General features: G+C 42.3%; 44 protein-coding genes (1 of these 44 running past the window's edge). 17 read left to right on the top strand and 27 right to left on the bottom strand.

Annotation, left to right across the window (positions count from 1 at the left end; translation table 11 throughout):
• Nucleotides 1-48 carry the 3' end of a type II secretion system minor pseudopilin GspJ gene (gene gspJ, locus ACT3QQ_RS02655; protein WP_444526806.1) on the top strand. The gene continues 795 nt to the left of window position 1, outside the view, so only the last 48 of its 843 coding nucleotides appear in the window; the start codon falls outside the window, past its left edge; its stop codon occupies nt 46-48.
• A 48-nt stretch (nt 49-96) separates the two neighbouring features.
• Nucleotides 97-1146, top strand: a complete 1050-nt coding sequence (gspK, locus tag ACT3QQ_RS02650) for a type II secretion system minor pseudopilin GspK (RefSeq protein WP_444526805.1) — start codon at nt 97-99, stop codon at nt 1144-1146.
• A 21-nt stretch (nt 1147-1167) separates the two neighbouring features.
• Here gspK and ACT3QQ_RS02645 read toward each other — a convergent pair whose 3' ends face one another.
• The 4 genes from ACT3QQ_RS02645 to ychF all read right to left on the bottom strand — a co-directional run bounded on the left by ACT3QQ_RS02645 (nt 1168) and on the right by ychF (nt 5356).
• Entirely contained in the window at nt 1168-1848 is a 681-nt protein-coding gene (locus tag ACT3QQ_RS02645) for a TetR family transcriptional regulator (protein ID WP_057759356.1), read from the bottom strand.
• A 104-nt stretch (nt 1849-1952) separates the two neighbouring features.
• Nucleotides 1953-3368 (bottom strand): deoxyguanosinetriphosphate triphosphohydrolase, encoded by a 1416-nt coding sequence (locus tag ACT3QQ_RS02640; RefSeq protein ID WP_444526804.1) that lies wholly within the window; start codon nt 3366-3368, stop codon nt 1953-1955.
• 168 nt (nt 3369-3536) lie between these two features.
• Nucleotides 3537-4118 (bottom strand): hypothetical protein, encoded by a 582-nt coding sequence (locus tag ACT3QQ_RS02635; RefSeq protein WP_444526803.1) that lies wholly within the window; start codon nt 4116-4118, stop codon nt 3537-3539.
• Nucleotides 4119-4264: 146 nt separating this feature from the next.
• Complete coding sequence (gene ychF / locus ACT3QQ_RS02630; protein ID WP_444526802.1) at nt 4265-5356, bottom strand: redox-regulated ATPase YchF; 1092 nt, start codon at nt 5354-5356, stop codon at nt 4265-4267.
• Nucleotides 5357-5625: 269 nt separating this feature from the next.
• On the opposite strand from ychF, the gene ACT3QQ_RS02625 reads away from it, so the two are divergent.
• From ACT3QQ_RS02625 to ACT3QQ_RS02615, 3 genes are all read left to right on the top strand, one after another.
• Nucleotides 5626-7806, top strand: a complete 2181-nt coding sequence (locus tag ACT3QQ_RS02625; protein WP_444526801.1) for an ATP-dependent helicase — start codon at nt 5626-5628, stop codon at nt 7804-7806.
• 343 nt (nt 7807-8149) lie between these two features.
• Nucleotides 8150-9397, top strand: a complete 1248-nt coding sequence (locus ACT3QQ_RS02620; protein WP_444526800.1) for an NAD(P)/FAD-dependent oxidoreductase — start codon at nt 8150-8152, stop codon at nt 9395-9397.
• A gap of 59 nt (nt 9398-9456) precedes the next feature.
• On the top strand, nt 9457-9795 hold the full coding sequence (locus tag ACT3QQ_RS02615) for a RidA family protein (protein WP_444519841.1): 339 nt from the start codon (nt 9457-9459) through the stop codon (nt 9793-9795).
• Between the two features lie 128 nt (nt 9796-9923).
• Here the strand turns inward: ACT3QQ_RS02615 and ACT3QQ_RS02610 are convergent, their stop codons facing one another.
• Both ACT3QQ_RS02610 and ACT3QQ_RS02605 read right to left on the bottom strand, forming a co-directional pair.
• Complete coding sequence (locus tag ACT3QQ_RS02610) at nt 9924-10736, bottom strand: enoyl-CoA hydratase (protein WP_444526799.1); 813 nt, start codon at nt 10734-10736, stop codon at nt 9924-9926.
• 201 nt (nt 10737-10937) lie between these two features.
• A complete protein-coding gene (locus ACT3QQ_RS02605; protein ID WP_443532645.1) occupies nt 10938-11438 on the bottom strand; it encodes a lactoylglutathione lyase family protein in 501 nt (166 codons plus the stop codon).
• Nucleotides 11439-11546: 108 nt separating this feature from the next.
• Between ACT3QQ_RS02605 and ACT3QQ_RS02600 the strand changes: the two genes are divergently transcribed.
• Complete coding sequence (locus ACT3QQ_RS02600) at nt 11547-12416, top strand: LysR family transcriptional regulator (protein ID WP_444526798.1); 870 nt, start codon at nt 11547-11549, stop codon at nt 12414-12416.
• Between the two features lie 111 nt (nt 12417-12527).
• On the opposite strand, the gene ACT3QQ_RS02595 is transcribed toward ACT3QQ_RS02600, so the two are convergent.
• The 8 genes from ACT3QQ_RS02595 to ppsA all read right to left on the bottom strand — a co-directional run bounded on the left by ACT3QQ_RS02595 (nt 12528) and on the right by ppsA (nt 21084).
• The gene (locus tag ACT3QQ_RS02595) at nt 12528-13664 is read right to left on the bottom strand and encodes a glycerate kinase (protein ID WP_444526797.1); all 1137 of its coding nucleotides are present in this window, start codon (nt 13662-13664) and stop codon (nt 12528-12530) included.
• A 111-nt stretch (nt 13665-13775) separates the two neighbouring features.
• Nucleotides 13776-15131, bottom strand: coding sequence for a GntP family permease (locus ACT3QQ_RS02590; protein WP_444526796.1), 1356 nt, complete (start codon nt 15129-15131; stop codon nt 13776-13778).
• Between the two features lie 423 nt (nt 15132-15554).
• Complete coding sequence (locus ACT3QQ_RS02585) at nt 15555-15794, bottom strand: hypothetical protein (RefSeq protein ID WP_444526795.1); 240 nt, start codon at nt 15792-15794, stop codon at nt 15555-15557.
• A 355-nt stretch (nt 15795-16149) separates the two neighbouring features.
• Complete coding sequence (rplI, locus tag ACT3QQ_RS02580) at nt 16150-16656, bottom strand: 50S ribosomal protein L9 (RefSeq protein WP_444526794.1); 507 nt, start codon at nt 16654-16656, stop codon at nt 16150-16152.
• Nucleotides 16657-16681: 25 nt separating this feature from the next.
• On the bottom strand, nt 16682-16909 hold the full coding sequence (rpsR, locus tag ACT3QQ_RS02575) for a 30S ribosomal protein S18 (RefSeq protein WP_058368567.1): 228 nt from the start codon (nt 16907-16909) through the stop codon (nt 16682-16684).
• 16 nt (nt 16910-16925) lie between these two features.
• Nucleotides 16926-17330 carry a 30S ribosomal protein S6 gene (rpsF, locus tag ACT3QQ_RS02570; protein WP_444519582.1) on the bottom strand — a complete coding sequence of 135 codons (405 nt, stop codon included), beginning with the start codon at nt 17328-17330 and terminating at the stop codon, nt 16926-16928.
• Between the two features lie 284 nt (nt 17331-17614).
• Nucleotides 17615-18586, bottom strand: a complete 972-nt coding sequence (locus tag ACT3QQ_RS02565) for an RDD family protein (protein ID WP_444526793.1) — start codon at nt 18584-18586, stop codon at nt 17615-17617.
• Between the two features lie 113 nt (nt 18587-18699).
• Entirely contained in the window at nt 18700-21084 is a 2385-nt protein-coding gene (ppsA, locus tag ACT3QQ_RS02560) for a phosphoenolpyruvate synthase (protein ID WP_444519584.1), read from the bottom strand.
• A 716-nt stretch (nt 21085-21800) separates the two neighbouring features.
• Here ppsA and ppsR point away from each other — a divergent pair.
• The 3 genes from ppsR to sthA all read left to right on the top strand — a co-directional run bounded on the left by ppsR (nt 21801) and on the right by sthA (nt 24995).
• On the top strand, nt 21801-22697 hold the full coding sequence (gene ppsR, locus ACT3QQ_RS02555) for a posphoenolpyruvate synthetase regulatory kinase/phosphorylase PpsR (protein ID WP_444521934.1): 897 nt from the start codon (nt 21801-21803) through the stop codon (nt 22695-22697).
• Nucleotides 22698-22843: 146 nt separating this feature from the next.
• The gene (locus ACT3QQ_RS02550) at nt 22844-23245 is read left to right on the top strand and encodes a DUF4377 domain-containing protein (RefSeq protein WP_444526792.1); all 402 of its coding nucleotides are present in this window, start codon (nt 22844-22846) and stop codon (nt 23243-23245) included.
• A 100-nt stretch (nt 23246-23345) separates the two neighbouring features.
• On the top strand, nt 23346-24995 hold the full coding sequence (sthA, locus tag ACT3QQ_RS02545; RefSeq protein WP_444526791.1) for a Si-specific NAD(P)(+) transhydrogenase: 1650 nt from the start codon (nt 23346-23348) through the stop codon (nt 24993-24995).
• 92 nt (nt 24996-25087) lie between these two features.
• On the opposite strand, the gene ACT3QQ_RS02540 is transcribed toward sthA, so the two are convergent.
• From ACT3QQ_RS02540 to ACT3QQ_RS02520, 5 genes are all read right to left on the bottom strand, one after another.
• Nucleotides 25088-26278 (bottom strand): ABC transporter permease, encoded by a 1191-nt coding sequence (locus tag ACT3QQ_RS02540; protein ID WP_444526790.1) that lies wholly within the window; start codon nt 26276-26278, stop codon nt 25088-25090.
• Complete coding sequence (locus tag ACT3QQ_RS02535) at nt 26278-27588, bottom strand: ABC transporter permease (RefSeq protein ID WP_444526789.1); 1311 nt, start codon at nt 27586-27588, stop codon at nt 26278-26280. The genes ACT3QQ_RS02540 and ACT3QQ_RS02535 overlap by 1 nt, the downstream gene beginning before the upstream one ends.
• A 3-nt stretch (nt 27589-27591) precedes the next feature.
• Nucleotides 27592-28791 (bottom strand): HlyD family secretion protein, encoded by a 1200-nt coding sequence (locus ACT3QQ_RS02530; RefSeq protein ID WP_444526788.1) that lies wholly within the window; start codon nt 28789-28791, stop codon nt 27592-27594.
• 48 nt (nt 28792-28839) lie between these two features.
• Entirely contained in the window at nt 28840-29706 is an 867-nt protein-coding gene (locus ACT3QQ_RS02525; protein ID WP_444526787.1) for a YihY/virulence factor BrkB family protein, read from the bottom strand.
• A 102-nt stretch (nt 29707-29808) separates the two neighbouring features.
• Entirely contained in the window at nt 29809-31467 is a 1659-nt protein-coding gene (locus ACT3QQ_RS02520) for a TolC family protein (RefSeq protein ID WP_444526786.1), read from the bottom strand.
• 541 nt (nt 31468-32008) lie between these two features.
• Between ACT3QQ_RS02520 and glpK the strand changes: the two genes are divergently transcribed.
• From glpK to ACT3QQ_RS02500, 4 genes are all read left to right on the top strand, one after another.
• Nucleotides 32009-33625 carry a glycerol kinase GlpK gene (gene glpK, locus ACT3QQ_RS02515; protein ID WP_444526785.1) on the top strand — a complete coding sequence of 539 codons (1617 nt, stop codon included), beginning with the start codon at nt 32009-32011 and terminating at the stop codon, nt 33623-33625.
• A 262-nt stretch (nt 33626-33887) separates the two neighbouring features.
• The gene (locus tag ACT3QQ_RS02510) at nt 33888-34421 is read left to right on the top strand and encodes a hypothetical protein (protein ID WP_444526840.1); all 534 of its coding nucleotides are present in this window, start codon (nt 33888-33890) and stop codon (nt 34419-34421) included.
• A 260-nt stretch (nt 34422-34681) separates the two neighbouring features.
• Nucleotides 34682-35704, top strand: a complete 1023-nt coding sequence (locus ACT3QQ_RS02505) for an endonuclease/exonuclease/phosphatase family protein (RefSeq protein WP_444526784.1) — start codon at nt 34682-34684, stop codon at nt 35702-35704.
• A 237-nt stretch (nt 35705-35941) separates the two neighbouring features.
• Entirely contained in the window at nt 35942-36634 is a 693-nt protein-coding gene (locus ACT3QQ_RS02500) for a TetR/AcrR family transcriptional regulator (protein WP_444519595.1), read from the top strand.
• A gap of 115 nt (nt 36635-36749) precedes the next feature.
• On the opposite strand, the gene ACT3QQ_RS02495 is transcribed toward ACT3QQ_RS02500, so the two are convergent.
• The 5 genes from ACT3QQ_RS02495 to ACT3QQ_RS02475 all read right to left on the bottom strand — a co-directional run bounded on the left by ACT3QQ_RS02495 (nt 36750) and on the right by ACT3QQ_RS02475 (nt 47896).
• Nucleotides 36750-37526 carry a hypothetical protein gene (locus tag ACT3QQ_RS02495; protein ID WP_444526783.1) on the bottom strand — a complete coding sequence of 259 codons (777 nt, stop codon included), beginning with the start codon at nt 37524-37526 and terminating at the stop codon, nt 36750-36752.
• Between the two features lie 135 nt (nt 37527-37661).
• Nucleotides 37662-42989, bottom strand: a complete 5328-nt coding sequence (locus ACT3QQ_RS02490; protein WP_444526782.1) for a hypothetical protein — start codon at nt 42987-42989, stop codon at nt 37662-37664.
• A gap of 118 nt (nt 42990-43107) precedes the next feature.
• The gene (locus tag ACT3QQ_RS02485) at nt 43108-45153 is read right to left on the bottom strand and encodes a hypothetical protein (RefSeq protein ID WP_444526781.1); all 2046 of its coding nucleotides are present in this window, start codon (nt 45151-45153) and stop codon (nt 43108-43110) included.
• A 73-nt stretch (nt 45154-45226) separates the two neighbouring features.
• The gene (locus tag ACT3QQ_RS02480) at nt 45227-45691 is read right to left on the bottom strand and encodes a hypothetical protein (protein WP_444521946.1); all 465 of its coding nucleotides are present in this window, start codon (nt 45689-45691) and stop codon (nt 45227-45229) included.
• Between the two features lie 249 nt (nt 45692-45940).
• Entirely contained in the window at nt 45941-47896 is a 1956-nt protein-coding gene (locus tag ACT3QQ_RS02475) for a hypothetical protein (RefSeq protein WP_444526780.1), read from the bottom strand.
• 541 nt (nt 47897-48437) lie between these two features.
• Between ACT3QQ_RS02475 and aceE the strand changes: the two genes are divergently transcribed.
• Both aceE and ACT3QQ_RS02465 read left to right on the top strand, forming a co-directional pair.
• Nucleotides 48438-51236, top strand: coding sequence for a pyruvate dehydrogenase (acetyl-transferring), homodimeric type (aceE, locus tag ACT3QQ_RS02470; protein ID WP_444526779.1), 2799 nt, complete (start codon nt 48438-48440; stop codon nt 51234-51236).
• Nucleotides 51237-51264: 28 nt separating this feature from the next.
• On the top strand, nt 51265-52995 hold the full coding sequence (locus ACT3QQ_RS02465; RefSeq protein WP_444526778.1) for a 2-oxo acid dehydrogenase subunit E2: 1731 nt from the start codon (nt 51265-51267) through the stop codon (nt 52993-52995).
• A 191-nt stretch (nt 52996-53186) separates the two neighbouring features.
• Here ACT3QQ_RS02465 and ACT3QQ_RS02460 read toward each other — a convergent pair whose 3' ends face one another.
• The gene (locus ACT3QQ_RS02460; protein WP_444522129.1) at nt 53187-53819 is read right to left on the bottom strand and encodes an OmpW/AlkL family protein; all 633 of its coding nucleotides are present in this window, start codon (nt 53817-53819) and stop codon (nt 53187-53189) included.
• Between the two features lie 359 nt (nt 53820-54178).
• On the opposite strand from ACT3QQ_RS02460, the gene ACT3QQ_RS02455 reads away from it, so the two are divergent.
• A complete protein-coding gene (locus ACT3QQ_RS02455) occupies nt 54179-54355 on the top strand; it encodes a hypothetical protein (protein WP_444521949.1) in 177 nt (58 codons plus the stop codon).
• 177 nt (nt 54356-54532) lie between these two features.
• Nucleotides 54533-55516 carry an ion transporter gene (locus tag ACT3QQ_RS02450; RefSeq protein WP_444519604.1) on the top strand — a complete coding sequence of 328 codons (984 nt, stop codon included), beginning with the start codon at nt 54533-54535 and terminating at the stop codon, nt 55514-55516.
• Between the two features lie 126 nt (nt 55517-55642).
• Here the strand turns inward: ACT3QQ_RS02450 and ACT3QQ_RS02445 are convergent, their stop codons facing one another.
• Together ACT3QQ_RS02445 and ACT3QQ_RS02440 are read right to left on the bottom strand one after the other, a co-directional pair.
• Nucleotides 55643-56290 (bottom strand): TerD family protein, encoded by a 648-nt coding sequence (locus tag ACT3QQ_RS02445; protein WP_444526777.1) that lies wholly within the window; start codon nt 56288-56290, stop codon nt 55643-55645.
• A 96-nt stretch (nt 56291-56386) separates the two neighbouring features.
• Nucleotides 56387-57529, bottom strand: coding sequence for a helix-turn-helix transcriptional regulator (locus ACT3QQ_RS02440; RefSeq protein WP_444526776.1), 1143 nt, complete (start codon nt 57527-57529; stop codon nt 56387-56389).
• Nucleotides 57530-57671: the final 142 nt, after the last annotated feature.

Genomic DNA, 57671 nt, shown 5'->3' with positions numbered 1-57671 from the left:
GATAATAGTAGCGGTGCTGATAATAGCAATGTAGAAACGAATAATTGAGAAGGTAGTCGCCAAAATGTATCAACTGCTCAACAACAAAGGCTGCGTATGTCGATAACTGCGAACTCTCAGCGCGGTGTCGCATTACTGACTATCTTATTATTGGTAGTGAGCATCACGGTGGTTGCAGGGTCGATGCTTGCTAGCCAAAAAATCACGATTAGACGTAGTAGTCTGTTGTTCGATCAAAATCAGTTACTGCAAGATATCGATGCAGGTCAACAGTTGGCAGTAACAATGATTCGTGCTGATAGCAGTCTTAATGATACTGATAGTGCGCAAGATATCTGGGCGCAGCCAATACCACCGTATTCATTGTCCAATCATAGTGTCAGCATCGAGCTACGCGATGAGTCTGGTCGGTTTAATATTAATAACTTGTATCAAGATGGAACGGTCAACACTACTGCTTTAGAAACATTCCAACGACTGCTCACGCAACTAAATCTAGAGCCTGATATTGCTACTGCTATACTTGATTGGCAAGATGCAGACGGGGAGGTATATCAAGATGGCGGTGATGAAAGTGCGGTATATGCGCAGCAGTCAAACGCTATAGACTCAGACGCTCTGCCAAATCAGCCGTTTGTCAGTATCTATCAGCTACAAGAAGTCAAAGGGGTGAGTGCGGAGACATTAGCGGTATTGCGACCTTATCTGACTGCGGTGCCTTATTATGTGCCGATCAATATCAATACTGCCAGTCCTGTATTGTTAGCAGCACTAGTTGATGGCGCCAACAGTCAACAGATGCAAGCACTAGTTGATATGCGCGCGCAGCAGGCGCTGACGTCTATTGATGCAATGTGGCAAGTACCGATATTTAGTAGCCTAAATGAAGAACAACGTAAAGCCTTAACACGACTGCTCGCCGTTGATAGCCAAGCTTTTATGGCGCTTATCACAGCAACTGATAATGCAGCTGTCGGTCAGGCTAGACAGCGTTTTGCCACCGTTCTGATTAGTAAAGCTGTCGTTGATACTAATCAAGCAGTTAGTAGTAATCAAGCGGCAAATGGTGGTGAGGTAGACGGTAAAATGCCCAAAGAAATCAAAGTAGTGACACAGCGACTATGGGCATTTCGTCCGAGTTTTTAGCGGATAGTGTTGGGATCGTATTTAATCTTTAAGGCGCGTTTCTTCGCTAGACTTCCAATTATAAGCCCCGTAAAAAAGCATTTGCGCTTGACGAGTACAGTTATGTAGCATTAGCTGTTTATTCTCTTCGATTTCGTTTAGATCAATCTCATCATCATGATCTTCCGTATAGGTTAGCTCTAACCAATCAATAATCCAAGAGAAGAACATGTTTACGCCAGCCTCAGCTAATAAACGACGGTCGTAAGCATTGATATGAGTAAATGCTGGTTGTAACGCTAAGTCATCTGCCAAACCTTGAGCGTGTATCTTAATCAACTCATTGATGGCTTTTCGCACTGCTTCTGACCCACCATAACGCTCGCTGACCAAGAATTGCCAGTAATAAGGCTGATCGCTGACCATATACAAAAACAGCTGAATACTTTTTGCGATTTGACGATCAAAGCTACGTTTGCGTCCAATTTGCAGACTATCACTTAACGTAGCTAACGTGCCGCCCAATTCCTCAATGACTAAAGCACGTCCAAGTGATTCCATATCATCGAAATGGCGATAAAACGCAGTCGGCACAACGCCAACCTCGCGTGTTACTTGTCTGAGGCTGATAGAGCTAAAAGATTGCCCTGTCATACATAAATCAAGCACAGCATTAAAAAAGGCGTGCCGAGTTTGAAGTTTTTTTTGTTCGCGACTGCTCATAATATTTCAAAATTATCCAATAGAGGTTTATCATACTCATTTCAACGTATAAATACGACTGAAATACGCCATTCGTGTTAATTTACTAAACCTGCACTGGTCTTTTACACCACTGTGCCCCAATGTCCCTGCAATTCTTGCGCCAATCGATAGGCTTCGTGGTCATTCATACCTGTAATAAAATCCAAAATATTTAAGACATTATGATAGGTATCGTCGGACAATATGCGGCGATGCTCGTCAAGATGAGGCTGCAATAATCTTAATAAACGTTGCTGTTCAAAGGACATTGGTGGCTGCATAGTAGCAGGTTGAGACCCTGTCCAAGCGAGTGGCATAAAAGCATTCATCAAACTGTGCAGACATTGATTGGCCATCAGCTCCATCCTTACTTTACTAGGATGATTAAATATTTTTTCGCGTGCTAGCTGCTTAGCTTGATTAATACCACTCTGTACGCTGGTATCACAGTGGGCAAATAGGCTTCCTTGCAGCGTGCCAGCCAGCAATGCATCGCTGTTAGCGACAAAAGCATCGGTGACAGTATTGACCAAACGCATCATAGCTCGTGCCCGAAGAGAAGCGAGACTCTGTCTAACAGACATATGCGCTGGCAAGTTTACGCTACTCGGGCGCTCACCAATTAGCTCATAAAATATCGTGGCTACTTCACTATAGGTTAGCATATTCAGATTGATGCCATCTTCTAAATCGATTAGTGCGTAACAGATATCATCTGCCGCTTCTAGCAAGTAAGCCAATGGATGACGCGCAAAACCATCGTGCTGCTCTGAGCGTGGTAAGTTCAAACAGGCCGCCAATTCTTCTAACTGAGAAGCCTCGCTATAAAAGCAGCCAAATTTCTGCACATTATGATGGTTATCATTGATATCGTTGCTGTGAGTCGCCAACCATGGATATTTCATAAAAGCGCCTAACGTGGCACAAGTGAGCCGCATACCACCCTTGTCAGGATGATGTTCATTACGTGCTAATAAGCGAAATCCTTGAGCATTGCCTTCATATGCCAGTAAGTCCAGTCGCTCGTTGCTGCTTAAGTTTTCTAGAATTGCTTGAGGGTCGGGCTGCCTAAACCAATCACGAATCGCATACTCTCCAGCGTGGCCAAAGGGCGGATTGCCTATATCATGGGCAAGGCATGCTGCTTGTACAATGACACCAACATCTGCTGGTGAGACTCCTACTGGCAAGCCGCTACCTAACGCATCATGAACTTTTTCGGCAGCCATCATTCCAAGTGAGCGTCCAATAGAAGAAACTTCTAGCGAATGAGTCAGGCGCGTATGAATACCGAGCTGATTGGTCAGCGGGTGGACTTGGGTTTTTTGATTGAGCTGCCGAAAAGAGTGAGAAAATACCAGTCTGTCATAGTCTTTATGAAACTGAGAGCGAGTACTGGTATTGGCGTTGAATTTTTTGGTAGCACCAAGACGCTGTGAGTTGAGGAGGTGCGACCATTGTGTGGTAGGAGATGACAAAGAAATTGGTGTACTTAGCATATTGAAACATCCGAAACCAAAGGAGCCTCTAGCATAGCAAATTAGCGCCCTTGGTACAGCTATAGTCAACCATCTATAAAGTGGATACGATGTTATTTTCGCTTAGCCTACTGCTTGTAGTGCTTTTACTTGGTTTGCTTGTATCCGAATCATATTGAATTGACTATATTAAGATTTCTGACAGTTAAATAACACCTCTTCCTCTTCAATCGCTACATCATTGTCTAGTGTTTTATTGCGCAATGTTGCTGTGTCGCCATTTACTTGCCATATGATACCGTGAGTATAATCCAGTCCAATCTCACCTACATATGCTTGTGTATTAGCATCAGTGTTGCTATCTGAGGTAGCGACCAAATCGTAATCTAGACCATCGATGATTAAGTTTGCGGTGTGTGGTGTATCGTCGTTATGGTAAGAAGCACCAATGGTAGCAGTTGGCTCACAAGTATACGGCGTGCCTGCACTGGCATGATTATGTCCCTCATGATCGTGTCCGTCATGCTCGTCATGATCATGTCCTTCATGTTCGTTATGATCGTGTCCGTCATGCTCGTCATGATCATGTCCTTCATGTTCGTTATGATCGTGTCCTTCATGTTCGCTATGATCGTGACCTTCATGCTCGGCCGTTACTTCTTCAGATGCTGCTGTATCTGTACTAGGCTGGCAGCCTAATAATGAGCCTGTCATGATACTTCCGATTAATGCAGCACCTGCAAGTTTAGAGAATGAGAGAGAGTTAGTCATGGTATAAGTTCTCGAATAAGTGAAAATGAAGGTATGTTATAATATAACAATAGATAGGTAAAATAAAGCCGATGCTGGAGAATATCCAACATCGGCTCGTTTTTTATAAATACGCTCTACCGCTTTACCGCTTTACCGCTTAAACATTAAACGTTAAAGCGAAAGTGCATGACGTCGCCATCTTGCACGATATAAGTTTTACCTTCTAGGCGTGATTTGCCAGCGGCGGCTGCGCCTTTTTCACCGTTGTATTCGATAAAGTCATCATAAGCGATGACCTCAGCACGAATGAATCCGCGCTCAAAATCAGTATGAATCACACCAGCAGCTTGCGGGGCTGTAGCGCCAACAGCTACCGTCCATGCACGCACTTCTTTGACACCAGCGGTAAAGTAAGTCTGCATATCAAGCAAATCATAACCACCACGAATGACTTGATCTAGACCTGCTTCGTCCATGTCCATTTCGGCTAAGAAGTCTTTTTTGTCTTCTTCATCAAGCTGAGCGATTTCAGCTTCGATTTGGTTGCATAGTGCGATGACGATAGAGTCTTCACCAGTGGCATAGTCGCGCACTGCATCAAGGTATGGGTTATTTTCAAAGCCATCTTCAGCGACGTTAGCGATATACATGGTTGGCTTTAGGGTAATTAGGCCATAACTTCTGATTAGTTTTTTCTCATCAGCGTCTAGGCCAGCGGCGCGAGCAGCCTTACCTTCTGCTAATAATGGCTCAATTTTTTTGAACACATCTAGCATGGCTGCAGCGTCTTTATCACCGCCTTTGGCTTTTTTGGTCAAGTTAAATACCGCACGTTCTACAGCTTCTAAATCCGCCAATGCCAGTTCGGTATTGATGGTTTCGATGTCATCAATTGGGCTGACGCGTCCATCAACGTGTACCACATTGTCATCATCAAAACAGCGTACGACGTGAGCAATCGCATCAGTCTCACGGATATTGGCTAGGAACTGGTTGCCCATACCTTCGCCTTTTGATGCGCCTGCGACCAAACCTGCGATATCGACAAACTCCATGGTCGTTGGCAGTACACGTTCGGGGATGACGATGTCAGCTAGTTTTTTTAGACGTGGATCTGGTACTGGCACGATACCCGTGTTGGGATCTTTGGTACAAAACGGAAAGTTTTCAGCGGCGATACCCGCTTTGGTCAAGGCGTTAAACAAGGTGGATTTACCCACGTTTGGTAGGCCAACGATGCCGCAATTAAAACCCATAGCATTCTCTCAATATAGTAATAAAATCAGTTGGTATAAAGATTGGTTAAATGATAAATCAAAATTGGGCACATTGTAGCAAATTTACCTGAATAGGGGTGAGGTTGTTGCGTTGTAGACTGATATTTAGCATCTGTTATTGCTAGTAATTTTGCCATTTTATCTATTATGGTAAGCTGTACTATAAAATGAGCAACTGATCTGTGAGCAATGTCAAAGGTTCATCCTTTGTAAAGGCGATTAACATAAACGAAAGGCCACTCCCTATAATGACGACCACAATTTTTAATACACGCCGCTATAGTTATCCGCAGAACTTTCTTGAAATGAAACCTAAGCTGGCTCAGCTTGAGCAGGCAATCAAAAAGCTAGAAGCAAATCTGATTGATACTGCTGAGGCGGCAAATATCAAGTTATTAGGTCAAAGATTGGATGGTGGTGCGGGGTTAAAGGTCGATTATGCCAGTGAGTTAAATCTAGACCAGCTAATGGCTGCAACGACTATCGAAGGCAAGGTATTGGTCATCGCCGGTGCAGGTTCTGGTAAAACCAAAACACTCACTTATCGAACCAGTTATCTGTTAGAGAATGGGGTGTCGCCTAAAGATATCTTGCTACTCACCTTTACCCGAAAAGCCGCCAATGAAATTAAAAGTCGTGCAAAGACGCTATTGACCAGCCGTTTGTCTGATGAGGATTTGGCCAAGGATAAGCTGCCAACTGATAAGTGGCTCAACGACATTGCTAGCGGCACTTTTCATTCATTTTGTAATATGCTGCTGCGCCAGTATTCAGGGCTGCTTGGTATCAATCCTCGATTTACGATTTTAGACACGGGTGATAGTGAAGATGCGATTGATCTAATTCATAAAGAAAAGAAGTATCCCACCCAAACCAAGAACCAAGCGTTTCCTCGTAAAAAGACCTTACAAAACATCTTTTCAACCTCTAGAAATAGACGCATTCATATCCGCGATTTGATAGAAAACAGTTACCCTGATATCGCTGTACATATTCCTATCATTGAGCAGCTGGCGGTTGACTTTCATGAGTATAAGCGGGCCAATCATCTTTATGACTTTGACGATATTATTAGCCAAGTGGTACGTCATTTAAAGACCAATGATAAATTTCGACAACTGCTACAACGTCAGTACCGTTACGTGATGGTCGATGAATATCAAGACACCAATATTCCACAAAAAGAGCTGATAGATTTGATTTGTGAGCCTGAGTCGGTATCGCTCATGGTCGTTGGTGATGACAATCAGAGTATTTATGCCTTTCGCGGTGCCAATTATGAAAACATCTTGTTGTTTGGTGAGAGTTACCCCGATGCCAAGTTGATCAAGCTTGAGCAAAATTATCGTAGTACGCCTGCCGTTTTAGACTATATCAATGCTTTGTCAGCACAAATAACGCTAGGCTATCAAAAACAGCTGTACTCTGACGCATTAGTAACAGGACTCAAGCCGGTATTTAGTCGCCTGCGTGATGAGACCCGTGAGGCCAAATATATTGCTGATAAGATCATCAAGCTAAAATCAGAGTTTGATTATGACGACTTTGCTGTATTGTGCCGAACGTCATTTCAGTCCAATTATGTTCAATTAGAATTTATGGAGCGTCATATTCCATTTATCGTCGTGGGTGGTATCAAGTTTATAGAAAGACGTCATATAAAAGACGTTTTGGCATTCGTAAAGATACTTTATAACCCCAATGACACGATCGCATGGCACCGTATTTTGACCTTGTTTAAGGGAGTAGGGTCAGTCACCGCGACCCGTTTGACCCAAGCAATTAATGCTGACAATAATTCGTTTGAGCCATTAACTACGGCAAAGTTTGCCAAAAAAAGCGAGCAGCTTGAAGCTTTGTATCATACGCTTACGAATGCTACTCAGGCTGAATCCATTGAAAATATCCTTGAGCATATTTTAGCATTTTATATTCCTGTCTTAAAAACGATCGAAGAGAATTGGCGTGAGCGTAGTGAAGACTTTCGTGTACTCAAAAATTTGGCAACACAATACAGTAGTCTTGATGACTTCTTAGAAAATCTTGCGCTCGATCCTCCCAATGATTCGGTGGCGACAACCAGTGAGCCCGAGGCAAACGATACGGACAAAGTCACTATTTCGACCATTCATAGTGCCAAAGGACTAGAGTGGCCAGTGGTGTTTGTGAATGCTTTGGTCGATGGTATGACGCCGCATCATCGTTCGTTGGATGACTTTGAAGAGCTCGAAGAGGAGCGCAAGCTGTTTTATGTCGCCTGTAGTCGTGCTAAGTCTCAGCTGTATCTTACGGCACCTGATTACTTTTCTAGCTATTCAGGTTATTTTGACAAGCCGTCACGGTTTATCGCTGAGCTATCTGCGAATGAGGTGACGGTTGAGACGGTTAAAAGACCTAGTATGGAGAGTGATGATCCAGTGTGGTGGTAGTACTCTATGTTTCGTTAATTGTTTAATTTATTAAACATAAACTAATAAAACTGTTCAGTAATATAGATAAGTTAACTTACCGATAGTTGAGTGTTTTATAACCAAAAGTATTGAATAATTTGACGCTATTTTCATCAAATTCGTTGCTAGGTTATAGCTTAAGGTTGGTATTATTCCTATCGAAAATACTTTATCAAAAACCCCATAACTAAAAGTATGTAACGCAAAAATATTTCTCAGATAAGGGTTTAAAATTTATCCTAATGCGTTACTATTACCACCTAATTCTGTTAGACCCTTATATTTGATACTCTGTATTAACACCCTAAGAAAAGGATAGGTTATGCGCTACGAAGTTATCGTTATCGGTGCAGGTATGGTTGGCACGTCAATCGCGTGGCATCTACAAAAAAATAACTCAAATGTATTATTGTTAGATAAAAAATTGCCAGGGTCAGAGACCTCATATGGTAATGCAGGATTGATTCAGCGCGAAGCCATTCATACACATCCTTTTCCTCGTCAGCTGACTGAGATGATCAGAGTATTGCCGAACCAAGGTACCGATATTCGCTATCGTATCCCGGCAATTTTGCGTTATCACCAAGCACTACTTCAATACTGGAAATACTCTACACCTGCTTCAGTCAATAAGATCGAATCAGAGTGGCAGACGCTGATTGAGCATTGTACCAGTGAACATCAAACGATGATTGAAGCATCTGGTGCTGATGAGTTAATTACTCGCGATGGCTGGTTGCAATTGCATCGCTCTGAAGAGACCTTCAAAGAAGCGCAAGCAGCAGCCATTGATGCACGTAATCAAGGGGTTGAGCATAACGTCCTAAACCTTGAAGAATTAAAAGCAATGGAACCTAGTGCTAATTTTGAAGGTTTCGTTGGTGCAATTCATTGGAAAAATTCTTGGCAAGTATCAAACCCAAGCTCGCTCGTAAAAGCCTATGCGAAAAACTTCCAAGATATGCAGGGTACGATCAAAGAAAGCGATGTAAAAGAAATCGTAAAAGATGGTGAAGGTTGGAAAATTATCACTGATAATGATACTTATTATAGTGATAAATTGGTTATCGCAGCAGGCCCATGGTCAAATGACTTGATCAAGCCACTTGGCTACAACTTGCCATTATTCCCAATGCGTGGTTACCATCAGCATTTCAAAGTGACAGAAAAAAATACCATCAATCACAGTATGTTTGATATGGATAAAGGCTTTGTGATGGGTCCGATGCAGCAGGGTATCCGTATCACGACCGGTGCTGAGATGACCACCATGAATGCGCCAAAGAACTTTGGTCAGTTACAAACCGTATTGAAGCTTGCTCGTAAAATCTTACCATTAGAAGATGCGGTTGAGAGTGAAGCATGGGCAGGATCACGTCCTTGTATGCCTGATATGAAACCAGTTATTGGTCCTGCAGACAAGCATGACCAGTTATGGTTCGCCTTTGGTCATAGTCATCAAGGCTTTACCTTAGGGCCTATGACAGGTCGTTTGGTTGAAGAAATGATTCATGAAAAGCCATTATTGGTAGACCTTGCACCATTTAGTGCTCAGCGTTTTTCGAAATAAGAGCGTGTTTGATAGAGTTATCGCAGATTTAAATCAATAGATTGAAGGTATACAACATGATAAAGAAGCTACACAGCACCCCGCGTATGAGCAGAATCGTCGTTCATAACCAAACCGTATATTTATGCGGTCAGGTAGGTAATGCAGAAGACGATATCAAAGCGCAAACGTTGACTTGCTTAGAAAAAATTCAAACGTTGTTAGAAGAAGTGGGTAGTGACAAATCAAAACTACTATCAGTAACGGTTTGGATCAAAGATATGGCAGACTTTGCTGCTATGAATGAAGTCTATGACAAATGGTTTGAAGGTATTGAGCCACCAGCACGTGCTTGCGGCGAATCAGCGCTAGCACGTCCTGAGTTATTGGTTGAGATGATCGCCATTGCTGCTGAGTAAAGAGCTCGTAGTTGATAATAGCACCAGTAAAAAAAGGCCATGATAGCAATATTATGGCCTTTTTTATGCGTGGCTATAAGCTAGCGTAATTATTCATACAGCTACTGATAAAGTTAATCATATAGCTATTAGCATCCTTTCCATACCGCTTGGCGTTTATCAATAAAAGCATCGATGCCTTCACTCACATCGTCTGCCATCATATTACAGGTCATTACTTTGCTAGCGTAGTCATAAGCGTCTGCGACATTCATACTTAGCTGCTTATAAAACATATCTTTGCCAGTCCTTACCGCTATCGAAGACTTGGCAGTAATCGCCGTTATCAATGACTGCAATGCTTGATCTAATTGCTCTACCGGTGCGACTCGATTGATCAATCCATATTGCAGGGCAGTGTGCGCATCGATAAATTCACCTGTGATGAGCATCTCAAATGCTTGTTTGCGAGGTAGGTTGCGACTGACGGCTACCGCAGGCGTAGAGCAGAAAAGCCCAACGTTTATCCCGGAGGTGGCAAACTTCGCATTATCAGCGGCAACAGCCAAATCACAAGCGGCAACTAGCTGACATCCTGCAGCGGTGGCAATGCCTTGTACTTTTGCAATGACGACTTGAGGCATAGAGTTGATGGTAAGCATCATTTTGCTACATTGCTGGAATAGAGCACGGTGGAATGCCTCATCTGAGCACCCGCGCATCTGCTTTAGATTGTGACCAGCACAGAACGCCTTACCCGTCGCTTGAATCACGACCACTCTGATCTTATCGTCCTGAGCGATTTGGTCCAGCTCCGTCTGTATGGCAGACAGCACTTCAACAGACAGCGTATTAAACTGCTTGGGTTGGTTTAAGGTGAGCGTGACTACGCCGCTCTCTTTATTGTCTTCTCTAATAACGAGAAGGTTGTCTAGGTCTAGGGTAACGTCAGATTGTGTCATTTATCATCCTTGATAATGGTTATTTGGTTTAGCAAATGCTATCTATAGCTATTCAGATAGTAGCATGGCTTATACTCTATACAAAAGCTGACTAATATATAAAGATCAAAAATAAAAATAGCGCACTCAGGTGATGAGTACGCTATTGGTTTTTCAATCAGATATAAGCGGAGTCTATACTAAGTTTACGCTATATCAAACTTAGTACGCGCCTTCGCTATAGATAAGCTCATAGCTATGGCTGTATATCTCGACGATGTTGCCAAATGGATCTTCCATATAAATCATACGGTAAGGTTTCTCGCCAGGGTAGTAGTAGCGTGGTTTTTCCATACGTTTTTTACCACCTGCAGCAACCATACGTTCAGCCAATTCTTCAACATTGGGGTCTTGAACACAGAAATGAAAGATACCTGTTTTCCAGTATTCAAAGTTGTTTTCAGGGTCTTCTTGATTTTTAAATTCAAATATCTCAACACCAATACGGTCACCAGTCGATAGATGAGCGATACGGAAGCTGCCCCAACCAGCACCAAATACTTCAGTACACATCTCACCAATCGGGCTGTCATCTTCGACAATCTCAGTAGGCTCCATGATGGTGTACCAACCCATCACTTCTGTATAAAACTTTACGGCGGCATCTAAGTCAGGGACTGAAAGACCGATGTGCGAAAAGCTTCTTGGATAAACATTATTCATTTGTAATACTCCTGTTTGATATAGGCTTTGTTTAATGTGAAGCCAGTATACAAACAGAGATTAATTACGTAAAATTATCATTTATTATAAAGATAAGTATGAAATGTAATGATGAATATCATATGGCTACGTACCTTCTGCACGCTGGTTGATATCGGACATTTCACACGTACGGCTGAGCGCTTACACATGACACAATCAGGTGTCAGTCAACATATCAGTAAGCTAGAGAACCAATTGGGTGTTGATTTGCTTATTCGAAAAGGTAAGCAGTTTTCATTAACCGATGCAGGTGAGCAGTTGTATAGTGAAGCGGGCGAGATATTACAGCGATTATCAAATCTAGAACAGCGAATCGGTGATGATCCGCCTTACGAAGGGCTGGTACGATTGATGTCACCGGGTAGTGTGGGACTCAAGCTGTATCCGCAGCTTTTGACATTACAGCAGCAGCATCCAAAGCTCGTGATTGATTATCGCTTTGCACCCAATTCTGATATTGAGCGCGCACTGGCAAATCACGAGATTGATATTGGTTTTATGACAGATATCTCAGATGACGAATCGGTTAGCTGCAAGCCTGTGGCACAAGAATCGTTGATGCTAGTAACACCTGCATCTACCGTAGAGCCGAGCTGGGAGCAGCTTATTGAACTTGGGTTTATTGATCATCCAGATGGCGCCCATCATGCAGGCATGTTGCTGACTGCCAATTACGAGCAATTCCAGCATATCAATGATTTTGAGAAAAAAGGCTTTTCTAATCAGATAGGATTAATCTTAGAGCCTGTTAGTAGAGGAATAGGCTTTACTGTTTTGCCAGCACATGCAGTGGCTGCTTATCCGAAGCCTGAGCTTATTAATAGTCATTATCTACCAGTTGCCGTTAACGAGACGCTATATCTGGCGGTCAGACGACAGCAGGCGCTCTCTAATAGAATGCATACGGTCATTGATGAAGTAAAAAGATGGCTATAGATATATTGAGTGTGATAAATGCACAGCTAACAAAAGATTAATAAAAGGTTCAATAGCTATGCATTTAACAGAAGGTACTTATTGATAGATTGCGATTATGGAAGCTTGTGTCTATTTTAAAGTCTGCCCAAGTTTGATACTTGCAGCGATATTAGCAGCAGTCGTTTCAATATTGTTATAAGCAGAGCCTAACACATTATCGATCGTGTCTACTTTTTGGATACTCGGCATAACCACATCGAACTGACTGGTTTGAGCAGGTTTTAGACCATCTACACTGCCGCAGATAGCGATCACAGGGGTACGGCTAGCCTTAGCAATTTGGCTGATGCCACCTGCCACTTTACCCATTGCTGTTTGCGCATCGAGCTTACCTTCGCCAGTGATGACAAGATCAGCTTCTGCGATATGTTGCGACAGGTGAGCCACTTCGGCAACAGTATCAAAGCCTGACTTTAGCTGAGCTTGAAAGAACGTCATCATCGCATAGCCAAGACCGCCAGCTGCGCCAGCGCCTTCAACGTGTTGACAATCCTCGTAGCCATGCTGTCCACAAATGGTAGCGAAGTGACTGAGTGCCTTGTCCAAAGTATTGACTTGCTCTGGACAAGCGCCTTTTTGTGGACCAAACACTGCACTGGCACCTAGTAGACCGCATAATGGATTGGTCACATCACAAGCAACTTCAAATACTGTGTCTGATATCTTTGCGTGAAGGTTTGTATTATCGAGCTTGTGTAGGCTGGCAAGTGCCCCGCCACCATGAGTAAGCAAGCTGTCATTGATATCATGAAATGTTACGCCTAGCGCCATTAGCATACCAAGACCTGCGTCATTGGTCGCGCTACCACCTAGACCAATAACGATACGCTTAGCACCTTCTTCTAATGCATCTTTGATCAGTTCCCCAACCCCATAACTGCTCGCAATCACAGGATTACGCTCATCGGCTGTTAGTAGGTGTAATCCGCAGGCTTGAGCCACTTCGATAACGGCAGTTGCATCGGGCAATAAAAGATACTTTGCCGTAATCGGTCTCATCAATGGGTCCTGTACTCTGACTTCTTTCCATCGCCCGCCCAATACATAAGACAATACTGCTGATGTGCCTTCACCACCATCCGCCATAGGCAACAGCTTATAGTCAGCGTCTGGAAACACTTGGCGAACACCAGACTGAATGGCATGGCACACATCCAAGGCTTCTAAACTTTCTTTAAACGAATCAGGGGCGATCAAAATTTTCATACGGCTCTCTTTGAATATCCAATGACACGATCATTGCGATAGTGTCATGTTTTAAAACGTTTACTTAGTAATAATCAAATAAACGTATGTAGAAACACCTAATTCCACGAACTAGATAAATACTAGTGTTAGCAACCAGATAAATACGATGCTAGTCACACCTTGGATACCAGTGGCCATGGAATGCGCTTTGTAGGCCTGTGCGACGCTCATACGACTAAACTGGCTTACAATCCAAAAGAAGCTGTCATTGGCGTGTGAGATGGTCATAGCGCCCGCACCAATTGCCATCACGCAGAACACGCGTCCAAGTTCGCTGTCCAAACCGATTTGATTTAATAAAGGAGCAACCATAGCAGAGGTAGTAACCAATGCGACGGTGGTTGAGCCTTGTGCGGTTTTTAGCGCAGCAGAGACGATAAATGGCATGAAGATACCTAAACCTAAAGCAGATAGCGTCGAACCTAGATAATCGCCAATCGGTGTAACTTTCAGCATGGCACCAAATGCGCCACCAGCACCAGTGATCAGTAGAATAGGGGCAGCTACTACCAAACCTTGCGAGATGCTGTCGCTGATTTCTTGCGTTTTTTGGCTTGATTTAATTAAGAAGAACGATAAGAACAAACCGATAAGTAATGCAGTCAATGGGTTACCAATGAATATCAGAATTTCCGCTACCATGTTATTGCCAAATGGTGCGCTTGGAAAATTAGCAACCGAGGACAGGCAGATTAATATGATAGGAACGATAATTGGTAAGAACGCCATTGTCGTTGAAGGCAAGTGGCTGTAATCATCACGTGTCTTCATTCCTTCAGGCATTGCTGCTGGAGCGTCTGCCGCATTGATATTTTCAGGAGTAGCGTTAAGAAAGCGATTAGACCACCACCAGCCAGCCAGTACAGCAACGGCAGTTACGACCACACCGACCATGATGACCAAACCTAAGTTTGATTCTAGACCTAAGTTACCGGCCGCCGCGATTGGGCCTGGAGTAGGTGGAACAAAGGTATGAGTAGCATATAGACCAGTAGCCAAGGCAATACTCATCGCTACACTTGATACATGTAGGCGCTCAGCTAAAGACTCTTTTAGAGAGTTTAAGATAATATAACCAGAGTCACAAAACACAGGTATAGAAACAACTGCACCGACGATAGACATGGTCAAAGTAGGAAAACGTGGCCCCAATACTTTGATAACTGACTCTGCCATCACGATAGCAGCTCCAGTTTTTTCGAGGATTAAGCCAATAATGGTACCAAATACAATAACAAGACCGATATAGCCTAAAATACCACCGAACCCATCAGAGATCGTTTTTGCGACAGTGTTAAGTGGTACTTGATAAAATAGTGCGACCAAGAAAGCGGACAAAATCAACACTAGAAAAGGATGCCACTTTAATTTTGCGGTAGCGAAAATAATAAAAAGAATGGTCAGCACAAGCCAAAATACAATCATCACTGTCTCAATATGGTTTATATCTTAATTGATTACCAATGCCAATGTAGTTAGTTGTATCGAGATTAAATATGGTATCTAGCTCGTTAAGTCTACTAATTGTAGTGCTTTTAAGCGCTCTGCCATATCTAAACTCAAACGATATCAAACCAACCGTCTGCATCAGTAACGATATGAAATTTTAAAGGGACATATTCTATAATAAATATATGCTGCTAGGAAATAGATTCGTTAAATAGTTGGTGCTATTGAGAAACATCAAGAACTTTTAATGGTAAGAAGACGTCAAAATGTATGTGGGAATACTTGTATAACTCGCAACTAAGAGTGTACTTAACTAAAAAAACTGGCTATCTATGATAACCAGTTCTTATAAAAGGTAGTGTTTATCTGTTCAAATTGAAGACATGCTATAGCCTACAGCTAGGCAATCTTATCAAAGAAAGCTTTATTATTTGTGGCTGTTGAAGTATCAAAACTGACGTAAATACCTTGCTCATCCGAGGTGGCATACCAATGGTCATCGTTGCCACTAGTCAGTAGCTGAAAGTATTTGTCATTAACTATTCTACCAACTGTATACACCTCACCCTCAGAGTAATATGAATTACCTTGGATACAGATAAGTTTGTCATCGGTGTGGATATTATTATTTTCTTTCATATTCTTGCGCCCAATCATTATATTAGATAGCAGTAGATTACTAATTTCTGCTAATGGTAATAATGATGATTATATAGACAGCATCTTATTGTTAGGTATAGCAATTTTACGGCAGTTGTTTCATTTAGTTACTAAAGTATTGCGTAGCAACATCGCTATTACAGCAACAGGTTTTCTAATAATTCTAAGCTATTTAGTAATATAGAAAACCTTCATTCGAAGAGACAAAACTGTATAAGTTAGCAATATAAATCGTCTAAATATAGAAATCTCAATTTCAAAAATAACGCACATAAAAAAGCCAGCAACCTAAGGTTGCTGGCTTTTTATAGACTGAGTCTAACTATATAAAAGATTACTCTTCAGAATAGTCTTCGTCAGCAGCTTCTTCATCAGTTGAATCTTCGTTGTTACCATCTTCAGAAAGAATAGTAACTAAGATGCTAGCAGTAACGTCATGGTGTAGCTGAATATCAACATTGTATTCGCCAACTTGACGTAGAGTGCCTTCAGGTAGTTTGATTTCAGCACGGTCTACTTCTAGACCTGAGTTAGTCAATGCTTCAGCGATATCGCGAGTACCGATAGAACCGAATAGCTTGCCTTCGTCACCTGATTTAGCACGCATGATAACATTAACGTCAGTTAGTGCATCAGCACGCTCTTGAGCAACAGCGATCTCTTTTGCTTCTTCAGCTTCAAGTTCAGCACGACGTGCTTCGAACTTTTCAATGTTAGCTTTAGTAGCAGGTAGAGCTTTGCCCTGAGGGATAAGAAAGTTACGTCCGTAACCTGGTTTTACATCGACAGTTTCACCGAGTTTACCAAGGTTGACGATACGCTGTAACAAAATAATTTGCATGAGTCATTCCTAGTTAACGGTTAAATTACTGATGGTTGTCAGTATACGGAAGTAGCGATAAATAACGAGCTTGCTTGATAGCAGTAGCTAGTTGACGCTGATATTTAGTAGACGTACCGGTAATGCGGCTTGGTACGATTTTACCATTATCACTGATGTACTGTTTTAGCAATTCAACATCTTTATAATCGATGTGAGTGATGCCTTCAGCAGTGAAACGGCAGAATTTGCGACGGCGATAGAAACGTGCCATGAGTATTCTCCTTTAATTAGTCTTCACTGTTGTCGTTGTCGTCACTACCGTTTTCACGATTGTCTGGACGACGAGTAGTTGCTTTGCGTGCGCGTTTTTCATCGGCATTCTTGGCTAACTGCGACTCTTCAGTGACAGCTTCGTCACGGCGCATAACTAGACTACGAATGATCGCGTCGTTATAGCGGAATAATTCTTCAAGTTCAGCCAAAGTTTCACCGTCAGTTTCAATGTTGAAAAGAACGTAATGAGCTTTGTGAATCTTGTTGATTGGATAAGCCAGTTGACGACGGCCCCAATCTTCTAAACGATGGATAACACCGTTGTTGTCTTGAACTAACTTGATGTAGCGCTCAACCATGCCGACCACTTGGTCGCTTTGGTCTGGGTGTACAAGTAACACCAGTTCGTAATGTCGCATTATGACTCCTTACGGATTAGTAGCTATTAACCCTATGTTAATAGCAAGGAGATTTATAAGGTAAGCTCAATTCCGATTAAATTAATCAGGAATAAGCTTAGTTTATAAAGCGCCGTATTATAACAGTACTCAGCAACTAACACAAAGGTTAATCACTGTGCCGCTGTTAATAAAATATAAAAGAAGGATAAACAGTCTTTAATAAATAAAAAAGCCGCGATAATACGCAGCTTTTTTGAGTATCACCAGCTATGTATGTAGCAAATAACCAAATAAAAATACTATTATTCAGGCTTTGATTTTTTTACTAATTGACCACTGTCTGCTTTGACCACTAAGGTTTTGGCAAGTTTGTCATGCCAACCAATGTTTTCTGGGCTTTTGGACGCCATGTAATAATGAATGGCAATAATCACAAAGCCTAAAAAGCTAGTAAATGAAAACAGTAAGTTATAAATAATAAATAATAGTAGCGTACGTGTACCGATAAGCTTGATAAACGAGGGTAGACGATGTGTGGTTTGATCCACAACACGAATACCAGTGATTAGTTTGCCTAGTGATTGACCGCGCATGGCAATAAATATCAATTGCAAAGCGAATAGACCAAAAACCATCACTTGTGACATCATTAACGTGCTACTAGGAAGGCTTTCCATTAGCGTCATTGAATATTGGTAAGCCGCGTCCATATCTTGGATATTTTGGAACTTGGTATAATCCACATCCATTTTGGTCAATGCCATCACTAACGGTAATATAGCCAATACATAAAGCAAGCCATTGAGTGCAGTCGCCAAGATACGTGACATGATCGGTGCAAGTACCACATCTCCAATGACTGTACCATTGTCTGCCGCAGTCTTTTTAAGAGTAGACTTATTTAGTGAGACATTATGATGCGGTGTGTGATGACGGTTGGTTGTCATATTCGCATCTTTACCAGTGTCTTTAGGACGTTCAGGCTTGCCATATAGTCTATCTAACGATACAGACTTGTGTTCTTCAGTATTAGTATCTTCAGGAAAGACAGTAACGTTATTAATAATAGAGTCATTGACCTGAGGGCTATTAATGCTAGTAGGTCGATAAACCGTTTGGTTGTTGGTGAGAACACCTACGCGCTGCCATTGATCTAAGCCTTCATGCCACATTAAGTCATCCAGCAGTACTTCACCAGAGGCGAGCATGATGTTCAACTGTTCCAAATCGTATGGACCAGCTTGTACGTTATTTCGAGCAAGGAAAATCTGCATAATTGCCTGCATAGTTAGTCATGTCTTAGGACATTATATTAGGGTCTATTTGAAAAAATCAAATAGACCCTAATAGTGTTATCTTTAATGACTGTGTGAATGACCGTAGCGGTTTATTTTGCTTCTTCACCAGCTAAGAAAAACCAAGTATCTAGCACTGAGTCAGGGTTCAATGATACTGAGCTGATACCTTGCTCCATGAGCCAGAATGCTAGATCTGGATGGTCTGATGGACCTTGACCACAGATACCAACATATTTGTTTTGCTTACGGCAAGCTTCAATTGCCATAGTCAACAGCTTCTTAACCGCAGGGTCACGCTCATCAAATAGATGTGAAACGATACCTGAATCACGGTCTAGACCAAGGGTTAGCTGAGTCAAATCGTTAGAACCGATTGAGAAACCATCGAAGTATTCTAGGAACTCATCTGCCAATAGAGCATTGGTTGGTAGCTCACACATCATGATGATACGTAAACCATTCTCACCGCGTTTTAGGCCGTTTTTCTCAAGTAACTCGATTACTTGCGCCGCTTCGTCAGTGGTACGGACAAACGGAATCATAATCTCAACGTTGGTCAGCCCCATCTCATCACGGACACGTTTCAGTGCTTTACACTCAAGTTCAAAACAGTCACGGAAGTTATCAGATACATAACGACTGGCACCACGGAAACCAAGCATTGGGTTCTCTTCTGATGGCTCATATAACTTACCACCAAGCAGGTTAGCGTATTCGTTTGATTTGAAATCTGACATGCGAACGATAACTGGCTGATCCATAAAGGCAACTGCTAGTGTTGAGATACCTTCAACCAATTTATCAACATAGAAGTCGACAGGTGAAGCATAGCCTGCGATACGCTCTTGGATTGCTTGTGAGATTTCACGTGGCAAGCTGTTCATGTTTAGCAAGGCTTTTGGATGCACACCAATCATACGGTTGATGATGAATTCTAGACGCGCAAGACCGATACCTTCGTTTGGCATTTGGGTGAATGAGAATGCGCGATCTGGGTTACCAACGTTCATCATAACTTTGAATGCTAGCTCTGGCATAGATTCAACAGAGTTGGTTTGTACTTCAAAATCAATCTGACTCTCATAAATGAAACCAGTATCACCTTCAGCACAAGAAGCAGTGACATCTTGACCATCAGTCAATAGCTCAGTGGCGTTACCACAACCAACGATGGCGGGCACACCTAGCTCACGCGCGATAATAGCAGCGTGACAGGTACGACCACCACGGTTGGTAATGATAGCAGAAGCGCGCTTCATCACTGGTTCCCAATCCGGATCAGTCATGTCTGATACGAGGATATCGCCTTCTTCTACTTTGTCCATTTCGTTTAGGTTGCTAACGATACGCACTTTACCTGCACCGATACGTTGACCGATTGAGCGACCTTCGCACAATACTTTGGCGCCAGTCGTGTCGATGACATAACGTTCCATGACGTTGCTGTCTTGGCGGCTCTTAACAGTCTCAGGACGCGCTTGAACGATAAAGATTTCACCGCTATCGCCGTCTTTTGCCCATTCGATATCCATCGCGTGGCCATAATGTTGTTCGATCGTTACCGCTTGCTTGGCAAGTGAAGTTAGCTCTTCAGTAGATAAAGAGAACTGCATACGATCTTGTTTTTCAACATCAACGGTTTTAACTGATTTTGCAGTGCTACCTTCATCACCATAAACCATTTTCTTATGCTTGCTACCTAGGTTACGACGGATCACCGACGGCTTACCATTGGCTAGCAATTTCTTAGAGATGTAGAACTCATCTGGGTTAACCGCACCCTGTACAACCATTTCACCTAGGCCGTAGCTTGACGTGATGAATACCACTTGATCAAAACCACTTTCAGTATCTAGCGTGAACATAACACCAGCAGCGCCAGTCTCTGAACGTACCATGCGCTGTACAGCAGCAGACAATGCAACGCCTTCATGCTCAAAACCTTTATGAACACGGTAAGAGATAGCACGGTCATTATATAAAGAGGCAAATACTTCTTTAATAGCAATTAGGACGTTATCGATACCGCGAATGTTCAAGAAGGTTTCTTGTTGACCAGCAAATGAAGCATCTGGCAAATCTTCAGCAGTGGCAGAAGAACGGACAGCAACAGCGATGTCTTCGCCGCCGCTCATGGTTTCAAATGATTGACGTACTTCTTGCTCAAGATCTTTTGGCAGTTCTTGTTCGATAATCCAAGTACGAATCTTTTTACCAGTAGCCGCAAGCTTATTAACATCGTTTACGTCTAGTGTTTTTAGCTCGCTGTTGATTTTTTCAAGCAAGCCCGTTTCAGTTAAAAAACGGTTAAATGCATTTGAAGTGGTGGCAAAGCCGCCCGGAACACTAACGCCTAAATCAGATAAATGGCTGATCATTTCGCCAAGCGAAGCGTTCTTACCACCAACCATTTCGATGTCGTCTTTTCCTAGCTGATCAAGATTGATTACAAGTGCTGTAGATTGCGCTGCCATGATAACTCCAGAAAATAAGGTTATTTAGTAAAGATTATAACGGTGAATTATACCGCCATATTAGGAGAATTTCGAGGGTTTTCACCAAAAAACTTGTTAAAAATATACAAATTGTGGGGTTTGCTACATAAATTATAGCTAGCGCTCTTAATTTTCGTATTTACGTAGATTAAAAATATCAATATTAGGAAGGGTAATACAGGTTAAGAAGAGCCAACTACTACCTGAAATAAGCATATTTAGATAGGTTATGGTTAGAGTATTTCCATAACTTATGTTTCTATTATTCTTATCTCATGTTCTTGTATAGGATATATGATAAAAAATCTCCTCAATAAGAAATGAATTCACTATAGCGATAAGATGAAAAACAATGTTAGTTCTAAGTGTAAGCCTGTAACATTGATTTCTATTAAGAAGCTAATATGCGTATAATGTAGCGCATAGATAGTTGGTGCACACTACATGATAAATGTGCAATATAGGTACTGATAAAAACGCGTTTTAAGAAAGTAACTATAAAAGTTAGTGATAAAAGCAACTATAAAAAGCCAAGTAAAAATCGTGATTTTAATAGCTAAAGCAATGCTACTAATAGTCAATAACTGATAATCGCCTAATAAGTCTGAGTTATTACTAAGATTTATACCAAATAAGAGCTATACCAAAAACTAAATAAAGGTCACTATTGAGTTTTCAACCGAGGTGTCAACGATATGTATTCAAGCAATCCATCTGAACAAGTTAAGTCCACTATCCAAAATCGTGATGCGCTCAACTTAGACAGTTCTCACGCCATTAGAACAGCATTTTTTATCTCAGATGGTACAGCGATTACGGCTGAGACATTGGGGCGTGCGATCTTGAGTCAGTTTGCTTCAGTGCCTTTTGAGACTAGAGTGTTACCTTATGTAGACAGCTTGGAGCGCGCCGAAGATGCGGTTGAACAAATCAACATGGCCTATCAACGAGACGGATCGTTGCCACTAGTGTTTGATACGATCGTCAATCCTGAAATTCGTGAAAGAATCAACTCAGCCCAAAGCTGTAACTTGGACATGTATGAGGGACTAATAGGACGTGTTGCAGAAGAGACTGGTGTGGAGCCAGATGGTCATTCGGGGCATGCACATGACGATGTAGACTCTGAAACCTATAAAGAACGTATTGATGCAGTGCATTTTGCTTTGGACAATGATGATGGCGCGCGTACTCGCCACTACAACGCAGCTGATATTATTTTGGTAGGTGTCTCGCGCTCTGGTAAGACGCCGACTTCACTGTATTTAGCACTACAGTTCGGTATTCGAGCGGCTAACTATCCTTTGACCGAAGACGATTTATACGACAATCAGTTACCGAAAGCGTTACGTGAGCACAAAGACAAGTTATTTGGTTTGCTTATTGATACTGATCGCTTGGTAAAAATTCGTCAAGAGCGCCGTGCAGGCAGTCGTTATTCTAGCTATCAGCAATGTCAGCAAGAGCAGCGTGCGATTCAAGGTATTTATATCACGCATGGTATTCCAAGCTTGGATGTGTCTGAGATGTCTGTTGAAGAGATTGCCACACGTATCTTGCAGATGACAGGTCTCAAACGTCGTATTGGTTGATAAGTGTCAGCTCAAAAAATGGTTCAAACAGTTTTGAGAAGTCGCATGAATAAGTAATAAGTGTTCAAACAGCTGCAATGAATTCGTAAAAAACATTAATAAATATACTTCACTTCATCCTAGATAATTATCATATAGAGAATACTATGATTTCAGCCTATCAATCTATAAAGCCGTCGTTGTTGATGGCAGGTTTGCTCAGCGCAGCGACCTTATTGAGTGCTTGTCAAACATCGCTATTTACAAAGGAGCCTGTACCTGAACCACGCTATATTCCAAGCATCGTATTGGGAGAGGCACAGACGTTGACAATCATGCCAAACCGTGTGGCCTGTGCTTCAGAATTGCCAATGCAGTGCCTGCTTGCGAAGTCTAAGGACGGTAGCGTATTCCAGATTCCTTATGATTGGATCGATGATTTCAAACCAGCCCTTGGTACTGAGTACATCATTAGTGTTCGCCCACAGATCGACGAAGGCCAGCAGAGTGCTACTGGGTACTGGACATTGCAAAACATACTGTCACAACGTATGGTAGGTATGCCTTAGTAGGGTGATATTCGTTCATCTACATGATACCAACTCATCTACATATTGATTCATTTACATCTCAAACATCTACTCAATAAATAAATATAAAGAGGACATCATGGTAAGTAAAAGTGCAAGCGACGAGACCAATGATACTGGTAAAGATATTCATACCGAAGTATCAAACAAATCTAGCGGACACGTGCCAAGCCCTGAACATACCGAAGGTAAGAATAAAAAAGAAAAGATAGAGCAGACTCATGAGCAAGTGACTGATGATGTCATGCATCATCCTGATCTGGTGAATCCACTCGATGACACACGAATCGATGTTAAGTCTGGCTTTACCAAAGACTCTCGCCGTGTAAAAAGTGACGATCATGAGTATGAGTACGATGCAGTTGTCTTAGGAGCGGGCCCTGCTGGTGAAGCCGCTGCTATGAAGTTGACCAAGTCTGGTAAAAGAGTGGTGGTCGTCGATCCTCGTGATCAAGTGGGTGGTAACTCTACTCACGTCGGTACGATTCCAAGTAAGGCACTGCGCCAATCTGTCTTTAACCTGATTAACTTTCGCCGCGATCCAATGTTTACTAAAGCAATGGAATATAAGCAAGTACCGCTAAATGAAGTACTGGCCAAGGCGCGTCAAGTTATCCGTCGTCAAGTCGGTACGCACACGCGTTTTTATGAGCGCAATCGTATCGAAGTTATTCAAGGTTGGGCAAGTTTCGTTGACGCACACACGCTGCGTATTGAAGTCGATGAAAATGTTTATGAAACCATCACTTTCAATAAGGCCATCATCACTGTTGGTAGTCGTCCTTATCGCCCTGAGATTTTAGATTTTGATCATCCACGCGTTTTTGACTCTGACAAAATCTTGCAAATGGATTATGTGGTCAAAAAAATCATCATTTATGGTGCAGGGGTGATTGGGTGTGAGTATGCCTCTATCTTTACTGGTCTTGGTTACAAGGTTGATTTAATCAACAACCAAAATCAGTTGCTTAACTACTTAGACAGCGAAATCAGTGATGCCATCGCGCATGACTTCAGACAGTTCGGTGTGCTTATCCGTAGTAACGAAGAGATTGACCACCTTGAGACTCATGACGATTATGTGGTCTTGCATTTAAAGAGTGGCAAGCGCATCAAATCTGATGCTATTCTTTGGTCAAATGGACGCTCAGGTAACACTGAAGGCTTAAACTTAGAAGCTATTGGGCTAAAAGCAAATAGTCGTGGCCAGTTAAAAGTAGATGATACTTACTGTACGGACGTCGAAAATATCTATGCTGCCGGTGACGTAATCGGTTGGCCCTCATTAGCTTCTGCCGCCTATGACCAAGGGCGCTGTGCTGCTGCCTTTATGGTCGGTGATAGCGATGCTGAGCCAGTATCTAGTGTACCGACGGGTATCTATACAATTCCTGAAATCTCTTGTATCGGTAAGACAGAGCAAGAGCTCACAGATGAAAAAGTCCCGTACGAAGTGGGTCAGGCATTCTTTAAACATCTAGCACGTGCCCAAATCATTGGTGAACGCTCGGGCGTACTAAAGATATTGTTCCATCGTGATACGCTAGAAATTCTAGGTATCCATTGCTACGGTAACCACGCGTCAGAGATTATCCATATCGGACAAGCTGTGATGAAGTGTAAGAGCAATAATACGCTTGAGTACTTTGTGAACACTACCTTTAACTATCCAACGATGGCAGAAGCGTATCGTGTGGCAGCATTGAATGGCTTGAACCGAGTGTTTTAAGTGTTAAAAGCTAAAACAATATAAATGAAAAAGCGCTTACTAAAAATAGTAGGCGCTTTTTTAATGCTCATAGAGTTAGTGAATTTCAAAGTTTATAAGTAGGCTCTTCTTTGCGGAATCCGCTTGCGTAAGAGCAGCAATAAAGCGAAGTAAAGCAACCATAAACCAGCCAATGCGTAAAACCCTATGGCGACTTGAGAGACACTGGCACCCATTTGGTTGAGCTGCACAGAGGTATTAATGGCAGGCGTAGTCGGAACCAGCCAACGTATCACTTGTAGTATTTGAGGTAGCTGGTCTGCTGGCCAAGGATAGCCGCTTAGGAAAAATATCGGTAGGGATATAAAGATTAATATCTGCATACTGCGCTCACGCTGCCTGAACCATAATCCGAGCACGCAGCCGAGCGTTGCGACTGTCGGACAGAACAGTGCCAAAAACAGCAGCGTACCCAGCATATTTTGTCCGCGTGGATAATGATGTAGCTCAAACGCCCATCCATAATAAAAGCAGCCAATGATAAAGCTAAGTGAGCTTAAGGCCCCGATACGTCCTAGCCAGCCACGTATACTCGTACTGTGACGGCGCTGCTCATACCATGTGCCAATTAGCATCGCTGTCGCCATCAAAAGTGTCTGCTGTAAGATAATGACAGAAACGGCTGGTACAACGTAAGCGCCATAGCCCTCGGTTTGGTTATACAGTGGCATAATTCGTAGTGGCACAGCTTGCGTGTTCTGTGCAGCGGTGGGTGCATAGGCACCTTGTGCAATGCTTTTCTTGACTTTGATACCAGCAGATACTGTGCCCACTGCTTGAGAGAACCCCAATTGGACGTTTTTATTTAAAATAAAATAACCGCCATTACCCAGTACGCTGACGTGCGCTTGCTCTCCGGACTGAACTTGCTCTTCTAGACCAGTTGGGATCACCATATAGCCTGCAATTTGATCTGACCATATAGCTTCTTTAGCAGCCTGCTCATTGATAAACAACTCAGTGTCTAGGTATGGACTGGCGCTCGTATAACGCACGAGAGTACGTGATAAGTTACTGTTGTCATGATCGATGATACCTACGGGCACATGATCGACCACCTCAGATGAGTAAGGCCAAGGATAGAAAAACCCATAAATAATAGGTGCGATAATCAACATCAAAAGTACACCTTTATCGCCAAAGACGTCTTTAAAAGTTTGAATGAAGCTGGCCCAAAAACTTTGTGAAGCCGAAGTTGTAGTTGCTTTAGCTTTTGAGTGTGTATTATTTAATGGTGCGGACATTAGCGTGCTCCCCAACGTTCAGGATGCGCCAATGCGCGTTTGGTTAATAGTGCTGCAAGTAGTAGTGCTATTGTGGCAGCAAACATTAGACCATAGACAATAGGTAGAGATATGGCGATCGGTGCTTGCATTTGTAACTGTGCAATATGGAGCTTTAGATAATGTGTTAACGGTAGGGCATTTGACCAATATTGCGCGCTATCACTAATCGCAATATAAGGAAAAGTAACACCAGCAAAAGCATAAGAAGGCGCTGAAATAAAGCCCGTGGTTGATAGGCCCATACGTAATGAAAAGGAATTCAAAGTAAAAATAGCACCTAGCCAAAACGACAATATTATTAGGCACAAAAACCCAGCATAGACGGCAGCAAGAGAAGTAATATTTATATTCTGATTGGACGTTGCCAGCCATAATATCAATGCTGACCATAAGCTATATGCCAATACTGGCCAAAAGTATTTACCTAATAAACCAAATACCAAAACTGATAAGCTGACCGAGTTAGGCGGTTTTGCACTTGACGATGATGCAGTGTTATTGTTGCTATCTTGTACAGTTGAGAGCGAAGATGTCGCTTCTGCGGTGTTAGATAAGGCTAGATTAGACTTTCCTGCATCGATAAAACGGTACCAGCGACCGATATTTTTATCACGTAACTCGCGGCCAATCGTGGTTGCACCAATGACCATCGCTAGTATATGTAATAAGGCAGGTATGACGGTCGATGCCAAAAACTGCTGGTAGTTGGTCGCAGCATTAAATAAGCTAATACGCTGCACACTGATAGGTGCGTAAGCGGTCATCGCTTGTGATGGCGCCACACCTTGTTTGACCAATCGCTTAATCTCTACACCTGCAGATAATGTACTAGCGACTGCCTGAACACCCGTCTGAATAATACCAGAGTGCGTACCGTACTGTGCATTGACTTGTAGAGTCAATGGTGCAGGCTGGCTCGATAATATATTACGAGAAAAGTCTTCTGGAATAATGACGACAGCATAAATGTCGCGCTGTAAAATAGCAGCCTCTGCATCCGCTTGGGAGTAATAAAGCTGTCTGACTGTCAAAGTAGGACTGGCTTCTAAGTAACGTACAGCAGTATTGGCTACAGCGCTATTGTCTTGATCGATGACCCCAATAGGTAGGTCGATAATTTGAGTCTGCGAAAATATCCACCATATTAGCAGCACCGTTACCAACGGTATCCATACCACCATGCTTAAGTCCCAGTGGTTCTTTACCAAAAAACGGCGCTCGTAGGCGGCACTGCGTAAAAAAGCCTCACTTAACTTAGTCAAGTGCATGGCTTACTCTTGGTTCTGATTAACAGGGATAGGATCGATACGTACCACCACACTCATTCCTGAGCGAATACGAGCGTCGGGCTTAGATGGTCGTGCCTTAACCTCAAAAGTACGCACATCAAAACCATCATCGTTATTAGTCGGACGCCAAGTAGCAAAGTCTGATAAGGATGATGATGTATAAACGGTAAACTGTTTTGTGTAAGGTTTATCCGCTGATGATAATGCTGGGATAGTCCCCGTAAATGTCTGACCAATAGCAAATTGGTTTAAATATGACTCAGTGACGTTAAGTACTACCCATTGGTCGTTGGTATCTACCAGCGTCAGGAGTGGAACCCCTTGTCCGATGACTTCTCCAGCACTCACAATGACATTGTCGACGATACCAGCGATAGGACTTCTTAGATTCGCTTCCTCTTTTGCCACTAACGCTTCATCGAGCTTTGCATCGACCTGTGCGACTTGTGCTGTAGCTGCGAAAACATCTTCAGTACGTGTGCCTTCTAGCGCCAGATCATACTGCAAGCGAGCCGCTTCGGTTTGGTCTTGAGTGGCAAGATATTGCGCATATGCCTCATCGCGCTTTTGCCGCGCCATCAATCCTTCTTCGTAAAGGCGATTCACACGCTGATAAGTGTTTTCTGCTAAATCAGACGCGGCTTTATTGGCCTGCCAAGCGGTTTTTGCTTGCGCAATTTCTTGCGGGCGAGCACCATTTTCTGCTTTGTCTAATTGGCTTTGTGCGATTCGTTTACCAGCACGTGCTTGATTAATCTTGGCATTAATCTCAGGCGAATCCATTTCAACCAGTTGTTGACCTGCTGTAACTGTATCACCCTCTGTTACCATGATTTGGGCGATACGCCCTGGTACTTTTGCAGCAATAGACGTTTGCTGCATCTGCATTTGTCCTTGCAGCGTAATCATTTCTGGCTCGCTATGCGTATTACTTTTATATAAGCCATACGCAATGATACCAAGGGCAATCAGTATAAATAGCGCAAGCAATGCTTTCTTTGTACGTGCAGATTTGTCAGTTTTAGAATGATTACGATTATAAGCAGGTGTTGGTTGCTCTGGTTCGATATCAGGTATGTCTTTTACAGGATCGACTGAATTTTGTGCATCTTGAGAGGTCACTGACTCGGTTGCATCAGTTGATTTATTTGAGTCGTCTGATTCGCGTGGTAATTCAGTCATGACAATGAGATTCCTAAAGCAACAAAGTTGAAAATAAAGGGTTTATTACTAGTACACTCGAACCGCATAAGGCTTGGCGTTGTCTATGATTTCAGAATTAAAAATAGCACCAAGGGCGACAATAAATGCTGAATAATAGAGCCATAGCATAATGACCACAGCAGCTGAAAGCGCGCCAAACTCAGCACTATAGTTGTTAAAATTTTGCACATAAACTGAAAACAAGATGGACAATACGATCCATAAAACCGTTGCTAGTGCAGCACCCGGCATTAATTTTTTGAGGGCGACGGCATCACGATTTGGGGCTAGGCGATAAAGGCCCAAAAAGCTTAAAAATATGATACCTGTCAATATTGGCCACCTGCTCCAAAGTGCAATCGTCTTCGCTATCTGGGGGAAAGGAAAATAGACCGCCGCCAAAGGAATAATCGCGATAGAAGAGACCGCTATAATCAATACGACTACTGCTGCAAAGGTCAAACCAACTGCGCGAATCGTGCTCTGTATAAAACTGCGCTCTTGAGTAATATGAAATGCAAGGTTAATAAGAATAATTAAAGATTTGATACCTTTAGAGCCAGCATAAAGTGCGAGCAAGGATGATATTAGCAGGCTAAAAGTCAGTGTAGACGTGGTTGTAGAAACCAAGTCATTCAGACGTGAGTTAAGCACTTCATATACCGTATCAGGAATAAACTGACTCAAGAGTGAGATTTGCTCTTGCATCTCAGCAGGCGAAAACGCCAGACCATAAAGCAGAACAAACACAGCCATTACTGGAAAAATTGATAAGAAACCAAAGAAACCTACGCTTGCGCAATGCGCCCAAACGTTAGAGTTATTTGCAATTTTCCATGTCTCTAGTAACGTCAGCAGCCAGTTTTTTGTCGATTTAGCAGTCAATTCTTTCATAAAAACAGGTATTCACAATAGGGTTAGTAATAGTATGTTCGTTGTCGGCTTCATGATAATACAAAGCGTTTATCAACACGACTTATGGCTTCTCACGTCACATCATTGTTCAGTATATAAAGTAGGCAGTTGAATGTCAGCAGCATTGAGATAAGCATTAAAAGCAAGTGGTGTCCCGCAGCTTTGCATGAGTGCAGCCAATGACTGTACGTAGTCATTAGCAGCTTGTGCTTGTTCAGTACGTGCCTTCAGCGATTGCGTCTGTGCTTGCACCACGTCGACGGTGGTATTTACACCTTCTTGTAATCCTAAGCGTCGCAATCGTAATACTTCTGCGGCCAAATCAACATTACTTTGTAATGCTTGATAGCGTGATTGGGCGTTATTGACATCGTGCCAGTTTTTTTCTACCAGTAGTAGTAGATTGTCACTGACTTCAATTTCAGAGAGATCGGCCTGACGTATTTGGGCATTGCTTGATGCTAACGATGCGGTTTTATCGAGTCCGCCCCATAGCTTCCAGCTGGCAGAGATACCAGCGACCCAGCTTGGATTATTCTCTACCTGACCATAACCGTATAGCAATACCGTAGGCTTGTAGCCTGTATCTGATAACGCATGTAATTGTTGCGCCTGTGCTCGCTTGGCTGCAACTTTTTGCAGACCAGGGTGGTTGTTTAGCGCCAAGTCCTGAAAGTAGCTCACATCTGGTAGAGGGCGACTTGAAACAAATAAAGGTGTGGTTGGTTTAATACGGTAGTCGGTACGTAGTAGGCGCTGTAGCGCAATCATGGCTAGGCGCGCGTCATTATTCGCATTGACGGATTCGCTTTTGGCATCCGCAAGAGCAGACTGTGCCTCTAGTCTATCGACACGTGAGATAAAACCTTCTTCGAACAGACGCTCGGCCATATGGTCGGTCTGCTGCAACGTATCGTAAGCATCTTCTCGTAAGTAAGCGGCGATAATCGCTAGTTGTGCCTTAAAATAACGTTCAATCAACGTATTATAAAGCTCATTTTTGTCTAGTACGCTATCAGCCATCGCTTCTTGAGTACGAGCGTCTGAGGCACCAGTCAGCGCGTCTGTACGCCCAGCAGTATAAACAGGCCAAACGACACCAAGACCTGCGCCTGATGTAGAGCCTGAGCGCTTGAGGTTGTAGGAGTCGGGAATACGCTCACCGATCAGCTCACCGAAGTCTGGTAGGTCTGCTGTAGGAGGAACTATGTTATCTACGCCATTATTTACTTCGTTGGCGATACCGCTTCTGAGAGAAGACAAGTCTATGTCCTCGTCCAAATGATAAGCACTGGCAGATACTCGAGCAAATACGAGCGGATTGTCAATGGTTCTGAGCGCGTCAGTTTGGTATTCGCTGGCGGCAATCGCTGCTTGATTGGCAGCAATTTTAGGTGATACTTGTACCAGAAGCTTTTGCGCTTGCTCTAAGCTCAAAAAGCTTGAGACGTCGAGTGGGTAGCTATTATCGACAGCTTTATGTGTGATAGGGTCAACAAGCGTAGATAGTGTCTGCGATTCAGCGTTTTGAGGGTTTGGTACTGTATAAAAAGGCGCTACAGCTGGTTTATCATTATCAGTCGGACTACCAGTATCTATGATTTGTGTTACCGCCACTGGTGTAACATCATCTGACACTTCTATACTGTCAGCGTCAGTGCTTGCGTAAGTCATGACAGGCACGCTCATGACTGCAACTGTCATCATAGCAGTTGGTAGCGCTGATAAAATGAATTTCATAAGTCACATAAGCCATTAATTAGAATGTAAGGTATTATAAAATAAGGAACAGTACCAATAGATTTCATTGCTCAGAATATAAAGTCGCTGAACTATTATAGACTATTCGTTAGCTCGCAAAAAATAATGCTTAAATAAATCATGCATATTTTAATATAAAAATAAGTCTAGATTGAAAGCACTAAAAAGCGGACATTCGTCATAAGAGGTACACTGTAGAGCCACAATGGTGACGGGTCAATGCTCAGTATTTTGCCATTTTCTATTGTGTGACTAGTAGCAGTATGATAGAGGTCTGATTTAATTTTTAAATATCTGTTTATAAGTAACAACATAGCCAATAAAGCGTTTTATATTCAAGCGATTTATTTTTAAATAGTTTTTGTTTTTAATCTTACTATGAAGAAATTTAGGCAGTAATTAACAAATAGAAAATGCTCAATAAGTATCAGTCAATAAGCAGCAATTGATAAGTAGCAGTCAATGAATAGTCACTAAATGGCTATCAAATAGAATAAACAACATTAGCAGAGGGTGTGTCATGGCAGGGTATATTTTAGCGTTGGATCAAGGAACCACATCGAGTCGAGCGATATTGTACGATGATCATGCGCGTCCTATCAAAATGGTACAACAGCCAACGACACTGCAAACACCAAGAGCTGGATTCGTTGAACAAGATGCACTGCAGATTTGGCAAACTCAAATCAGCTGTGCGCATGATGTGATTAATCGGGCAGGATTGCTTGCTACTGATGTTACCAGTATCGCGATTACCAATCAGCGTGAGTCGATTGTGATATGGGATAAGCAAACTGGTAAGCCATTGGCTCCCGCCACCATTTGGCAGGACAGGCGCACCGCGGATTACTGTAAGACGCTCGCTGCTGAAAATATTAGCAATAGTATGAATGACCCTGTTCATCAGAGCGCTGATAGCGTAAACATGGCACATGAAGTTCAGCGCATTACAGGTCTGCGTTTAGACCCATATTTTAGTGCCAGTAAGATTGCTTGGTTACTCGAAAACAATCCGAAGCTTAGTGTGCGAGCCAGCCGAGGTGAGATAGCGGTCGGCACCATTGATAGTTGGCTAATCTATAAGCTCACAGGTGGTGAGCATGTTATTGATGTGACCAACGCCTCTCGCACGTTATTATTTGATATCCATAAGCTGGCATGGTCAGAGGCACTTTGTGACCGTTTTGCTATACCTATGAATATATTACCTAAAGTACTACCGTCCGACGGTGATTTTGGCAAAACCAAAAAAGGCCTGTTTGCAAAGCAAATACCTATTCAAGCAGTACTGGGTGACCAACAAGCCGCACTTTTTGGGCAAGGTTGCCTTGATGCGGGGATGGCCAAAAACACTTATGGTACAGGCTGTTTTATGTTGATGAATATTGGCCAGCAGCCAAAGTTGAGTGAGCATAAGCTACTAACCACCGTTGCATGGCAGCGCAAAACGTCACCAACTCGTCCAGATAATTTATCGTTTGACCAACTTGTACAATCAGGCAAACGTATGCTACAACCACCCAAAAAGGAAGTCACTTATGCCTTAGAGGGCAGTATTTTTATGGCAGGCGCTATCGTTCAATGGTTACGTGACAATTTGGGTATGATTGAACAGAGCAGCGATATCGAAGATCTGGCCCGCCAAGTAGACAGTAGCAAAGATGTGGTATTGCTACCTGCGTTCACAGGATTGGGCGCGCCTTATTGGCGTTCTGATATCAGTGCTAGTATCACTGGCATGAGCCGAGGCACTACCAAAGCTCATATTGCTCGCGCTGCATTAGAAGCCGTTGCTTACCAAACCTATGATGTGCTTATCGCTATGCAAAAGGATAGCCCTCATCCTTTGACCGAACTCAGAGTAGATGGCGGCGCTGCAAACAACGATTTACTGATGCAATTCCAAGCCGATTTATTAGGGGTTCCGGTATTACGTCCTAGAGATACAGAAATTACGGCGAAAGGTGCGGCACTACTCGCAGGTTTAAAGACTGGGCTGTACGATGAGTCGACAATGAAGGCTTCATGGCAGGTAGATCGCGTTTTTGAACCGAACATGTCGATTGATGCTCGTGAACAACATCTTGCTAAATGGCAACGGGCTATAGATAGATCTTTGATGCCGCTATCAAATTGATTTACTTAGTAAACTTACTGTTATTACATATCTGAAATTACTCAAAATATGATGCTGCTGTACATAAATGTGATAAAGATACAGGCTGTAACCTAAGGCAATCGCAATGTGGACATAGATTACATAATCGGACTATCTGAGGTTATCCAAAAATTCCTATACTTTAATTGAATTCAACAAGAACGCTAAGTTCTTAGTGAATGAGAAGTTAAATAAATAAAAATAATTTAAGGATAATAATATGAATAACCACGATGTATACATGAACGACCACGATGCTATAGACCGTAGTCATGATGCGATTGATCGTAGTGAAGTAAAGCACATGTCAAAAGAGACCAAAGAAGACTTGAATGCAGATATCATTACTGGTGAACCAGGTTCACATCCAGTCGGTACAGGCATCGGCGGCGTAGGTGGTGCAGCAGCAGGTGCAGCTATCGGTACGATGGCAGGACCGTTGGGTACATTAATTGGTGGTGCTATTGGTGCAGTCGTTGGTGGCGGTGCAGGACATGCGGCAGCGGAAGCAATTGATCCGACTCATGAAGAAGCATACTGGCGTGCGGAATATGCAAATGCTGATTATTTTAAAGAAGGGTATGACTTCGACCGCGATATGCATCCAGCATATGCAGTTGGCTATGCGAACCGCGCTCGTTATCCAGTAGACGCACGTTTTGAAGACCATGAAGCAGATCTAGAGCGTTCATGGCATGAAGTGAAAGGCGAGTCTCGCTTGGAATGGAATGAAGCACGTCAAGCGTCACGTGATGCGTGGCACCGTGTATCATAATAAACAATTAATTAAACTGTGACTTAAGTGTTTTGTTGAACGAAGCTTATTAGTAATTGATTGGTACATGAGATTGCTATTTTATTGCACAAAATAGATTGATTGTATTTTCAGTTCTATTAGTAGTTTCACTTATCAATATATATGCTATTTTAAAACTTCCAAAGTTTAACTTTGGAAGTTTTTTTATGCTTAAAGTATATAAAGTATGCATATATGTGAATATTATGTATTATAATAATGGGTACGATGAGGAATATATGAGTAATAGTGCTGAGGGTAGCAAACAATTCTATGTCGCGACGGCAAACTTATTGAACTTCGCGAACCCTAATCGAACTTACTATGAAAATGCCCCAGCCTACGACAATGAAGCTTATGAACATAAGCTGCGAGGTCTTACAGGTTTGTTGGCTAAAGCACATGCTGATATTATCGCAGTACAAGAGGTTTGGGATAGTGATGCACTAGAGGCGTTAGCGGTTTCGTTAGGTTTTAAGCCTGAGCAAACGGTCATTCCACTCGCAAGTAACGATAGCACCAATACTTATACCAAAGGCTTAGGTGCACAGAATACACCTGCTGTGGGTATCATCAGCCGATTTGAGCAATTAGAAACCAGTTTATTAGAGGATATAGCACCAAAAGCTATTATTGATGTACCTGATATCGGTCCTTATCAACGTTTTAATCGTCCTCCACTAGTGTTGCGTGTTGACGCGTACGGGCAGCCAATTACTGTCATTACAGCACATTTAAAAAGCAAACGTGCTTTTTTCTTACGTGATGAAAACGGCAACCTGTTAGAGGACATGGATGATCCAAACATTCGAGTTCGCGCCAAGCTGCGTAGTCTATGTATGCGCGCGGCAGAAGCGGCCTCTATCCGTATGTCTATCATAGAGCGATTGCACCATACCCGTGAGCCATTGATTCTATTGGGTGATATGAACGATGTCACAGGTAGTGTAACCACTCAGTTGATGACAGAAACTGGGGAAGTTAATTACGACAAAAGTATGCGTGATGTCGCACTTTTTGATGCAGCTCGTATTCAGGCACGGTATGGTTGGATGAAAGATGTCGCCTATACCCATATATATCAAGGTATGCCAGAAGTTATCGATCAGTTATTTGTCTCAGAAGAGTTTTTGCCTGATAGTAAGTTTTCGCTCGGTCATGTAGAGCGGGTGGATTATTTTAACGATCATTTGAAGTGGGACTATGACGATAGAGTGACCGATCATGGTATTATAAGGGCGAAAATAAAACTCAATGACTAACTTTATAAAATTAGACGGTTAGCTCTATTAAATTGCTGATCGTTGTATTGTTTTTAACCTATTCATGTCCCTTGCTTGATAATATGCAAGCGTTTATGATAATTCTCCATTGAATACAGTAGTGACCGTACAGGCTTTATATTTTAGCCAAAGGTTAATAGTCCTTCATTTGAGGGTAGGTACTATTCAACGAAGATTATATTTATAAAATAGGGCGCAACATTTAAGAGATTCACAATGAGTGATAATAAAGACGAAAAGATTGAAGATGTGCTGGTAGATTCGGAGTTGGCAAAGAAGCTTGTACCTAATAAGTTTAAGTTTACTAGCCAGCAAGGTCGTGCACGTCGTCAAAAACTATTGGCTGGTGCCAAAAAATTGAGCGAAACACATGCTATCAACGATATAACGTTAGCAGCTGTATGTGAAGAAGCAGGCATACCAAGAGCTTCTGCTTACCATTTTTTCCCTAATATCGAAGCAATATTTTTAGCATTGCGTTTTTTGAATGCGATTGAAATATTAGAGATGGTAGAAACGGTCGATATTGGCAACTATGACAGATGGCAAGGGTATCTAACGGCGCTTATTGATCATTGTATTACGATATTCCATAACGACAAGACCAAAGCTAAGCTTATTTATGACACCAATACACCTGATTTTGAAGGTGATAGCTTTGGTGAAGATATGGATCATCAAATCGTTAATGTCGTGTATAAGCGTTTGTCAGAGCGTTATGAGATGCCAAACTTTCATGATATCCAAGATACTTTGCTGATTGCTTATAGCATTGTAAATGCCATATTCACGTTATCGTATCGCCGTCATCAGAGTATCACTGAAGAGTATATCCAAGAAGCAAATACAGCGTTTATCGCTTATTTACGTTGTTATCTACCAGAAAAATTACCACGTAAAAACCGCTAATTAAGCTTACTTTAAACATAAAAAAGCCGACATATATGTCGGCTTTTTTATGTCTAATTTTTAGCATATGATTGGAAGTAATAGAGATGAATACTTCTAGTAAAATAACCGTAGCCTAACGGTTAGATGTCAAATCTTGTCCACGACAAGTATCATCGCTTGCATCTAAATGCGCGTACTGCTTATAGTAGTTGGCTATTGACTTCTCTAGTGCTACATTGGTCTGTGAGTCATTTGTATTGACATAAGCCTCGCGTGCCTGCTCAAGCCAACGGTCTGCCATGCGAAAGTGCATACTAGATTCACGCCAGCCTCGCGCGCATTGATTGGTGGCTGCCCAAATCAAAGCCACTTCACTAAATGCCATCTCGCGTGGTGCTGATTTTATGCCATTACCGTCTTTTAATGCACTTAGAGTTGCCCATAGATCAGGGCGCATTAAGGCAGAGGTAGTAGGGATGTCCTGATGCAAGCTCAAGTCTTGTACCGTATCACTATCTAGTGCTTGCAATATAGGCTCTGCCATTTCTAATGCAACTTGACCCGCGGATAAGCGGCTATTCATACTGTCTTGATGAATGGCATAGTTCAACCATGCTTGCGCTTTATAGGCAAAATACTGTTGAGCTGCTGTCTTGTCTTTTTGTTGATAGGGCTTTAACTGAGCGACCATACAATTTAACAGGCGCTGTTGTTCGCTTTGATACTTATAGGAGTGTGCTTGAGTCTTACTATCATCGCGGCAGTATTCAGCCATGCTAGTAGAGTTGGTTATTTGAATAGACTCACTCTCAGCTATAGCAGGCTGCATGAAGGTTAACGAAAACAAGGCTGACAATGTAACGCATAGTGAGCGCTTGAAAGGTGCTGCTTTGATGGCTGAATCAAACATGGTGTAAACCTTATGTTAAGGTAATAAATATTGGTATTATTTACCATTACTAGGGCTGACTTAATTTTTTATTGCATGATGGACCAATTAGTCGTCATACTGTCATGAGGTTGTACTTGCGATAGTATCATTCAATTACAATGCAGAGTTTCTGCTTAGACGCTGGTTCTTACGTGGATCTTCACGTTTGAATAAGTCTTCATCGAACTTAAAGCGCAATCTAAAGTAAGCACCTTGCTGAGTGCTGTCATCATAAGCAATATCTTCATCTTCAAAGCCCATGAAGTTATAACCAAGTGATAACCAAAGGTTGGTCATTGGGCTATAACCGACTTCTGCACCAAGCATGTAAGTTAAATCATTTGCCTGATCATTCCAGTACGTACCGGCTTGCAAACCGATATCCCAGCGCTCACTGATGTCATAAAGACCGCGGCCATAAACAGCGTGAGCCGTATTATTACTGGTTAAGCTGTTTGCTTCGTACTCTGTATACTTACCAGCGTAACGACCAGATAGCGTCAATGGACGCGTAGGATGGTAATTACCGTTCCATGACCAAATCATGGTGTCTTTTTGATAAGCGTCATCGCCAGTATTATTGTCATCCAAACGGTATTCGAATTTTGCAAGCATATCTAATTGATTACTATCGTAGTCACGATACGCAGCACCTAGCTGAAAACGATTGATAGTGCGATCGCCATCACTATAGTCAGTGCGTGAATAGATGTCTTTGGCTAAGAAGGTAACCTCATCGGTATAGCGATAGGCGATACCAGCACTACCAAGTAGCGTATCACTTGTTTCGCCCCAACGTTTTTCAAAACGTCCTGATGCCTTATAATTCTCTTTGGCAAGATATTCAACGCCGAAGCCTGCCGCTGTTGCAGTGTTGCTTTCTTCACCTTCCAGAGATTCAACACGCTCAAATAAAGTGTTTAACGTTAAACCTTCTTGAACATACCACTTGTTTTTTAGACCAATAGCGGCTTCTGCCTCACGTGCACTAATGGCATCGCGCATACGGTATTCGCTGTAAACCTTACCATCTTTCATGTAAGTTGCATCAAAACCAACAGTGGTACGTTGACGCTCATCTGTATCATCAAGACCATAAGTACCAGATAGGCTATTAATCAAATCGTGACGTGCGTATAGACGACCCAAATTACCAAGCGCTGTTTCACCACCGATAGAAGTTGCGTTACGTGAGCTGTTTTCGATATCTTGCTCATACTCTGCAAATACCAAGCTATCATTCAACTTAGGTAGACGAGAGGTAAGACGAGCACGAACAGTCGTACCTTCAATATCTTCTTCAGCGTTACTCACGCCATTTAACGCTGACTGATTGATAATGTCATCATTAAACAGAGTGTCGTCTGTAATATCTACAACGTCTGTCGCTGCTTGAGTATTACGTGAGGCAGCAGTCGCGTCTTGTTTGTAATAACGAACCCCAATTTCACCAACGACGTTCTCACTTAAACGATGTTCAACGCTAGCTTGTACGCCTTCACGGCTGGCATCAGTAGTATGCTCTTCTGTGCGTATACCTTCTAACTTAAGTGCAGTCTGCTTATCGTTCAGTGTATGAGTAACCTCTACACCAGACTCAGTACGTCCAGCAGTAAGCGGTGATGCACCAGTGACAAAGCCTTCGTCGGCATCATTATAATAAGCTTTGGCAAGCGTGTTTTTCTTATTGTCAAAATCAAGCTCAATACGTAGTGCGTTACCTTCAACATCACTATCGGTCAGTTCTGTCGCATTGATTTGATTACTTGACTGAAAATTTGGGTTTTCAGCTTTGTTCATCGCATATTCAGCGACTAGCTTTAGCTTATCATTGAATTTAACAACACTATTAACACTAGCCAGCTCTTCTTTATTGAGTGGGTCATCGCTATTCACGTAGCTACCACCGATGGCGACTTTATTCGTTAGTTGCTGCTTCGCTGCAATACCACCAACGAAGTAATCTTCACCACCTTCATCAACTTCGACAGTGACACGGATGTAGATAGGGTTGCCTGCGCTATCTTGACTAGCAATCGGTGAAGTCAAAAATAAGCTACGGCTGATAGGGTCAATCTCATAATCAGCAAAGCGAGTAAGCGTCTCACGATTGATAATAAGCCCAGGGTTATCGGCATCACGAGTAATAACTTCAACGGTTTCAGAGTTTTCTAATACCGCATCAAAGTTTTCAGCCAATGGATATGGACCTGAAATGCCCAAACCGCGAGTCTCATTTACACGTTGGCTAGTACTGGTCTCTGCTAAAAAGGCAGTAACGCGAGTATCGCTGTCTTCAAATTGAGCTTTTAGACCAGTTAATGTACGGTTATATTGACCAAGCTTGATACCTTCGTCGTCATCGATCTGAGTTTTCAAGTCACCATACATAGCGAACGAGCGACCTTTATCAAGGCGCACGTAAAGCTTGCTAGTAGACTGAGCATCAAAACCTTTGGCTGATGAATCACCATAGACAGGATAATATTCGCCAGGTTCGATATCACGGAACAAACGCTCGCCTTTTTTATCACTATCGTATGCAAGCGTTAGCAGATAGTCGCCGCGTACTTTTCCTTTTAGGAACATCGCAGCACGACCAGAAGCTGTGTAATCATCATTACCAGCAAAGTCATTTAGCTCTTGCTCAAATGCACCTTGAGCATCGGTAATGCTGCCACCGTCAAAGTCTTTTAGTGAAATAGCACCTTCTACAATACCAACAGCGATCAGTGGACGTAGTTGAGCGGTGAACTGTAACGGAATGATTTGTTTGCTGTTACCAGTATCAATGACTAGCTCACCTTTACCCGGTACGCTAGGTGCAGTGACGGGAATTAATAGCTCACCACCAGAAACAGTGACTTGAGTGCCTGCTTTGTCTTGACTGCCATCTTTTAGATTCACTCGGCCGATATTTGTGTCGATAGTAATCGGCGTTGATGCAATGTAGGGACGACCATCACGATCTTTTAGACTAACAACGACCTGATATTCACTAATACCGTCAGCTGGTACTAACTGTGCTTGAGTACGGTAGTCGATAGCTTGTAAGCTATCAGGAGTTAATACTTCGATAGTTTGCTCAGAGATGACTTGACCGTTTATGTCGGTTGCGACACCGCGCAATATATTCTTGCCACGCTGTAAATCAACAGCATAGTAATCGAAAGCCATTACATTCTGTTTCTCTTGCTCAGCAGTTTTACCTATTTTTTGTTCTGACACAGCTTTGCCATTGGCATATAGTGTGAACAAAGACCCAAGTGGTGCCTGAACCTGTACCATTTGTTTGTAAGTGCTAAGCTGTTGGCCTTCGTTTAGATTAATAAAGGCAACATCGTTGCTCGACACTTCTCTTAAGTATTCTTCGAGCTCTTTTTCTACTGGCTGGGCAACAGTGGTTACTGCCATATCAACGCGGCTATCTGCTGGATTGACCATGTCATTAACGATAGCCGAATCACAGCTGTTACCAAGATCCAAATCACCGTTGATGTTACAGCCACTAGCATCTACATTGTCAGTGTTATCGGTATTATAGTCAGGATCTAAAGTTAGCTCGGTTTTTACGGCTTGTTCTAACGTGTCGTTTTTCGCGTCTACTAGTTTGCTACGAGCAATCAACTCAGCGTTTAAGCGCTCAGTACTATCTGCCATACCGCCAACGATCGCAAAATCCGCACGATGTAATTCGCCGTATTTTAAATCAACAAAACGGCTACCAGCGTCACCAGCATTACGATTGCTTTGAGTAACCAGTTCAGTTTCTCTAGGGATAGTAGTACGATCGACCTTTAGTACATGTGTTTTGGCACTGACACCGTAGAAGTTATACTTACCTTCAGGATCGGTCACGATAAAGTTACCGTTTTCCATGTAGATACGTACACCAGCGACGCCAAGCTCGCCGTCTTCTTTTTGCTGAATGCCATCACGGTTGATATCGTGATAGACCTTACCGACGATAATACCGTCAGTATTCATCAAGCCACGTTCTACTTCAATCTTCCACTGGGCTTCTCTCGAGCCTACGCTTTGTCCTTGGTCATTTCTAGCAACGGCGGTGGCACGGTTAATACCATCGCCGCCTAGCGATGACGCACCGATTAGTACGCGATAAGTAATTTTCTTACTTTCGCCAACAGCCATGTTACCTAGGTTCAATACCTGATATTTCCCATCAGCTTTAAACTCTGTCGTCTGTGCTTGGTTAATATCGACATCAGTCGTTGGGCTAACACTGACACTATTCTCAACATAGTCAAAACCACGTGGTAAGGCGTCTTTTAGTTGTACATCGTAAGCAGTCGATTTGCCGTTGTTACTAATATCGATGGTATAGCTAACATAATCACCAAGCTCTGCAGTTTTGACATCGCTTTCTTTAGTAACGACTAGGCTTGCGTTATTATCAATGATGTTTACTTGAGTGTTTAAATTATCGATACGTACAGTAAGGTCACTATCATTTGGTAGCTGATCGGTACCTGTACCAACAGAAGGATCGATACAAGCGGTTAACTCAGCAGTCAACTTATCATCGACCAATGTCTGAATCAGTTTATCGTCAATAGCATTGGCATTGTTCTGTGTCGGTGCAGACAGGTGATACTTACCTGTATTGTTACCAGTCTCGATTCCTTTGAAAGAATAGGTATCACCAGTCATTGGCGACTTAACAGTAACCCATACTTGATCAGGTTTATCAGATTGCACGTTGCACTGAGCATAACTGGCATCAATATAAACATTGTCACCGATTTGCGAGTCGGTTTTAGTACCATCGAATTGAGGAGTCGTAAATTTGATTTCAGGTTCGATAATGAGCAGTCTATCGATGGCTTCGACAGCGGCTATTGATGGATCTTCCAGTATGATAGCGCCAATTTTCACATCGGCAGTATCGCCATCTTCACCATTGGCATCTGACAAAGCCTGTACGATAAGCTGAATACTTTCACTCTGACCAAGTTTGATCTGAGCGCTCAGGTTATCAAGAATCAATTGTCTATCGTCACTATCGACAATGCCGTTTTTATTTAAATCTTGATAAACTTGTAAATTAGATAGAGTAGGCGAAACGTTTAGCGTTAGCTCAACAGTCTGATCACTATAGCTGGTATTACTCAGTACGTTAGTCCAACTTACCTGTGTATTAGGCATGACTGTGCGTACAGCATGCTGAGTCAAGCTGATACCGTATTCAGGTAGATTTGAAGCTTTCACTTGTACTTGGTTTGAGTCAGTGCTGATAGTAGCGCTGGTCTCACTGTCAACGTTATAGCTGGCCTGAGCGGTGTTATTGATCAGCTGTACCAATGAATCAGTTGCAGCAAAGGCGGTATTCGATTGCATAAGCAACATTGCAAATGACAGCGCTGAGATTTTCGCTGTACACAATGTGATGTTTTTAGACGTATTGATTACAGTAGATGTCATAATAGGTCGCTTATCCAATAAAACACAAAGGGAGTAATAAGTCTCTAGCTTGAATAATATGTGCACAATTCAAGCTAGAGGGCTGGTCTATAAGCATTCTAGGATGCTTATAAATTAATTATGGTTTGATTTTGACTGAGAATTTTAGGGTAGCCGTGTTAGTAGCTGCTAGCGGACTCACTGTTGTGTTAATCGACGTGTTGTCGTTATTAGCTGCAACGGTAATGGTATTGTCTGAACCAGTTGTGGTAGTCGGGGAAATAGTCTGGACGGTCGCACCTGCTGAGAAGTTAGACAATAAATCCGAGATTACTAAGTTAGTGACGGGACGGCTTGAAAATGTGTTAGTCGCTACGATTTTATAAACGACACATTGTCCAGGCTCTGCTTCTAAATCCTCAGAGCCAAATGCACTGTCAGCAACATTGCCGCTACAAGTAGCGTCTAGCGCTTGGCTTTTAACCAAGTCCACACCTTTGACATTCGTGGTATCAACGACAGGAGCAGGAGCCACAGGACTGTCAGTACCACCTGGGATTAAGGTCACTTTAGTAGTTTCAGAAGTACCAGTCTCAGCAGCCGTTGATACAACGTTATAGGTGATGGTTACAGTACCTTTAGGCGCTATACCAGCTGGGAATGCAGCATTAACATCGTATTCACCAGATTCATTGTAAGGAAGTGTTTTGGTCGTAATATCGGTAGTAGTGGTTGAATCACCATCTTTGTCATAAACGAGTGTGATATTGCCAGTCTTGGCAGGTTCTACCTTGTCATTATTACCGCCATCTTCGATCTTAAATTTCAACTCGCCAGCATTAGCGCCTTCAGTTTCGCGGCCAGTGTTGGTAATGACAGTCTGATGTACCGCCTGAGTAGCTGCCGTCGAAGTATTTGGCACCTCTTTAGTGGTTGGGCCTGTTAAAGTCAAAGCACGTTGATTAGACGTCAATGGTTGGGTTGAATCACCACCTGGGGTGGTTGGAGCAGTACCATTTTCGTTTTCGGTATCAGCGCCACTTGGATAATAAGTATTCGTATTTTCGTCACCATTGGTGCCATCAGTACTATCAATAATGGTAACGTTACTACCACCGCCCAAAGGTGCTTCAACACTTACATGGTTAATCGTGCTTTTTGCTAGTGTCTCGGTAGTATCTTGTTGTACTTTAAATTTGATAGTAATAGTTTCACCGAGTGGAAGATCAACACCAGTAATTTCGAAACCATCAATTGTAGAGCCTGAGCCGATGCCCTTATTGTTTTGAGCGATAGTTCCTTTGGTTGCAGAGCCAGTAGTTGTAATGCTAGCTGCTGTCAAAGAGTCCGTTACTAGCTTTAGACCTTCTGGTAAGTTATCAACGATTTTGATACCAACCGCATCAGCGGCATAGGCAGCCGTCTTATCGTTTTTAACTGTGATTGTATACTCTGCAGTGGCATCGACGTTATTAAGGTCTAGCGTTTGCGAAACTGACTTCACAATACTGAACACAGGTAGCTTGGTGATTGATTCGTCAGTATTGGTAGCTATAGCATCAGCAGGAGCTCCTCCTTGATTCGCTAGATACGTACTCTTGGCCGTTAAGGTCAAGTTCTGAGTATCACCGCCTACGTTACCAGCGGTTTTGCCGTCGATAGTAATGATTGCATACTCATCTTTTTCTAGAACAATATCAGTATTAGTAAAGTCAGTACCCGTGATATCAGTAAAGGTACTAACCACGGCGCCATCGTCTTTATAAACAACGTAAGTGACTTTAGTAGCGGCAAGATCAAAGTTTTTGGTATCATCAGTTTTGTTGGTCAATGCCATGGTATAGGTATCAGTCAAGTTACCTAAATTTTCTAGGCGATGAGTAAACTGAGCCACGCCAGTAGGTACCACTTCTAAGCCAGTGTTTATGTCATCATTAGGGGCACCACCATCCTCATTCTGTGCAACTAGTGAGAAAGAGCCAGTTTCAGATACGTTAACCGTAACTTCGTTTGATTCAACCTCGTTCTGTGCTACACCATCAACACTATAGCTAGCTTTTGCAATGTTGTTGATAATGACTGCATCTTCAGCAGTTTTTGTCTCAGCCATAGCGCTTGTAGAGATGCCCATTACTGCAGCGACACCAACAGCTAACAGGCTATAGTTAAAGGTATTTGACTTCATGTAGTACTCCAAGGTTAATAGTAAAAATCGAATTAAGAATTAAAACGTTAAAAATAATGTGATGTTTATGAAACTAGTTAACAGTGGTGTTTAAGGCCACGGCCGCTGATTTCTTGGCTGGTAATAGTTTGATATTCCAACGTAGGGTGCGATATTCAGAATATGGAACTTTAACCATCTTTCCATTTACCTTGCGCATAAGAGGCATGTCAGCATAGTTTTTACCATCCGTGCTTGCCTGTGCACTTGTAGGATTTGCCTCACCAGTGAATGTCATGTTTGCAGGGATAGGTAATGTCACCATCAAGTCGTTAATGTCTTTATTGATGGTATTGGTATAATTCGCTTTATATTGGATTACAGTGCCTGCTGGTGCAGTGCTTACTGCTGAATAAACATTTTCACCATCTGCATTTTTGGTTACTTTGTCAGCCGTCAGTTCCATTTTTAAAGCATCATCAGCATGGGCGACATTTAACAAACAAGTAGAAGCAACAGTTGCCAATAAAATGCTGTGTAAAAGTTTGAAACGTTTCATATAAAATCCTTTCTTAGACTATTGCTATTAGCAAAAATCTAAATTTGCAGGTTGTGATTGAGTAGCCTGAAATCTAATACCTATATGGCTTTTAGACAGCACCTCTCTCGCTTTTTTCTATTGTCACGCAATCTATACAATTATTCATCACAAAAACGACAACTGGTATTTTGACGTATATAAACGGTAAAAGCCCTGTCTGGTTAGACAGGGCTTAATTGAATGTTTAATAATTTGATAAACAGGTGTTTAGTTAGTAATGGTATTACCATATTTAGTATTGAAACGGATGGCCTGACGGCGCGTGGCATTGGTAGTACCTAAAGAAAAAGCATTGGTAGTAACTGTACCGTTTTCACCAATAGATACTGAGTTTGAGGTAAACGATGGAACACCGCTGTTTTCACCAATAGGTATTGGGTTAACTAGGGTAGAGGTAACTAGTGAGCTGTTGGAGTCGCTTTTTTTCTGTAGCGTATCTTTGATAACAATATCTGTCAGGGAAACATTTCCGCGATTTATAGCTTCAATTCTATAAGCGATACATTGTCCTGGGATGATGTTAGATATTGATTCCGTACTATACGCGTCGCTAGCACTACCGTCATAATCAACATCGATTGTGCTAAGGTTGTTTAGACTACAGTCATGAATGTACTGACTTTTGATCAATACCAGAGCCGCATTCTCTTGGACAACATCACCAAAATCGTTGTTAGGGTAGTTATATTTACTGTTGGTAATATCTATCTGTCGTGAATTACTCGTGGTATCCACAGCATATTCATAATTGCTAGGCTCATTTTGAGTAACACAAAGTCTTGTATAGCTACCCACTTGTGCAGGCGTTAAGCTGAAACTATAGGTTCCGTCACTACCAATGTTTACCGTTTGTGCTGCAAACGTGCCGCCATCGTTTGTACATCTGTTTAGAGTAACAGTATGACCTGTAGTAAAGGGAATACCAGATTCAGTTGGTGAGTCATATTTACCGTTAAAATAAAGGCTATTATTTAAGTATTTGTCTGATACATCGTCTTTATTTGGACTTACGATTTTTCCATTATCATTAAATACGGTGCCTGAAAATACGTAGTTCGAACTATTAGTAATAGTACAAGTAATTTCGTCACCATAACTTAGACCCGATATTTTAAAAGAGCTACCAGAGCCATCGAGACTAGTGAATTTACTACCCATTGTTGAGTTAAGACAACTATAAGTAGCATTATAGTTAGTAATATCACCGCCATTTATTACGCGCTCAGATATGATATAGGTAGTATTTTCTTTCAGATTTTTTACACTACTGCTGCTGTTGCCAAGCGTCGTTCCGTTTCCAGTAGTAGTAAACTGATTCAATAAAGTTGTTTTTTCGTCTTCTGTTGTACTAATCTCAAATTGATCGTTACTGTTGATACGACTGCCACTAAGTTCTTTTTTAACTATTAATTTCGGCGGTGCTAGACAGAAATAAAAGTCTGAGTAGCCCACGACATGATCGCCAGTTGATATAGTTGTGGAAGCCCCGGTATAAGTATTACCATGAGTTGTAATGAATGGTGTACTCGCTGATTGGGCTTCCCATTCAATGTTAAAGTTACAGGGAAGAGTGGGGCTACAATTAGTCCATCGGTTTGCGGTAATCGTCTTATTTGAATTAGATACAGTAAAGTTATTAGCGAAATTGCTGAAAATACCACCCGACGTAACAATAGATACTGATTCAGTATATCTTCCAGCTGCATTAGCATCTAAATCTTGAACTACAAAACCGTATTTTGTTACAGGTTTGTTAATAGTAGCCGTTAACCTATGATTAATATCAAGATTTTCACTGCTATGACGCATATTAAGGGCATTGGTAGTAACGCCAGTAAAGGTACTGACTTCTGGATAACCAGTTCTAACGAAATTAATATCAGAAAAAGATAAAACGAGTTTAAGTCCATTATCAAAGCTATATGTGGTACTAGAGTTGCCTGCTGCTGACCAACTCAAGGTACCTTTAGGTGCGGGCGTAGTGTTCTTAGATCCTAAATAATACAAAGCATTTCCACTCGGACATACGGGATTAGCTTCAGCAAAGGCTGAATTGCTAATCAAAAGCATAGGAGTAGTAGCTAGCAATGCCATCATTTGACATATGCACCTATTGAATAAATGCTTTTTCGTTGAATTCAAAAGTTGGCGTGCTTGATGCATATTAATATTCCTATGTACTAAAGCCTAATGTAAACGTTTATTTACTAAAAAAATTGTGTTACACGTATTTTGTATATTAAGTAATATTTTTGTAAAAATCATATTAAATAGATGAAAGGTACTTTTATTATGACAAATTACCGTGTGCTAGGTAATCAACTGGTCACAGATTACAAATCTGTTATCAAAGAATATTTACCTAGAAACTAATCATTATTTATTTAAAAAATACTTGTTATTTTCTCATTTCTCTACAGCCATAAACAACTAGGCTGTAAACACTTATAATGAAATGTCATAATCAATAAACGATTAAACGGATAGTTATAGCATTATGGATTGTTTAGAAAGTGTGTTGATTTGATGCACTGGCTGACACGAAATAATACTATTTTTATAATCGAGCTGTATGTCATCGCACAAAACAACGGAATGCTTGAAAGTAGCAAGGATGTCATAGGTAAACCAATCTCTCATCACGCATTATTCAACGAAGCCCTGCCATTAGGTAGGTGTGACTGATATAAAAGGATTAACAAGAATGAATTATTATAAGGATGCTGATAGCACCGAAACGCAGGAATGGCTAGCAGCCTTCGAATCTGTGGTCAAACACGCAGACAAGGACCGTGCCCAGTTTCTTCTGAAAGCGTTATATAATATGGCAGTTCAAGAAGGGTTGCCATTCAATAGACTAGATACTGCGTACGTCAATAGTATTGCGGTTGAAGATGAGCCAATGTACCCAGGCGATTTGGGCATGGAGCGTAAGATACGTGCTTTGATTCGTTATAACGCACTTGCCATGGTCATGCGTGCCAATAAGAACGATGATGATTTGGGTGGTCACTTAGCGACATTTGCTTCTAGTGCGACACTTTATGAAACGGGTTTCAACCATTTCTTCCGCGCGGCTAGCGATCACTTCGGTGGTGACATGATCTATTATCAAGGTCACTCAGCGCCAGGTATCTACGCCCGTTCTTATCTAGAAGGTCGTTTGACCGAAGATCAACTTGATAACTTCCGCCGTGAAGTCGGTGGTAAAGGTCTATCAAGCTATCCGCATCCATATCTCATGCCTGATTATTGGCAGTTCCCAACGGTATCAATGGGACTTGGCCCAATCATGTCTATCTATCACGCCCATGTACATCGCTATATGGAAAACCGTGGGTTGCTAGAAAAAGAAGGTCGTAAGATTTGGACGTTTTTAGGTGATGGTGAAACTGATGAGCCAGAAAGCCTAGGAGCAATTTCTCTTGCTGGTCGTGAAAAATTGGACAACCTAATATGGGTAATCAACTGTAACTTACAGCGTCTTGATGGTCCAGTCCGTGGTAACGGCAAGATTATTCAAGAACTAGAGTCAGTATTCCGCGGCGCAGGCTGGCGTGTGATTAAAGTCATCTGGGGTGGTAACTGGGATTCACTACTTGGTAAAGATCATACGGGTGTGCTCAAACAACGTATGGAAGAAGTGGTGGATGGTGAGTATCAGTTATATGAAGCGCGTACGCCTGAATTTACTCGCAAAGAATTCTTTGGTAAATATCCAGAGTTAGAAGAAATGGCAGATGCGTTGACTGATGAAGAAATTTCACGTCTGAACCGCGGTGGCCATGATCCGGTTAAAGTTTACGCTGCCTTTAGTGAAGCGATGAAAACCAAAGGCCAACCAACGGTTATTTTGGTCAAAACCGTTAAAGGTTATGGTTTGTCTACCCAAACGCAAGCCGTCAATAAATCGCATCAGGTCAAAAAGCTTGATCAAGAAGCGTTAATGTATTTCCGTGACCGTTTTGACTTACCATTTACTGATGAGCAGTTAGAGACTCTACCATTCTATCGTCCTGAAGAAGGTTCGGCGGAAATGAAGTACCTTAAAGGTCGCCGTGAGTCGTTAGGTGGTCATCTGCCGAACCGTCGCAGTGGTCATATTCCACTAAATATCCCTGAATTATCAATGTTCGATCGGGTATTAAAAGGTAGCAACGGTAAAGAACAATCTACGACAATGGTGTTTGTACGCTTGCTATCTGCGATGCTAAAAAACAAAGACATCCAAGATCGCGTCGTACCGATCGTACCTGATGAAGCACGTACGTTTGGTCTAGAAGGTATGTTCCGTCAGCTAGGTATCTACTCGGCTGTTGGTCAAAAATATACGCCAGAAGATAGTGAAGCATTGATGGGCTATAAAGAAGCCCTCGATGGTCACATGTTGGAAGAAGGTATCAACGAAGCAGGCGCAATGAGTACTTGGATTGCGTTGGCAACCAGTTATTCTGTAAACGCGTTGCCGATGATTCCGATGTATATCTATTACTCAATGTTCGGTTTTCAACGTGTGGGTGATTTGGCATGGGCGGCAGGCGACTGTCAGGCACAAGGCTTCTTGTTAGGTGCGACAGCTGGTCGTACGACACTTAACGGCGAAGGCTTACAGCACCAAGACGGTCATTCACAGATCCTGTTCAATGTGGTGCCAAACTGTGTCAGCTATGATCCTTGCTTTGGTTATGAGCTAGCTGTTGTTATGCATGATGGCCTACGTCGCATGTATGGTGAAGGCGAACGCGTTTATTATTACTTGACGTTGATGAACGAAAACTACGAGCAGCCTGCCATGCCAGAAGGTGCAGAGGAAGGTATCAAGCGCGGTATGTACTTGCTCGAAGATAATGGCTCAGCACAAGTGCAGCTATTAGGCTCTGGTGTTATCTTACGCGAAGTACAAAAAGCATCACAGATTCTAAAAGACGAGTTCAACATCACCTCTAATGTCTGGAGCGTGACCAGCTTCAATGAGCTGACTCGTGATGGTATGGATTGTGATGACTACAATCGCCTACATCCAATGGATGAAGAGAAAGTGCCTTGGGTTACTGAGCAGTTAGCGCCGCACGAAGGTATCGTGGTTGCAGCGACCGATTATATGCGTAACTACTCTGAGCAAATCCGTGCTTGGTTACCAGACAACCGTCCTTATACCACTTTGGGTACTGATGGTTATGGCCGTTCTGACACTCGTGAAAACTTACGTAGTTTCTTTAACGTTGATGCTGCACACATTGTGGTGGCAACGCTTAAGCGCCTAGCTGATGAAGGTGAAGTTGAAATGCGTTTGGTTAAAGATGCGATTTCAAGCCTGGGTATCGATGTGGATCATCCACCTGCATGGCAACAGCAGGCTTACTATGATCAGTCTCCAGATGCACCAGCACCAGGTAACGTAAACCCAAATCCTGTACCTGAATTTATCGCTGAAGATGATGATGAGATTAGTGATGAAGATCAAGCAGATGCAAATGTACTTGATGATAAAGATGCCAAATAATAATAACCATAAGACGAGGAAATAAATCATGGACATTAAAGCCCCCGATTTAGGTGTTGATAGCGCCGAAGTCAGCGAGATTATGGTAGAAATTGGTGATGTCATCGCAAAAGATGACAACATCGTATTATTAGAATCTGACAAAGCATCGGTTGAAGTACCAAGTTCTGCTGCCGGTAAAGTGACTAAAATTAGTGTTGCTATCGGTGATCAAGTTAGCGAAGGTATGGTGCTAATTGAGCTTGAAAGTGCAGACGACAGCGAAGAAAGCAGTAGTGACAATGCTGCTACTGAAGAGCAAGAAGTAAATAACGCAGACGATAATACCGATACTAAGCCAGAGTCAAAACCTGAGCCTGCTGCAACTGAGTCAAAACAGTCAGAGTCTGCTGCCAAACCAGCCGCTAGTGCTGGCAAAGCAACTACTCATGCGCTACCTGATTTAGGTGTTGATGAAGCGCAAGTTTCTGAAATTATGGTTAGCGTTGGTGATACTGTCAGCGCTGAGCAGTCAATTTTGCTCATCGAATCAGATAAGGCATCGGTCGAAGTGCCAGCACCAGTTGCTGGTAAGATTGAGAAAATCTTGGTCGAAGCAGGTGATATGGTCGCTAATGGTCAGGACTATATCGTTATTATGGCAAGTGGCACAGATGGTGCTAGTGACAGTGAATCTGAAGCGCCAAAGCCGCAAGAGTCAGCACCAGCCAAAACAGAAGATAAACCAGAGACTAAAACCACGGGTGAGCCAAAACAAGCTGCTAAGCCGACTAATACTGATACAGCTATTAGCCAAGCAGAGGGTAAATTAACTGAAGCACAAGTCAATGAAAAATTGGTTGATGTGTATGCAGGTCCTGCCGTTCGCAAACTAGCGCGTCAGCTAGGTGTGGATATCACACAAGTGAATGGTTCAGCTCTAAACGATCGCATTCTAAAAGAAGACTTGTTTGCACATGTTAAAAACAGTCTAACCAAGCAGAAAGCGGCACCTGTGAGCAGTAATGCTGCCAGCTCGGGTCTACCAAAACTGCCTGACATGAGTAATGCTGAAATTTGGGGTGAAACAGAAACACAAGACCTCAGCCGCTTGCAGAAAGTCTCGATACCACAGCTCAACTACAATACTTTGCTACCGCAAGTAACGCAGTTCGATTTGTCTGATATCACTGAGACTGAAAAACTACGCGGTGAGCTAAAAGGTGGTATGAAAGCTGAAGGTATTGGCTTTACTATCTTGGCATTTGTGGTTAAAGCAACTGCTTATGCGTTGACTCAGCATCCACGATTCAATAGTCATTTGAGCGATGACAATACTCAGGTTATATTACGCAAAAGCGTCAATATGGGTATTGCTGTGGCAACAGATGATGGGCTTATCGTACCTGTCATCAAAAACGTACAAGATAAAGGCCTAAAGCAAATCGCGATTGAGATCGGTGAGCTTGCTGTAAAAGCTCGTGATAAGAAGCTCAGCACTAAAGACTTACAAGGGGCAAGCTTTACTATATCGAGCCAAGGTAACTTGGGTGGTACTGCCTTTACACCATTAGTTAACTGGCCACAAGTTGGTATCCTAGGGGTTTCTGAAGCAAGTATGCAGCCACGTTGGGATGCTAAGACACAAAGTTTTGAGCCACGTTTAATGCTACCGTTGTCTTTGTCTTATGACCACCGTGTAATCAATGGCGCAGATGCTGCTGTATTTACTCGTTATATTGCAACGCTACTAGCAGATCCACGTCGTATACTGATCTAAAGCTAACTAGTAATTAAAAAAGACTGCCCACGGGTGGTCTTTTTTTATGGAGATTATTTGTTTTTATAGGTTATTAGCTGCTTTATAAATGATTACTTAATAATTAGAGTAAACATTGATATCCGTAATTAATAGGCACAAAAAAGCCAGCTATCAAGCTGGCTTTTATTACACATAATATCTTTACTGATTTAGAACTGTTTAACGAATGCGACACCGTATACCCAAGGACTGATATCAACTTCACCGATATCGTCACCGTTTAGGCTTGCATCTGTTTTGATGTCCATATAACGGGCATCGATACGGAAAGCTTCGGTAGGAGCAAAAGGAATATCAAGACCAACATGACCAGCCACGCCAACGCTATCATCAAGCTCTAAATCGTTACCATTACCAAGGTAGATTCTTTCTTTGAAAAAAGTTGTGTAGTTCACACCAACACCAACAAAAGGCTTCACATTCATAGGTAGGTCATAGCCATCGAAGTGATACTGCACAGATAGAGTAGGTGGTAGATGCTGCGTTTCTGCATCAATTTCGTTACCAGCATTATCTGTTAGGGTAATATCATGATGAAACGGAATAGCAGCTAGTAATTCGACACCAACGTTGTTAGCGATAAAATACTCACCGCTGATAGTTGCACGGATGTCGTCGTCAACTTTTACAGATAAAGTATCGTTAGCTAATTGACCATTATCACTTTTTGGATCAACCATGTGTGCGCCAGCAGCAACAGACCAAGTACCAGCAGGGACAGCAAAAGCAGTTGTCATTGTAAGTGCAGCAGCAGTTGCTAAAACTAGGGATTGTAGTTTCATCATTTAATTCCTTAACGTAATAAAAATTATCAGCAGTTCTCTAATGAGGGATGGCATTAGCTACTGATACACAATGTCATGATTAGTATCTAACCTGTAACACTTGCTCTCTATTATAGTACGAAAATCATTATTACTGGTAAGGTTTTAAGCATAAAGTAGCAATATTTCTGCAATAAATTACATTTACATGTAATTCAGTTGTCTACAGTCTATAATTGAACACAACAAAAGCTGCTTCTTAAGTAAGGGTCATTGACGTGAGTCGGTATCTCTTATTTATGATTCAATAAGAGGTGCAATATATTATGCTTGGCTATTGCAGTAACTCACCTCTACGCTGTAAGAATGCGTGTACTATGAAAATATTGAATCAGTCAGATGATTGTTGCCCTGAATGTGATTTGTTTTTGATACCTGCGCAAGATATTAGCCAGCAGCTTCGTGCTGATGAACAGTTCTTAAGGTTCTTTATCCTGCTCATTGTGTTTATACTGCTGGTATCGGTCTATATTTATTACCTGTATTTTGTATAGCTGATAGTTCTGGCTAGTAATAGACAAGTCAGTACTGAAATGAGGCGCTTCTGATAAAAATCACGGATGATTGCTGCAAATATATCCTATGTTCTGTGATGAAAGTTTGATTTTTATTGTTTGACCGTTGTTTTATTCTACTAATATTAAATCGGTATTTCACCGCATAGGGCTGGCATGTTATTCCAATCTATACGGCGCTTGCGTCATTTTGTTTATGATATTTTACAAAATGAAGAACATGACACATTATTTAGCCGTTACGTCGATTATTTTCTCATATTTTTGATCATGACTAATGTAGCCGCTGTAATAGCGGAGTCTGTCGATCAGTGGTATTACCCTTACCAAAACTACTTCACACTATTCGAAAATTTCTCCATCGTTGTCTTTTCTATTGAGTATTTACTGCGCCTATGGAGTGTGGCTGAAGCTAAGCCCGATAATACAACGTGGAAACAGCGTTGGGATTGGCTCAGAAGTCCATCAGCATTGATTGATTTAGTGGCTATCGTGCCAGCCTTTTTGAATTTCTTTGTCAATATTGATTTGCGTTTCTTGCGTATTTTACGCTTATTTCGAATCCTGAAATTAACCCGTTATTTTGCGTCAATGCGTATCTTGCTAGTCGTAATTAGCAAGGAGCGAGGCTCATTTCAGGCCGTTATCTTTATTCTTATTATTATGATTGTGACCGCCTCTAGCGGTATTTATCTAGTGGAGAATCACGCACAGCCAGATGAGTTTGAGTCCATACCTAAAGCGATGTGGTGGGCTGTGGTGACACTAACAACCGTAGGCTATGGAGATGTTACGCCAATTACGAATGCTGGTAAAATATTGGGTGCTATCATTACGATACTGGGTGTGGGTCTCGCCGCACTACCGGCTGGTATTCTAGCGACGGGATTGGCGAATGAGTTGGCTCAGCGGCGTGAGGAGCTTGAACAGCATTTTCGGGAGCAATTGATTGATAGTGACTTTGATCTGGTACAGAATCAGATGATGATCGATAAAATTCGTCGAGAGCTTGGGTTAGATAAGGAACAGGCACAAAATATCGTCCTACAGGTACTTCGAGAGCAAGAGCTTGAGCGGCGTGAAAAAGAAGTTGAGACGCGTAAAAAGAAGTTCTGTCCAAATTGTGGTGAAGTTTTATAGGTAAGAGTCAGGTAATTTAGAGCGGATAGGTTTTTAGCAGTTAATTACGTGAACGTTTCAATCACAAAAAGAGGTCTTGTATTTGCATGGTACAAGACCTTTTCCAAGTGCGGTTACTAGCGAACTTTATACTCCCTGAGGGATAGGCAATGCACGCGCTAATTCATGAGCCACTTCTTGTGCTGCACCTGCTAGTTCTTCCGCAGACAGAGGTAAGTTCTGCAATGTTAAATGCCAGTCATCAACAGATCGACGCAAATGCGCTACCCATAGAGTGGTGCAGTCGCGTGGGAGCTGCTTTAGGTTCACCTCAAAGCAACGGTTTCCTTCGTCATCACTCAGATGAATTTCGCCTTTTTTAACCCTAGAGAACGAATGACCATGATATGAGTTGGCAATTAAGCCAATATGATTGATATGAGCGGGTATTTTCTCAAGCTCTAATCTGATTTGCTCTTGATCAAGTGGGGCAAGATACATAGCTTGTTCACCGCGATCTTTACCATTTAAGCTGTCTCCTTGATGCTTGATCGACTCCGCTTTATCCCGCAATTGCTTAAACCAAACGATGTCATTGATGACGCAGTTATCATCATATAGCACGCACGCCAAATCAATATCCATTGCACTTTGATGTTTCTTGAAGCGTTTAAACAGACCTTTGGGTTCAATTTTGGTAAATTCATAATTGAGCGCAAAAAACAAAGTTCCCGCGTCTAGTCCCAGTCCTCGTAAACTATCTGACAGCAGCGGTGTTGGAGCAGTGGTCGACATAACTTTCCTTTTTTATTCTTAATTTTTAACCGTTGTATAAATTATTGACTACTCACATGAGTATGGCTAATGTAAGCCTATCTCATATTAGTAACATCACTTGCTGCTTACTGTCGAAGATTTATCTAACACTGCTTGATAGAGTAGCTCAGGTTTAGCGTCTAATAGGCCACTACCAAATCCACGTAGCCACCAGACCAGCTGTGAGGTCAAGTTAACAGTAGCCTTTACAGTCAGGGTATTATCGTTGTTTAGCGTAACAGTTTGATCGTCATTAAGCTTACTTTCGGTCAGACTTTTACCGGCTTGCCTAGTAAACCTAAGTTCGACAGCGGTATTTTTACCGCGCTCGTCCAACTCGCCAAACAGTGGATGACTAAAGCCCATACTGCCTTCATCTAAGTAGGTATCGAGTTGAAAATTTTCTGGCGTTTTTGCAGCGGTCTCAAGAATATCAACACTATCAAAACGATGTAAGGCAAAAGTGCGAATGGTGGCTTCTGGGTCATCAGTACGGGTTGCCAGTAGATAGATGATCACGCCGCGCTGAATAATGGCGATTGGATTTAGGACGTATTCACTGGCTTGTAATTTGTTGCTACGAGTATAACAAGCATGAATCTGCAGCTGATAAAATAGCGCGTGGTAAATATTGTCTTTACTATCCAAATCTATATCTGGTGCGATAAGTGGCTGTGTAGCAGGTTCAATTCGCACTCTGTCTATCCAAGAGTGAGTTACTTTGCTGTTTTTGAGCTGTCGCCGTGCTAAGTCAAACCAAGGAAATAATTCATCTAAGATGACAGGTGGCAGTAACTGGGTCAGATTGGCCTCAACCATATTAAAAGCAACCGCTTGTGATAAGTTCATATGCGGCAAACTTTGTAATGGTGCATCTTCTTTCCAGCGCCAACCTTGTGGATTGGCATTATTTTTTTCGATAGGGAAGCGCTTGGCGAGTGCATTCAAATCACGTTGGACAGTACGTAGACTGATATCAAAGCCTGCCATCATCAGCTGCTCATAAATATGCGTGGTGCCTACCCAGCGATTGCGCTGTAGTTGTGATAGTACCTGCCACTGCCGTGCAGTCGTTGCCGCACCATGTCGATTGTCACTGACATTGGTGGCATTGGCCTCTTTTGAGGTATCAGTGTCTACAGCTGCAAGCGCACTTGCCTGCTCGCTAGGGGTGGACTGAGCTTGGATATTGTCAGCATCAGTAAGATGTACAGTCATTAAGAGATACCCTTTATGAAGTTACAATTCGGTTCTTGGCACGATATTGTTTGATCAGGAACCGTTAATCATCGCAGAAAAGCAGCGTAGCGTCTAGCGACGTTCATATATGCATATATTTATTTGATGGTTGCTGTTCGAT

The sequence above is a fragment of the Psychrobacter sp. AOP7-A1-24 genome, assembly GCF_052376235.1.
Classification (GTDB): Bacteria; Pseudomonadota; Gammaproteobacteria; order Pseudomonadales; family Moraxellaceae; genus Psychrobacter.
The sequence above is the reverse complement of the archived record's forward strand: the minus strand, read 5'-3'. Positions and strand labels throughout refer to the sequence as shown.

Bases quoted from the DNA above. Each gene is read 5' to 3' on its own strand.
- ACT3QQ_RS02530 (WP_444526788.1), bottom strand. From the start codon at position 28,791: ATGACTGAATTACCACGCGAATCAGACGACTCAAATAAATCAACTGAT.
- ACT3QQ_RS02565 (WP_444526793.1), bottom strand. From the start codon at position 18,586: ATGCAGATTTTCCTTGCTCGAAATAACGTACAAGCTGGTCCATACGAT.
- ACT3QQ_RS02440 (WP_444526776.1), bottom strand. From the start codon at position 57,529: ATGACTGTACATCTTACTGATGCTGACAATATCCAAGCTCAGTCCACC.
- ACT3QQ_RS02535 (WP_444526789.1), bottom strand. From the start codon at position 27,588: ATGCACTTGACTAAGTTAAGTGAGGCTTTTTTACGCAGTGCCGCCTAC.
- rpsF (WP_444519582.1), bottom strand. From the start codon at position 17,330: ATGCGACATTACGAACTGGTGTTACTTGTACACCCAGACCAAAGCGAC.
- gspK (WP_444526805.1), top strand. From the start codon at position 97: ATGTCGATAACTGCGAACTCTCAGCGCGGTGTCGCATTACTGACTATC.
- ACT3QQ_RS02635 (WP_444526803.1), bottom strand. From the start codon at position 4,118: ATGACTAACTCTCTCTCATTCTCTAAACTTGCAGGTGCTGCATTAATC.
- ACT3QQ_RS02620 (WP_444526800.1), top strand. From the start codon at position 8,150: ATGCGCTACGAAGTTATCGTTATCGGTGCAGGTATGGTTGGCACGTCA.
- ACT3QQ_RS02595 (WP_444526797.1), bottom strand. From the start codon at position 13,664: ATGAAAATTTTGATCGCCCCTGATTCGTTTAAAGAAAGTTTAGAAGCC.
- ppsA (WP_444519584.1), bottom strand. From the start codon at position 21,084: ATGGCAGCGCAATCTACAGCACTTGTAATCAATCTTGATCAGCTAGGA.
- ACT3QQ_RS02585 (WP_444526795.1), bottom strand. From the start codon at position 15,794: ATGAAAGAAAATAATAATATCCACACCGATGACAAACTTATCTGTATC.
- ACT3QQ_RS02610 (WP_444526799.1), bottom strand. From the start codon at position 10,736: ATGACACAATCTGACGTTACCCTAGACCTAGACAACCTTCTCGTTATT.
- sthA (WP_444526791.1), top strand. From the start codon at position 23,346: ATGGTAAGTAAAAGTGCAAGCGACGAGACCAATGATACTGGTAAAGAT.
- ACT3QQ_RS02505 (WP_444526784.1), top strand. From the start codon at position 34,682: ATGAGTAATAGTGCTGAGGGTAGCAAACAATTCTATGTCGCGACGGCA.
- ACT3QQ_RS02540 (WP_444526790.1), bottom strand. From the start codon at position 26,278: ATGTCCGCACCATTAAATAATACACACTCAAAAGCTAAAGCAACTACA.
- ACT3QQ_RS02500 (WP_444519595.1), top strand. From the start codon at position 35,942: ATGAGTGATAATAAAGACGAAAAGATTGAAGATGTGCTGGTAGATTCG.
- ACT3QQ_RS02455 (WP_444521949.1), top strand. From the start codon at position 54,179: ATGAAAATATTGAATCAGTCAGATGATTGTTGCCCTGAATGTGATTTG.
- ACT3QQ_RS02475 (WP_444526780.1), bottom strand. From the start codon at position 47,896: ATGCATCAAGCACGCCAACTTTTGAATTCAACGAAAAAGCATTTATTC.
- ACT3QQ_RS02520 (WP_444526786.1), bottom strand. From the start codon at position 31,467: ATGAAATTCATTTTATCAGCGCTACCAACTGCTATGATGACAGTTGCA.
- ACT3QQ_RS02605 (WP_443532645.1), bottom strand. From the start codon at position 11,438: ATGAATAATGTTTATCCAAGAAGCTTTTCGCACATCGGTCTTTCAGTC.
- ychF (WP_444526802.1), bottom strand. From the start codon at position 5,356: ATGGGTTTTAATTGCGGCATCGTTGGCCTACCAAACGTGGGTAAATCC.
- ACT3QQ_RS02495 (WP_444526783.1), bottom strand. From the start codon at position 37,526: ATGTTTGATTCAGCCATCAAAGCAGCACCTTTCAAGCGCTCACTATGC.
- ACT3QQ_RS02445 (WP_444526777.1), bottom strand. From the start codon at position 56,290: ATGTCGACCACTGCTCCAACACCGCTGCTGTCAGATAGTTTACGAGGA.
- ACT3QQ_RS02450 (WP_444519604.1), top strand. From the start codon at position 54,533: ATGTTATTCCAATCTATACGGCGCTTGCGTCATTTTGTTTATGATATT.
- glpK (WP_444526785.1), top strand. From the start codon at position 32,009: ATGGCAGGGTATATTTTAGCGTTGGATCAAGGAACCACATCGAGTCGA.
- ACT3QQ_RS02510 (WP_444526840.1), top strand. From the start codon at position 33,888: ATGAACGACCACGATGCTATAGACCGTAGTCATGATGCGATTGATCGT.
- ACT3QQ_RS02600 (WP_444526798.1), top strand. From the start codon at position 11,547: ATGATGAATATCATATGGCTACGTACCTTCTGCACGCTGGTTGATATC.
- rplI (WP_444526794.1), bottom strand. From the start codon at position 16,656: ATGCAAATTATTTTGTTACAGCGTATCGTCAACCTTGGTAAACTCGGT.
- ACT3QQ_RS02640 (WP_444526804.1), bottom strand. From the start codon at position 3,368: ATGCTAAGTACACCAATTTCTTTGTCATCTCCTACCACACAATGGTCG.
- ACT3QQ_RS02625 (WP_444526801.1), top strand. From the start codon at position 5,626: ATGACGACCACAATTTTTAATACACGCCGCTATAGTTATCCGCAGAAC.
- aceE (WP_444526779.1), top strand. From the start codon at position 48,438: ATGAATTATTATAAGGATGCTGATAGCACCGAAACGCAGGAATGGCTA.
- ACT3QQ_RS02590 (WP_444526796.1), bottom strand. From the start codon at position 15,131: ATGATTGTATTTTGGCTTGTGCTGACCATTCTTTTTATTATTTTCGCT.
- ACT3QQ_RS02460 (WP_444522129.1), bottom strand. From the start codon at position 53,819: ATGAAACTACAATCCCTAGTTTTAGCAACTGCTGCTGCACTTACAATG.
- ACT3QQ_RS02485 (WP_444526781.1), bottom strand. From the start codon at position 45,153: ATGAAGTCAAATACCTTTAACTATAGCCTGTTAGCTGTTGGTGTCGCT.
- ACT3QQ_RS02490 (WP_444526782.1), bottom strand. From the start codon at position 42,989: ATGACATCTACTGTAATCAATACGTCTAAAAACATCACATTGTGTACA.
- ACT3QQ_RS02645 (WP_057759356.1), bottom strand. From the start codon at position 1,848: ATGAGCAGTCGCGAACAAAAAAAACTTCAAACTCGGCACGCCTTTTTT.
- ACT3QQ_RS02550 (WP_444526792.1), top strand. From the start codon at position 22,844: ATGATTTCAGCCTATCAATCTATAAAGCCGTCGTTGTTGATGGCAGGT.
- ACT3QQ_RS02465 (WP_444526778.1), top strand. From the start codon at position 51,265: ATGGACATTAAAGCCCCCGATTTAGGTGTTGATAGCGCCGAAGTCAGC.
- ACT3QQ_RS02525 (WP_444526787.1), bottom strand. From the start codon at position 29,706: ATGAAAGAATTGACTGCTAAATCGACAAAAAACTGGCTGCTGACGTTA.
- rpsR (WP_058368567.1), bottom strand. From the start codon at position 16,909: ATGGCACGTTTCTATCGCCGTCGCAAATTCTGCCGTTTCACTGCTGAA.
- ACT3QQ_RS02480 (WP_444521946.1), bottom strand. From the start codon at position 45,691: ATGAAACGTTTCAAACTTTTACACAGCATTTTATTGGCAACTGTTGCT.
- ppsR (WP_444521934.1), top strand. From the start codon at position 21,801: ATGTATTCAAGCAATCCATCTGAACAAGTTAAGTCCACTATCCAAAAT.